The following is a 57,671-nucleotide window of genomic DNA, read 5'->3' on the forward strand; positions in this document are numbered from 1 at the left end:
ACTATAGTACAGTCACCAGCATTACGACATCAGCGCCCTAGCGAGCGGAGAAAATCTGGCAGTTGATAACACCCTAAACAAGTTAGGGCAATCGTTACAGCAGTTTGCGGCCTTTGTTGGCGGCAATTCGCATACGCAGAGCGTTCAGCTTGATAAAGCCTTCGGCATCTTTTTGATCGTAAGCGCCGGCATCGTCTTCGAATGTGGCGACTTTTTCATCGAATAAGCTGTCTTCTGAGCGACGACCCACAACGTGAATACCGCCTTTATACAGCTTTAAGCGCACATCGCCATTGACATGCTCTTGAGACTCATCAATCACAGTTTGCAGCATTTTGCGTTCAGGACTCCACCAGTAACCGTTGTAAACCAACTCGGCATACTTGGGCATCAAACTGTCTTTTAGGTGAGCGACTTCACGATCCAGAGTAATGGACTCAATGGCGCGGTGTGCTTTCATAATAATGCTGCCGCCGGGGGTTTCGTAGCAACCGCGAGACTTCATACCCACATAGCGGTTTTCTACAATATCCAGACGACCGATGCCGTTATCGCCACCTAATTGATTGAGTTTGGCCAACACTTGTGCGGGGCTTAGGCGCTCACCATCGATGGCGACAATATCGCCCTTGTCAAAGGTAAGATCAATATAAGTCGGCTTATCAGGTGCAGCTTCAGGAGAAACACTCCAGCGCCACATCTCTTCTTCCGCTTCGGCCCAAGGCTCCTCCAACACACCGCCTTCGTAAGAAATGTGCAGCAGGTTGGCATCCATCGAATAGGGTGATTTTTTCTTACCAGAAGAGAAATCCACCGGAATATTGTGCTCTTCACAATAAGCCATCAGGGTTTCACGCGAGGTTAAATCCCATTCGCGCCAAGGGGCAATCACCTGAATACCCGGTTTTAAGGCATAGGCACCCAACTCAAAACGCACCTGATCATTACCTTTACCGGTTGCGCCGTGGGATATTGCATCAGCTCCCGTTTCGTTGGCAATCTCGATCAGGCGCTTAGAGATCAGCGGGCGAGCAATGGATGTACCCAGTAAGTACTCGCCTTCGTAGATGGCGTTAGCGCGGAACATGGGGAAGACAAAATCGCGGACAAACTCTTCGCGCAGATCGTCGATATAAATTTCTTTAACACCCAAGGCTTCGGCCTTAGCGCGGGCGGGCTCTACTTCCTCACCCTGACCAATATCGGCAGTAAATGTCACCACTTCACAGTTGTAAGTTTCCTGCAGCCATTTAACGATCACCGAGGTATCCAGACCACCGGAATAGGCCAGTACAACTTTGTTGATGGATGACATACTCTGCTCCTAATTGATAAGAATTCTTTTTCGCGCCCGGGCACCCAATCACAATTACTTTACTATGGGCAATGGGTAGGCGTTCCATAAGCGCGGGGAATTGTACAGCCAAACGCGCACAATTCCCACCGTAACGTCACCAAATTACACACTTAACTCTGGCTTAACATTAGCCGCTTCGCTCTGTGGATAACCCGAGCAGCCCCTATGCATTATCGAGTAAGGACTAGCCTACCTAAAATACACCGACCGCTTACCGCATTTATACCTGACCGCCAGCCTCAAGCAGCCGCTGCTGGGCCCAGCTCGACAATTCGGCCAGTAATGGTTTGAATCGTTCATCTTGCGCTGCCAACCGAGTCAGCTCGGCCTCGAAATCGGCCTGAACAATGCCGGCACCCGCCGCGGGGTCGGTTAAGCGCAGCAGACAAAACTGACGCCAACGCTGAGCCTCGTCGGCAGACAAGGAGTCGGGGAAATTGCGCGCGCGGTAGCGCCAAAAAAGCTCGGGCAAGCGTTTATCGTGAAAATCAAACTGGCCGCTGGCCATGCTGGCGCTGTCGCCAGCGCGAATTTTACGGGCCAGCGCCCGATCGTGATCATCCAAAAAACCGTCGTAAAGCATGGCGTCTACATCAGTGCGAGGGGTAAATTCACTCAGCTGATATAGCTCAGCCAATTTGGCGCGCAGCGCCGTCATCTCCACCAAGCTCAAACTACAAAGCTGTTGCCAGTGGCGCTCACACTCGGCCCGATCTAGCCCCAAACGTTGCTCAGTGGCCTCATCCAGCATGGCAACCGGCAACACCATAGGCGATTTATTGAGATGAATCTCTTTCAGCGCTAAACGCTCTTGCCCCTGGGGCAGATCGGCCGTGGCGACAAACAAGCGCTCGACCAACACTGACGCGGGCTCGTTTAACAGCGTCCGCGGCGACTGACTCAGGTTAAACGCAATCACGCTGTTTTTGTTTTTAGGATGGTAAGCCAGCGGAACCATTAGGGCGCAGTTGCCCTGCTCTGAGGAAAACATGGAGGAAATATGCAGCACGGGCTTGAGCGCATCGATATCCAACTGCCGGGAAACAAACTGTTTATTGCGCAGCTTATAGGCAAACTCAAACAACTTGGGCTGGCGCTGCTTGATCAAGCGCGCCAAAGCAATAGTCGCGTAGACATCACTCAGCGCATCGTGGGCAGCGCCGTGCTCTAGCCCATTGGCTGCGGTGAGTGCCTCGAGCTTAAAACAGGGTTTACCATCATCGTAGTTGGGCCACTCAATCCCCTCTGGTCGCAGGGCGCGGGTCATACGAACGACATCAATAATGTCCCAGCGGGAATTACCCGACTTCCACTCGCGCTCATAGGGATCGTAAAAATTGCGGTAAAAACTGAAACGGGTCACTTCATCATCGAAGCGAATGGAATTGTACCCTACACCGCATGTACCGGGAGCTGAGAGCTCCTGATGAATACGAGCGACGAAATCACGCTCACTCAACCCCTCTTGCTGCGCCTTGAAAGGCGACAACCCTGTCACCAAACAAGCCATTGGCTTGGGCAACAGATCTTCTGGCGGGCGGCAGTAAACCATTAGCGGCTCACCAATGGGATTGAGTTGCGCATCCGTTCGAACCCCGGCGAATTGACTGGGACGGTCAACCGCCGGAACCTCTCCCCAGGTTTCATAATCGTGCCAATAAAAAGTTTGCACTGCCCGCACATCCTTTGTTGGTAAACATACGTATTACTGTACCATCTCTAGCACCTTGGCATATACTGGCGGGCGAACTGAATGGGGGGAGTAATGAGCAAACTAGACCATCTATTTGAGAAAAACGCCGAGTGGGCCGAGAATATTAAGGCCGAGGACCCGGATTTTTTTACTAAGCTGTCCGAACAACAAACACCGGAGTACCTTTGGATTGGCTGCTCAGACAGCCGGGTACCCGCCAACCAAATTGTCGGCCTGTTACCGGGCGATGTCTTTGTGCACCGCAATATCGCCAACTTAGTGATTCACACCGACTTAAGCTGCCTGTCGGTCATGCAGTTCGCGGTGGAGGTGCTCAAGGTGAAACACATTATGGTTACCGGTCACTATGGTTGTGGCGGCGTGAAAGCGGCAATGGATAATCAGCAAGTTGGCATTGTCGACTATTGGATTCGCAACATCCGCGATGTGTACTACAACAACCAAGAAGAACTGGAGCACATTGACGACGAAGAACAGCGCCTAGAGCGCTTAGTCGAGCTGAATGTTATGCAACAGGTGGCCAATGTATCGCACAACAATATCGTGCAAAATGCTTGGCTACGAGGACAAGAGTTAACCATTCATGGTTGGTGTTATAGCATCAAGGACGGCATTATCCGCAACCTGATGGAGCCTATCGATAGCCCTGATGACATCAGTGAGCGCTACCGCCTCACCTAAATAACCTTAGAATGTGCCGGCCCGCTACGGGGCCAGCATATTTAACCTTCAGAGCTTTTCGCAGGCACGCCGGTACAGTTCCATATCTTCCGCATTCGCATCCAGCAGCTGCCGATACAATTTTGCACCGATCTCTGACTTAATTTGGGCCAATCGCTCGTCCAGCGACTCATCAAGGTTGCGAGAGACGTTTTTGCGAACGGCTTTTAGCTGCATGGCAAATCCTTCAGTTCGCAACCACGACTCAAGCTTTTCCATCGACTCATCAAAGCGGTCCACCACACCCACAAAAGGCAGCTCCGCTAAAGCCTTGTGAGCACGCACCTGTTCATCCCCCTCTATGGGGTGATAATTCAAACACAAACGGTGGGCGTGAAAGTCGCGGCACAAGCGGTCACGAACGAGCGCAAGGCGGCATTCAATATAGCCGGCCAAGGAAGTATTGCGAGCCAAAACAGCACCAAAATTATCCGTACCCTGCTTGCGCTCAAAAGTATAAATAGAGGCAATACGATCCACCGGGTGGCGAATAAAGAGCACAGGTAAACACTGTACACCTTCGATTTTGGGCACGGGAAGATGCGCTGTATGCGATGAAAACACAATGGCATTTTTTTCCCGCGTCACCCAATCGGCGACCTGGGCTCGGTTCGACTCTATCGCTCCGGGAAACTCTTGCGTTACCCACTGCTTTTTGCTGATATTCTTTTTAAATTCAGAATCCAGCGACGTGCCGGCATTTTTAAAAAAATGGTAATGAAATATAACTTTTCGCATTCGTTTCCTTAAAAACTGTACATAACAGTACAACAGTCCACCGAGAAATAAGTGGAGCTGAATGTACTGAATTAATGCGTCTCAAGCTGTAACAAATTGTATTCTAGCTGGCCGACTCAGCTACTGAAACAATACAGCGTTAATCTGAACCGGGCATGAACAAAGCACTGGTTTTAGCCGCCATAATAAAATCGTTTTTATGTAGACCACGAATTTTATGACTCCACCAGTAAATCGTCACCTTACCCCACTCGGTTATCAGTACCGGGTGATGGTCAAACGAATCGGCCAACTCCCCTACTTGCTGAGTAAAGGCCAGCGCTTGAGCAAAGTTGGCGAATGAAAACTCACGCATCAACTGAGCTATACCGCCCGGCTCAATAACTTGCCACCCAGGCACTTCCGCCATGAGTGCGCTAATTTGTGCAGCATTCAATTTAGGCGCATCGGCTCGACACGCCTCACAGGATTGCTCTCGTAGTTGTGTCATAGTTCACCTCCGGGTAAGCGTGAGGTGTTATTTAACACCGTTAAATCGCTGTTAAGCGACTGTTACCACGCCCTCTTCAATTTTGGCCCGCCAAATCTCGGGGCCGGTTTTATGCACGGACTCGCCTTTGCTATCTACAGCGACGGTCACAGGCATGTCTTTCACATCAAACTCGTAAATGGCTTCCATCCCCAACTCCGGGAAACCCAGCACTTTCGCGGATTTAATCGCTTGAGCGACCAAGTAAGCCGCACCGCCCACAGCCATCAAGTAAACCGACTGATTGTCTCGTATCGCTTCAATAGCGATAGGGCCGCGCTCGGCTTTACCAATCATTCCCAGCAGGCCGGTTTCTTCCAGCATAGTGCGGGTGAATTTATCCATGCGGGTTGCTGTGGTCGGCCCTGCAGGCCCCACCACTTCATCGCGCACCGGGTCTACCGGGCCCACGTAATAGATAAAGCGGCCGGTCATATCGACTGGGAGCTCTTCGCCCTTGGCCAATAAATCGATCATTTTTTTGTGGGCGGCATCGCGACCGGTCAACATTTTGCCTGACAATAGTATCGTATCTCCGGGTTGCCACTCTTTGACGTCGTCGGCAGTTACGCTATCGAGGTTCACCCGACGCACGGTATCCGATACTTCCCAGCTAATCTCCGGCCAATCTTCCAGCGAAGGGGGCGTTTGTAGCGCAGGGCCTTGACCGGTCAAGGTGAAATGAGCGTGACGAGTCGCGGCGCAGTTAGGAATAATCGCCACAGCTTTGTTGGCCGCGTGGGTAGGATAATCCTTAACCTTAACATCCAGCACCGTGGTTAAACCGCCCAAACCCTGAGCCCCGATCCCTAAGCGATTCACCTTATCGAACAGTTCCAAGCGCAACTCTTCGCTGCGATTATCCGCGCCTTTTTGCTGCAGGTCTTGAATATCGACAGGTTCCAGCAGCGCCTCTTTAGCCAGCAACATAGCCTTTTCTGCCGTGCCGCCAATACCAATACCCAGCATACCGGGTGGGCACCAGCCCGCTCCCATTTTAGGCACCATCTCCAGCACCCAATCCACGACCGAATCCGACGGGTTGAGCATGGCAAACTTGGTTTTCGCCTCACTACCGCCGCCTTTCGCAGCCACATGCACATCCACCTCACTGCCGGGCACGATGTTGTAGTGAATGACCGCAGGGGTGTTATCGCCGGTGTTTTTGCGGGCTCCATCGGGGTCTTCCAAAATGGATGCGCGCAGTACGTTATCTGGATTGTTGTAGGCGCGGCGTACACCCTCGTTGACCATATCGGTCAAGCTCTGGGTAGTATCCCACTGCACATCCATTCCCACGGTGACAAAGACCGTGACGATGCCGGTATCTTGGCAAATTGGGCGATGCCCCATGGCGCACATGCGAGAGTTGATCAAAATTTGAGCCATGGCGTCTTTGGCGGCCGGATTGGCCTCGCGCTCATAGGCTTCATTCACTGCCTGAATAAAATCAACGGGATGGTAGTAAGAAATAAACTGCAAGGCGTCGGCGACGCTCTCGATAAAATCGGCTTCTTTAATCACGGTGGTCATAGCAAAATCTCTGAGTCTTTGGATTTTGCCGCGAATTTTACACCAATGCGGCGAGCTTTGCCCGCCACACTCTCACTATTGGCCCGCCGATCCACCGAGCTGCTGCTTCAGCTGCAAAATATCGCGGTTGATGCTGCGGCGGTAAGCATCGATGGCGTTAATGGCCTCTTCGTTGGTTTTGACACGTGTCGCCAAGCCACGCAAGCCCGGCATTTGTTGGGTGACGCGCTGCACGTCGATGCTGAGGCTTTCAATCTGGTCGGCACTGGAAGATAGGGTTTGCATGGCTTTTTGTGCATCGGCCAATTGGCTTTCTAGACCCGCCAGCTTGCCTTCAAGATCGCGCTTGAGACTTGCGGACGCCGCTCTGGCACTGGCGGCGTCTTTTTCAGCACCACTCACGCTGCGCTTGTTTGCTGCTATGGCTTCTTTATTGGCCTGAATTTGCTTGCGATTTTTATCGTGCGAAACACCCCAGAGCTTACGGATCTCAGAATCTGCCCAATCCAGTTTATCGCGTATGGCATCGACGGTTTCGCTGGATTGATCTGAATTTAAATCCAGACGAGCTTCCAGATCGGTTATTCGATTTTCCGCTGCTACTAAACTTTTTTGCGACTCGGTCAACAAATACGCCAAGTATCCGCCGCCACCGATTCCGGCGAAGGCCAACAGCAACGCCAAGACCGCCACCACACCCGGCCCGGAGCTCTCGCGAATAACTTGTGGCTCAGTCTCGGCATGCGTCCGGGAGGCCCCACCCGGCGCCAGCTCGTGATGATCATCCCGCTCGGCAACAATGCCGGACAACGTGGGTTCTTTGCGTTCCATAAACTACCTTTTCAAATCATTTCTCTCTGGGCACTGGTTATAACAGGTATGACCACAAAAAAGAAGGGATGTGCACAGCTTAGAAAGAGGTTAAGGGTTTGGTTGCAGGCCGCTAGCAAGGCAGATACAAAAACGCCGGGCAATGCCCGGCGTTTTTGCAACTTAGCTAAGTAGACTTAAGCGAAGTTCTGGTTAACAAACTCCCAATTAACCAGTGCCCAGAACGCATCCATGTACTTAGGACGAGCGTTGCGGTAATCGATGTAGTAGGCGTGCTCCCATACATCCACAGTCAGAAGTGGCGTAACGGAATCATCAGTCAACGGGGTTTCAGCGTTACCAGTGTTTACGATGGCAACCGAACCGTCGGCTTTTTTCACCAACCAAGTCCAACCAGAACCAAAGTTGCCAATGGCAGAGGCGGTAAACTCTTCTTTGAACTTGTCAAAAGAGCCGAATGCGGCGTCGATAGCAGCCGCCACATCACCAGTGGCGGCGCCACCGCCGTTGGGGCTCAGGCAGTTCCAGTAGAAAGTGTGGTTCCAGATTTGGGCGGCGTTGTTGAACACACCACCAGAGGAGGTTTTTACCACTTCTTCCAGAGTTTTACCTTCAAACTCGGTACCAGGTACCGCAGCGTTTAATTTATCAACGTAAGTTTTGTGGTGCTTGCCATAGTGAAACTCGATGGTCTCTTCTGAGATGTGAGGAGCCAGAGCGTCTTTTGCGTAAGGCAGCGCAGGTAATTCAAAAGCCATATTTAGTTCTCCTTAAGATCACGGGACTTAAATCAGATGCTTAATCACAGTACTTTATCGATGTACTTGGTGTCGCAGTACCCTATTTTTAGCCAAGCCAGACACCGGCCCGGGCAGGATACTATTGTCATCAACGGCACATCACCGCCGATACTTTTTATCTGGAGCGCTAAAGTATAGCGCCTGTAGGCGGTGAACACTATGCAATAGATTCACCCCTGGATAAAACAAAGGCACCTACCGAGGTAGGTGCCTTTTTAAGTGGCTGGGCTTACATCATGCCGCCCATGCCACCCATTCCGCCCATGCCGCCCATATCCGGTGCGGCCGGTGCGCCTTTATCTTCTGGCTTATCTGCCACCATTGCCTCGGTAGTGATCATCAGACCGGCAACCGAACCTGCCGCTTGCAGCGCGGTGCGGGTTACTTTGGCCGGATCCAGAATACCCATCTCCAGCATGTCGCCGTATTCGCCAGAGGCTGCGTTAAAGCCGAAGTTGCCTTCACCTTTGCGCACAGCTTCGGCAACCACAGAGGCTTCTTCACCAGCGTTGGCTACGATTTGACGCAGTGGTGCCTCCATGGCGCGACGCGCAATACCGATACCGGCATCTTGCTCTTCGTTGTCGCCAGTTAACTCCGCAATCGCGGCAACGGCGCGCAACAGTGCGGTACCACCACCAGGGACAACGCCCTCTTCTACCGCGGCACGGGTTGCGTGTAAGGCATCTTCAACGCGTGCTTTTTTCTCTTTCATTTCCATTTCAGTGGCAGCGCCCACTTTAATCACCGCAACACCGCCGGCCAATTTCGCCACACGCTCTTGCAGTTTTTCGCGATCGTAATCAGAAGAGGTTTCTTCGATTTGAGTGCGAATTTGCGCAACACGAGATTCGATTTCAGCGGCCACACCCGCACCATCAACGATGGTGGTGTTCTCTTTGCTCATGGTCACGCGCTTAGCAGTACCCAGGTGCTCCAGAGTGATGTTCTCCAGATCCAAGCCTACCTCTTCGCTGATCACGGTACCACCGGTCAATACGGCGATGTCTTGCAACATGGCTTTACGGCGATCGCCGAAACCAGGCGCTTTACAAGCAGACACTTTAACGATGCCGCGCATGTTGTTCACAACCAGAGTCGCCAGGGCTTCGCCCTCAACATCTTCGGCCACAATCACCAGAGGCTTACCGGCTTTGGCAACGGCTTCCAGCGTTGGCAGCAGCTCGCGAATATTGGAGATTTTCTTATCAACCAACAGGATGAACGGATCGTCCTGTTCAACCATCATGTTATCTTGGTTAGTAATAAAGTAAGGCGATAGGTAACCGCGATCGAACTGCATGCCTTCTACCACATCCAGCTCGTTCTCAAGGCTGGTGCCTTCCTCAACAGTAATAACACCTTCTTTACCCACTTTCGCCATAGCGTCGGCAATGATGTCACCGATGTGTGAGTCACTGTTCGCTGAGATAGTGCCTACCTGAGCAATCGCTTTGGGTGTATCACAAGGCTGAGCAATAGATTTAATATGTTCTACAGCAGCGGTTACAGCTTTATCGATACCGCGCTTCAGATCCATAGGGTTCATGCCGGCGGCAACAGACTTCAGGCCTTCGTTGACAATGGCTTGGGCTAATACGGTCGCAGTGGTAGTGCCGTCACCGGCGTCGTCAGAGGCTTTGGAGGCAACCTCTTTCACCATTTGCGCGCCCATGTTCTCAAACTTGTCTTCCAGGCTAATTTCTTTAGCCACAGACACACCATCTTTGGTCACGGTAGGCGCGCCAAAAGATTTTTCCAGTACCACATTGCGGCCCTTGGGCCCTAAGGTGGCTTTAACGGCATCAGCCAGGATATTTACACCGGCTACCATGCGCTGACGGGCGCTATCGCCAAATTTCACTTCTTTCGCAGACATAGTTCTAATCCTTCCAGTATTTCTTTCAGTTACTCAATTGGGGTTGGGGTATTACGCCAATACCGCTTTAATGTCGGTTTCGCTCAGGATAACCAGCTCTTCACCTTCGATTTCGATGGTGTCGCTGCCTGCGTATTTACCAAATACAATCGTGTCACCCACTTGCACGTCTACCGCGCGAACCTCACCATTGTCGAGCACGCGGCCATTGCCTACGGCAACAACTTCACCTTGGTTTGGTTTTTCCTTGGCCGAACCTGGCAGTACGATACCGCCTGCAGTTTTTTCCTCTTCTTCCTTGCGGCGTACCACAACGCGATCGTGTAACGGACGAATTTTCATGGACTGTCATCTCCCACTAGCAAAATTTAAAATGCTTAGCACATTGTTGAAAAACCCGAAGGTCGGGATTCTGCCACCACCCCATAGGGCAGTGGCAAAAATACTCAAGGTTATCCGCGGGCGAGATCATTTAATATGGCCCACCCCAGACAACCGGTCTGCTGAACAAATTGGGGATGAACCTAGGCTTTTCAATGGCAGGAAGGCAAAAAAATTTGATATTTTGCCTAAAAGCGAACTTTTTGACAGAGTTGCGCGATATTGGCTATTTTTTATCCAGCCGGGGCTTCTCTTGCACGGGTTCGTCAGGGTGGTAAAACTCACCTTCAAACGTTTGATGGCTACCCGCATTGGGGCCGGAAAACGGGCTCTGAGTGCGCACCACAAAACGCGGGGCTACCCACTGAAAAAGTGCGTAACGCAACCAAGGCACCAGCAGTAAAAAGCCCACTGTATCGGTGAAAAAGCCCGGGGTCATTAACAACACCCCAGACACCAACAGCATAAAGCCCTCGGCCATTTCCCGCGCAGGCATCTCACCCGCCTCCATGCGACTGCGGGCACGAGTCATGGTCTCGAACCCTTGCCAGCGCAACAAGCCAACCCCCAGCACGGCGGTTATCACCACCAAAGCCACGGTAGGCAGCACTCCCAGCTCATCCCCTACTTGTATAAATAGGGCGATTTCTACCAGGGGAACACCAATAAACAACAATAGAAAAAAAGGCATAGTTACCACTCATAACTGACCCCGACCATCAGGCGGGTGTCTTCACGTTTTGTGTCCTGCTGAGGCAGGTTATCCACACTGTAGTCGACCTTGAGTTCGGAATAGAGTTCACCGGCGATCATCGTGCTCAGCCCGGTGTTGCTGCTTAAGCGCCAATCTTGATCATCCTCCAATGAGCTAACCAAGGAATTGTTGTGAAAAAAGGCGATACCGAGCGGTAATTTATAGCGAAAGTCCGTTCCCAGCCGGGTGGCAACACGCTCGTTTTCAACCTCAAAGTCATCGGCAGGCACATCTGGAATTTCATAACGCTCATTCAGATAGGTGAACCCCGCTGTCAGCGCGAAGGCCGTTTGCGTATTTTCCCAAAACTGATAACCGGTACCGCTACCCAGTGAATAATATTCAGCGATAGCCCGCGCCTCATCAGCCCCTAAGGTTAAGTCATTGGTCCAGAACCAACGCTCGCGGAAAAACCAATCGAGCGAATAACGGCCCGACCAAACCTCATCCGGTGCCTGTCGGTCTGACGAGTAACTGGCATACTCCAGTAACGCATTGTGACGAAATTCACTGCGGCGATACTCGGCCTGAGTTTTTACCTTAATATCGCGCCGAACATCATTACCTTTAGCAAAAAAGCCCGACAGACTGAACTTGCCATTAAAGGTATATTCACCGTCAATATGGCTCTCAAAGGGCAACATGATATCGAGCGCGGCCAAGGGAGCGCTGCGCTGTTGGGGATCACCTCCACAGCTGTAAAATAAGTGCTCTTGCTTCATGCCATCGATTAAGCAAGGTGTATCACTGCCACTGATTTTCATTGGCATAGTAGTGTTTAAATTCTGGATATTAGTACGTGAAATTTTCACTTCACCAAAGTTTTTCGAACTCCACACCAGCTTGTCGCCATCGAGACGGACAAAGTCGCCTTCTAGCTGATCGCCATTGTACAGCTTTACCATTCCGGCATGGCCCGCACTGCAGAGCAATAGCATTGCTGCCCCGAGCCCAAGCTTTGTTATCCATTGTTGTCTTCGTGTGTTTTGCATAGTCGGTTACACTGGCTTTCATTTTAATAGGTTGTGGAGCAAGTCCGTGCCCGAATCAAATTTTAATACCGCCCTTTATACTGCTTTGATGCTTATACCAGCGGGCTCGGTCGTGACCTACGGCCAATTAGCGCACTTGGCCGGCCGACCAGGTGCCGCGCGCTGGGCAGGGGCTGTGCTACGAACACTGCCGGAGCACAGCTCGCTCCCTTGGCACCGGGTAGTTGCCGCCGGCGGGCGTATTGCCTTGCCCAACGAAGCCGGAGCAGAGCAGCGCCGTCGCCTTGAGGCCGAGGGCGTTGTTTTTCGCGGTAATAAGGTATCTCTTAATCATCTGTTTGAGTCGCCTTGAGTCATTTTGCGGCCAATAAAAACAAGCAACACTAAACCGGGAATCACCATCAGAGCCGTCAGAACAAAAAAGAACGCCCAGTTGCCACCCAGCGCATCAACTAAATAGCCACTGCCCGAAGACATTGAGGTTCGCCCCAGGTTCCCAAGCGAAGCCAAAAGTGCGTACTGGGCCCCAGAAAAAGCCCTACCGGTTAGCCAGGTCAGTAGCGACACAAAGGCCACCGTTGAGAAGGCCGCACAGAAATTATCCACCACAATGGTGGCTAAAAATAGCCACTCTTTGGGACCCACTAAGGCAATCCAAGCGAACATTAAATTGCTCGCGGCCATGGCGACACCGCCAATAAACAAACCCCGGACAATACCGTAACGAATATTGATGGTGCTGCCAACTAGCGTGAAGATAATCGTCAGCCCCCAGCCCACCAATTTTGAGTAATTGGCAATCTGTTCATTGCTAAACCCCACCTCTCGATAGAACACAATGGACATACGACCCAAAAATGCCTCACCGATCTTAAATAAGAAAACAAACAATAAAATGGCCGCGGCTAGCTGCCAGCCATTGCGCCGAAAGAAGTCGGCAAATGGCTCAACGATGGTCACACTGAGCCAAACCATCGCCCGCGACCAAGGGTTGTCATTATCGCGTGCATTTAACATACCCGCATAGCGCAGCTCAGCCGCATTCAGCAGCGCCTGGCGATCGGTCTTGGGCTCGCGCACGATTAGGGTGAACAGCATAAGCAGCCCAACAATCACCGCCATCCAAGAGTAAACCCCTGCCCAGCCAACAGACTCGGCATTGGCAAAGGCGAGGTAACCGGGCAGAGAATAGCCGGTCCACCAGCCAATAATACTCATGGCCGAAGCGGCGGGAACCCGGCGGGAGTCTTTACCAATGATTTCAATCCGGTAGGCATCAATGGCGATATCGTGGGTAGCGGCACAACTGGCGATCACTAATGCAAACACCGCTAACAGTTGAAGATTGTCCACCGGATTAGTTTGAGCAAGCCCAACGGTGGCCAACAACATAAGCCCTTGCAAGGTAAAGATCCAGCCGCGTCTATGGCCTAATAGTCGACAGACGATTGGCAGGCGTACCCGGTCAACCAAAGGTGCCCAGAGAAAGTTAATGGCGTAGACCACAAACACCGCGCCCAGCAATCCAACTTGTGAGCGTGAAATGCCCGTATCGGTCAACCAGCCACTTAAATTCGAACCGATAAGAACAAAAGGGAAGCCCGAGGAACAGCCCAGCAAGAATATATAGAGCAAACGCCAATCGCGGTAGTTATCGAGCGCTTGCAACCACGGATGGGTAGACGCTTGAGAAGGAACTGGACTCATAGTTAAAGCCTGCTGGCGACCGCGAGTAAAAAGACAAAGGTATCAGAAAAGCCGCAAGCCCGCACGGGGCCCGTCGAGGGCGAATGAGAAAAGCTTAAGTAATGGGCGTAAAACACATGAAAGCGAGGAATTTGATCAACGACCAGTCACTCCAGAACGAATAAAGACCACTGCCAAACAGCGGTCTTATCGAATTACAAAGCAAGCCAAATGAGGGGCGATTAAGAGCGGCGAGGCCCTCGACTTCTGCTTCGCCCTGGGCCGCGGCGATTATTTTGCCCCTGGCTACGGTACTCTTTTTTCTCTGCCGGTGCCATCGGAGGGGTCTCTAACAGCAACTCTTGAGGCGGTTGTTCACACCTAAGCTCACTACCCAACAAATCTTGGATAGGCATTAAGCGAAAAGCGTCGTCCTCACAGGCAAAGCTGATGGAGGTACCGGTTTTACCCGCGCGACCGGTACGACCGATTCGGTGTACGTAATCTTCAGGTTCTTCAGGTAACGTAAAATTCACCACATGACTAATGCCATCAATATGAATACCCCGGCCGGCCACATCGGTTGCCACCAATACTTTCAAGCTGCCATCTTTAAAGGCATTCAAGGTAGAAACACGTTTATTTTGAGCGATTTCACCGGACAGCAAGCCTACCTTAATTCCGTGGCGGCGCAACTGATCTTGTAACTTACGACACTCGTCGCGGCGATTGGCAAAAACAATCATGCTTTCGACTTCCGCGTCTTGAATCAGGTTATAAAGCAAAGTGTACTTTTCATCGGTAGAGGCGAGATACACGTGCTGGGAAACCGTATCGGTGGCAACGCTTTCGGGCTCGATCTCAATAGTAATCGGATTTTCAGTCCACTGATCAACCAAACGATGTACTTCATCGGTAAAGGTAGCCGAGAAAAATAAGGTTTGGCGGTCTTCGCGACGCGGCGTTTGCCGCACAATTTGTCGAACTTGTGGAATAAAGCCCATATCCAACATACGGTCGGCTTCATCAATGACCATAATCTCAAGCTGGTCGAGATACACATCTTTATTACGACAAAAATCGAGCAAGCGGCCCGGGGTAGCCACCAAGATATCCACCAAGGTATTGTGCAGACGATTTTGCTGTTTGGTGTAATCCATTCCACCGACTAAGGTATGAATTTGCAAATCAGTGTGTTTGCACAAGCCTTTTGCGTCATCGGCAATTTGCATTACCAGCTCGCGAGTTGGGGCAATAATCAGGGCGCGGGCTTCACCGGCATAGCGCTCGTCGTCGAGACCGTGCTTGAGCAAATCATCAATAATGGCAGTGAGGAAGGCAGCCGTTTTACCCGTACCAGTCTGCGCTTTACCGACCACATCTTTGCCCTGCAACGCGTGTGGCAAGGATTGGGCCTGAATGGGGGAGCAGTACTCAAACCCCTCATCGGCAATGGCGTGCATCAACCCAGTTTCCAGGTTTAAATCGTGAAAGCGGGTTTTACCTTCCATTTCCGGCACCGGAAACTGCGAAATATCCCAAGGTTTTGCGGGAGAGGTGTTTTGCTTGGGCTTTGGTTTGGGCTTCGATTTACGCTGCGATGGCTTCTGATCGGACTTGCCCTGTGTCTTGGGTTTGGAGTCACCATCGCCTCTGGGTTTCGACTTGTCAGCGGACTGTTTATCAGGCGAATGGCCGGCTTGAGGGGCAGCTGGCTTACGGCGCTTGTTGCCCCCTTGCTTATTGGGGCGCTGAGTATCGCCACGGCTACCGGAGTTTTCTTTGGTTTCGGTTTTAGCCGCTGGAGCCTTTTCGCTACCGACAACCTTCCTGAACAGCTTTGAGATCAAAATCGTACACCCGTTGATTAAAATGTGCGCGGAGTATACACGATTGCTCTGGTTGAGTCTCCGCTCATCGCGACTGGCCACGGGCCTTCTGGCATAAATTGGATAGTTTTCGTAACAACCGAATGGGCCGCCCCTAATACTACCCTTTATCTCGCAATACGCTACATTGGGACTGCCGAGCAACCAGTTACTCGGCACATACCAACTTCTAGGCTCACCTTGCTCCAATCATTAAGCAGGCTGTGCAATCGGTGACGAAGAGCCCTGAAAGCGCAGGCTGTATTTAGGGCGCTGCGCTTCGCGAATTAATAAGCGGCTGTTGGTGGCCGACGTCGGGTAGTGGCTAAGTCCCACCATAAAAGTACCAAAGTCGGTAACCTTGCGCGAGCCCTGCAGCGCGATCTTTAAGCGCTGAGCGACTTTAGCCTCCTGGGATTTGTCAATTTCTGGCATAAGGGCAATAAAGCTACTGGCAGTTAACCGCCCTACCATTTTCGCATTTTGCCATTCTGTAACCAATAAAGACGACAGTTCACGTAAAAAGGCATCGGTAGCTGTATCGCCCAAATCCGCAGCTCGCTCTCTGAAATCGGAAATATCAACACATATCACAGAAAAAGCTCGCTGCTTTTCACTTCCAGCCAATAAGCCCATCAGCTTACGTTCGATATCACTACGATTACCTAACCCCGTTACCGGATCATGAAATGCATCGAGGTGAACTTGTTTCGCCTGCTTAATATCATGCTGGCGCTCACGTTCCGCTTGGCGGAAATCCTGATAAGCAATCACCAGAGCCAACAACAAAAACCCACCAGCCACAATAGCCGTCGGGATACCCATCCAGTCACCACTCAGGCGATTATCGGCCGCCATGGCACCATCCATCGGGTAAGTAGCCGCCGCCATACCGGTGTAGTGCATCCCACATATTGCCGCACCCATCACCAAAGCTGCCACCGCTTTAACCACTAGCGCGTAACGGGCTGGCACAACCCTTACCTGCCTGCAGATCACCAAAGCCGCACCCGAAGCAACCACCGCAATCAGCACCGAAATTGCCACGATCACAGTGTCATATACAATGGCGGGCTCCATGCGCATGGCGAACATACCGCCGTAGTGCATAGCCGAAATACCCGCGCCCATAATAACCGCGCTGGCGGCAATGCCACGCTTGGCAATTTTCACACGAGTAATGACTAACAGTGCCAGCGCTGAGGCCGCCACCGCAGGCAACCATGAAACAATGGTCAAGGGTAAGCTGAAACTCATAGTCATATTGCCGGGCATGGTGTAGGCGCTCATACCGACAAAGTGCATTGACCAAATGCCGGTCCCTAAACAAACAGCACCGGTGCCTAGCCAAAACTTGCGGGCACTGCCCTGCAACGTGAACAGCCGTGTGCCAAAGTAAATGGCTGTATAAGCGGCGATGACCGCCACGCAGTATGAAGCGAATACAAGCGTCAGGTTGTAACTACCTGTCATGCGGACTTACCTCTGATGTTTTTGAACTGTGGCGGATTTTACGTCGCCAAAATCAACATGGATGCATCAGCCAGATAAATATATGTAAATATATGTTTACATATGTAATCTAATATTATGACCAACAATCCCATGGAGCTCACCCTTTAGAGTTTCTTATATAGTCGAATGAAGAAATTCAGGGCTCGAGACGAGCTTTGCTTTTTTAAATAATCCCCCGTCTGAATTGTTAGCGGTAACAATTCAGGCGCAGAAGGCGAATATCTAGATAAGATCAGCGGAGGCACTGCAATTGACAAATTTGAAACCGGCGGTGACTACTAGTATGAGTTGCTCATTGACGATTACTCCACCCTAGAGCCTCTGTAAATTATGACATTGCGCAAAAGCAACTAGGCATCTTGAGCCTGTCGATTTTCGACTTGCTGAACAAAGATTATTCACCCACATCCTCACAGGTGAATCAAAAAAGGCTCGTAAATCCGTTGCCACTTCTTATAAAGCCTAGGGTTGTGCGGCTAACCTGAAATAGAGTATTGACTATGAATGCTCCGTGTTTGGTATCAATTGCATAAAGTATTGAGGCTTGTGATTGCAGCCCTTTATTATTGGTATGCCTAAGAGGGGGAATTCTGCCCCTTAAAAAGCCTATGATTGCGCTTAATTTTGACAGCTCGATTGAAGAGCTTATGAAGTCGCAACTATTGCGAACAATCTACAAAACTTTGAACAGCGTCATCACTGGATAATTCTTTATTACATTAAAAACCCCAACTCAGTGGCGTGTTAGAGAGCGCCGTAAGGCTAAGCATGAAAGCCAGATAAATGACTCAAAGACTGTTAGCGCGAATAATCATAATACCTTGAGGCAAAAAAAAGGGAGGCAATGCCTCCCGAAACTCAAACAAACGAACAGAGATTAAACTTGAATAAAGACGTCAGTGGCTAATCATCCAAGGCCGGGCTGACGGAAACACCTTGCTACCATCCGGCATGTAAACGGCCTTGGAACCGCGAATGGGCGCATCCGAGCCACAGCCACAACCACTGCCATGTTCATGCTTATGCCTAGCGCGTTTTTCAGCGCGGGACTCGGGCGTTGAAAACGCTGGAGCATCCCTTGATTGCTCATTGCGCTCGTGGGCTTTTTTGTTACTCGGAGCCATTTTAAACAGCTCCGGTGACATCATAATCACCCTAGCCGAAGCCTCACCACACACAGGGCAATTAGAGGGCTCAGAGCTTTTCTCCATAGTAGCTAAGCCGCTAAACACGCCATGCTCTTGGCAACGATAATCATAAACAGGCATGGGTTACTCCTTATCAGGCGACTTAGGAATATCCACAGCGGTGTTGTCTACCTGAATGGTAGGCCCATCAGCTGTCGGGTTGATATCAAACGCGAAAATATCATTTGGCAACCACAAGGTGGCACAAGCATTCGGTATATCCACCACACCACTAATGTGTCCCTGCACCGGCGCACAACCGAGAATGGCGTAACTCTGCGCCTTGCTGTAACCGAACTTAGTTAGGTACTCAATTGCATTCAGACAAGCCTGACGATAAGCAACATGAACATCCAGATAATGCTGTTCACCATATTCATCAACCGAAATGCCTTCGAAGATAATGTAGTCATCGTATTTCGGAGTCATTGGGCTTGGCTTAAAGATCGGGTTCTTGATGCCATATTTAGACATACCCTGCTTCACTAGGCTAACACGCAGGTGAATCCAGCCAGCCATCTCAATAGCACCACAGAAGGTAATTTCGCCATCGCCTTGACTAAAGTGTAAATCGCCGACGCTCAAACCGCCGCCATCGACATACACAGGAAAATAGATCTTCGAGCCGCGTGATAAGTCTTTAATATCACAGTTACCGCCGTGCTCACGAGGAGGAACGGTACGCGCCCCTTCGTTGGCAGCTTCTTTAGCCTCATCAGGTGCCATGCGGCCCATGTGTGCGGTTTCAGCATAAGGTAAAGTCGCCAATGCAGGAACACGATCAGGCTCGGTCTCGTACAACCCTTTTTCCCGGGTATTCCATTCATTCAGCATATCTTTCGATGGTAGGCAGCCAATCAAACCTGGGTGGATAAGGCCTGCAAACTCAACCCCTGGGATATGACGAGACTTGGTGAACATACCATTAAAATCCCAGACCGATTTTTGTGCTTCTGGGAAATGTTCGGTTAAGAAACCACCGCCGTTTTGTTTAGAGAAAAAACCATTAAATCCCCACTGGCTTTCTTTAAAAGCGCCAATGTCAAGGATATCAACCACCAGAAGGTCACCCGGTTCAGCACCCTCTACACCCACAGGGCCAGATAAAAAGTGAACCTGGGTTAAATCAACATCGCGTACGTCGTCGGCGCTGTCATTGTTTTCAATCTGACCACCGGTCCAGTCGTAGCACTCCATAATAAAATCATCGCCAGGCTTAACCGTGGCAACCATAGGGATATCGGGGTGCCAACGATTGTGGATCATATCGTTTTCATAGGGCGTCTTACTTAAATCGATTTTTACAATGGTTTCTGTCATGTCGGTAACTCCTGGGGAATCATCTTGAACTGTTTAATAACGACTGCAGTATCGATGAAACCAAAAGGAACGACCATTCGTTAATAGCACCACCCGCCTACGTCAAATAACGTAGGCAGGTGGTCGCCAATGCGGCACTAAATGAAAAGTCGAGCGCCTATTTTGGCATCGGCCCCAGCTTTACGCCGTCGGGATAGTACTTCCAACCATCGCGAACTTTAATTTTGTCATCCCAGGGCAGCTTATATTTACCTTCGGCAAGATCCTTAACCCACGTCAGATAATTGTCTTTGCTGCCGCCCGGCTGGCCTACGTAAGCCCGACAGCCAAGATTAAAGATGTTATTTTCCAGCGCCCAGTTTTCCCGAGCCTTGTCCACCAATCTCGGGAAAAGCTCCGCCGTCACAATCTCCCAGGGGTTTCTGTGACCTTGCTGCACAACATTGCCATCATAGTTGCACACCGTGCCCTCACCGAAGTAGTAGAACACACCGTCGTAACCGGCCAAGTTAACCGAGATTGTGTACATCAGGTTTTGCCAAGCATTGGTACGGTTAGTCCAGATCCACTGATCGTTTACCTGAGTCGAGTAACCGGAAATGCGAATATAAACATTGGCACCTTTATAAGCGGCTTCGCGAGCCAGCTCTGGGAACATACCATCGTGACAGATACAAACGGCGAGCTTGGAACCTTTAGGTCCGTCACACACTGGCATGCCGTAATTGCCCGGCGACCATGGCTCAATCGGCACCCAAGGCTGCAGCTTGCGATAGTGCAGTGCAATTTCGCCCTCATTATTGACGATAATAGCGGTGTTATAGGGCGGCTTAGACGGATCCTCATTTTTCTCCATTAGGGAGAAAACGGCCCATACGTCATTGTCGACGCAGGCCTTACGAAATTGATCAATTTCGGGACTGTCGATGGTCAACAGCATTTCATCATAGGTCCAAATAGCCGTATTTAAACCTTGCGTGGAATATTCCGGAAATACGATCAAATCAAGATCAGGGTAACCGGCTTTTGTCGATGCCAGAGCCGTACAAATTTGATCCACCTGAACTTGAATATCTTCGGGACCTTTAATTACCGGAACGGGGTATTGAATCATTGCGGTTAAAAGCGCTTCATCCCAAGCGCTGACGCTACCTGTACTAGCCATACTAAAACTCCAGAATGAATGTTTAATGGGTTACCTGCAGATACAACGCCAGTATTGCAATGTTATAACATTACGCATATTCGTTAAATGACGTAGGTTTGCAAACGCGGTGCAACTGGGAAGGGAAGCAGCAAAAGGGTAGCAACAAAGCAAAGTACGAAAGGAAATATGAGTATTAATTGGCGCTGACCATTCTTAGCGGCACTGCAAGAGCCATTACTCAGCAACATTGAATTACCTAGCACCTTAGACCAGCCGCTACCCAATCCGTGGCCACGGCTTCGCTTTAGAAAGATTGAGAGTAAATCCAATGGAGAGTTGTTAACCCTGCGAGCTATGGTCCAAAACAGGTGAGCTTGCCGCCAGTGAGCCAAAATAGATCAGGGTATGGGCCAATACACGATCACCGTGGTGTATGGTTTCAACGACAATAAACACAATGTCGTCAAGCCACCAGCCACGCTACTTGACGCCCTGCCCCACAATCAGCGGCGAAGCCCAATCAACACAAATAAAAAAGCCGGCCCCATAAAGGAAACCGGCGAAAAACGGTAATAAAATTTTGCTAGCTAACGCATTAGCTTTGGCAGGTAAACTGCACCTTACCTTGTGCCCACACGCCATTTAAGTTGAGCAAGGAGGCCTCATTTAACTCATTAGCATGATCCACCAGAAAGCGTGCCAGGGGTACCTCAATGCTATCTCGCACCAAGCGTCGCACCGAACGGGCACCGTAGCGAGCGGTAAAGCCCATTTTAACCAAATGGCTACACACTTCAGTGCTCAGTATCAGACTGCAGTTTTTCCGCGCCAACCTCCGATTTAGCTGATTGAGCTCCAGCATCAAGATATCGTGCGCCGCTTCGCTCGAAAGCGAGTCAAACATCATGACCCGGTCAATGCGATTGTAAAACTCGGGAGAAAAGCTTTGCGTAATCGTCTGCAATGCTCGTTGTTGCCGGCTGCGCTGCACACCGAGCGCCTTACCTAAACGCCCCATCTGCGTACCCTCCCACAGGCGCGCCCCCAGGTTAGAAGTCATTAAAATAACGCAATTGCGGAAGTTAATACTCTTGCCTGAACCGGTTAAAGTAAGATGCCCATCTTCCAATATACTGAGCAAAGCCATGCGAACCTCATCGCTAGCCTTTTCAATCTCGTCGAATAACACCACCCCGGGTCGGGCTAAATCGCCCTCAATCAGCGCTTCATCAAATAAGCTAACACCTTCTTTGCTGCCCACATAACCGGGCGGTGCACCGGTAATAGCCGCACTGTAATGCGACTGCGACAATGTATTCATATCAATGCGACAAAGGTTATCTTCATTGCCGGTCAGAATTTGGGCCAGTAATTTCGCTGACTGCGTTTTACCTACCCCGGTCGGACCAAGCAACAACGCATTCCACAAAGGGCGTTGACTGTCAGCAATATCGACCTTGATAAACGCCAAGGCATCTAACAATTGCTCGACCACCTCTGGCTGCCCCTTTAAACGCTCATTCAACAGCGTATGGGCATGCTCCAGGTCAAAAACAAACCGACTGCGGATTGTAGCGGCCGCCTTAACCTTGGGAGTAACCGACGCTTTGTCGGCTTCTAGTTTTTTTCGATTTTGCTCGAGCACTTCGTTTATAAAAACCACGTTCTATCCACACTCTGTTCGCCCTGCAATCGCCGCGGCACCAGCCATGGCCCGCCATTATGGCGAACCACAACTAAGGTGCTGAGCCTAAATCACTGCTGACTTAACTTTTAGTCAACTGTTTTCGACTTCTCCTCCACGGGTAAGTCAGCGACAGGACAGTCGGCGACACCTACAGTGGAGCGGGTAAACGCTTCGACTGAATCACGAGTTTTTTCCGCATCCATAACCCAAGAACGATAAAATTCAAAAGGACAATCAGCAATACCTTTATCACCATCACCAGAAGCATGAACACCGTTATATCCGCGATGTAATAGTTTGAACAAATGGTTTTGAGATTGATCATTTTTTCGAGCATCACGGATTTGGGATACAGATAACTGAGCGTACTGAATGCCCATATCTTCCTCACCACACTCGCCTAAGGTTCGGCCATCAAATCCGATAATCGCAGAGTGTCCAAAATACGAATAAACCCCATCAAAACCGCTGGCATTGGCCACTGCCACATAGCAATTATTAGCCCACGCCATAGACTTGGACATCATTACTTGCTGCTCTTTAGCCGGGTACATATAGCCCTGACAGCGAACGATGAGCTCAGCACCGCGCATTGCGCAGTCGCGCCAAATCTCAGGATAGTTGCCGTCATCACAAATAATCAGGCTAATTTTCATACCCTTAGGGCCTTCGGTGACATAAGTTCGATCACCAGGATACCAACCTTCAATTGGGCACCAAGGAATACACTTGCGGTATTTTTGAACAATTTCACCTTTGTTGTTAATGAGAATTAAGGTGTTGTAAGGTGATTTATTGGGGTGCTCTTCATGTTGTTCACCTGTAAGTGAAAACACTCCCCACGTATTTGCCTCACGACAAGCTGCAGAGAATATTTCTGTTTCCGCACCAGGAATAGTCGCCGCAGTGGCCATCATCTCGTCAGTGTCATACATAATACCCATGGTGCTGTATTCAGGGAAAACCACCAAATCCATACCAGGCAACCCTTTTTTCATACCGATAATCATATCGGCGATTTTACGGGCATTTTCCAGCACCTCGGCTTTAGTGTGCAGCCTAGGCATTTTGTAATTCACGACAGCCACTCCAACCGTATCTGGGGAGCTCGATATATCACCGTGACGCATATTTAACCTCTCGAAATTTTAAACTGATAAATATGAAGCAATTTTTGCTTCATCTACATTTTCGCGAAGTTCTTCATGAACAATTTCTCCCTTCTCAATCACTAGAATTCTGTCGGCTATATCAAGAGCAAAACTTAACACCTGCTCTGACACAACAATCGAAAGACCTCGTTGATCGCGAATCTCTTTTAATGTTCTGGCCATGTCCCGAATAATGGAAGGCTGAATACCTTCGGTGGGCTCATCCAGTAATAATAATTTTGGATCACTTGCTAAGGCACGGGCAATAGCCAACTGTTGTTGCTGACCACCGGATAGGTTACCGCCTCGGCGATTACGCATTTCTAACAATACCGGGAATAGATCATAAAGATCTTTAGGTACGGTTCGGGCCTTAGTTGTAGTAAGCCCAGTTTCAATATTTTCCTTAACAGTCATGCTAGAGAAAATCATTCGCCCTTGAGGAACGAAGCCAAACCCTGCGCCTACACGCTGGTAACTCTGCATATTGGAGACATCTTTACCTCCCAGAGTAATTTCACCTGACTTACTCGGAATAACCCCCATCAAAGATTTCATCAAAGTTGTTTTACCCATTCCGTTGCGCCCCATAATGGCGACAATCTCGTTGGGTTTAACGTCAAAGTTCATCCCATGTATGATTTCACTTTGACCATAGCTGACGTGATAATTAGAAACACTTAACATGATATATTCCTCAATGGCCCAGGTAAACTTCGATCACTTTTTCGTCTTTTTTCACATCCTCTGCCGTACCTTCCGCCAGAATTTTCCCTTGATGCAAAACAGTGACCTTATCGGCAATTTCAGCAACAAACTGCATATCATGCTCAATAACGATAACAGATCGATCTTTAGTAATCCGTCGCAACAGCTCTGCCGTTTTTCTTCGTTCTGCAACCGACATACCTGCAACAGGCTCATCTAGCATAAGAAGCTCAGGGTCTTGGATCAGCAACATGCCAATTTCAAGCCATTGCTTTTGCCCATGACTGAGAAGATCGGCCCGGGTATGCAGCAGATCTTTCAAAAAGATCATATCGGCCACTTCATCAACACGATTTAATACTTCGGCGTCACGCTTAAAAACCAGCGCACCAAAAACCGAACGGCCTCGAGGAAATGAAATCTCTAAATTTTCAAAAACCGATAAATCACCATAAATTGAAGGCGTTTGGAATTTTCTTCCCACACCAGCTCTAACAATTTGATGTTCCTTCATCTTAGTGAGTTCGCGATTGCGAAATTTTATTGAGCCTTCAGTCGATTTGGTACGCCCGCAGATCAAATCCAGAACTGTCGTTTTACCAGCACCATTCGGCCCCACGATGACTCGAATTTCATTCTTATCGACGTAGAAACTCAGATCATTAACCGCTTTAAAGCCATCAAATGAGACTGTCAATCCTTCTACGGCGAGTACAAAATCAGTATTACTGCTGCTCATGAGTGGCCCCCTTAGCGACTACATCACCTTTTCGATTAGCACGAATAGAGTTGTATTTCTTTTTAATGAATGGTTCACAGTATTTACTGTACAAACCAGCCAAACCATTGGGGAATGCCATAACTACGGCAATAAACAAAGCCCCCATGGCAAACAACCACAACTCGGGAAAGCTCTCTGACAAAGTAGTCTTGGCCCAGTTAACCACTAAGGCACCATAAACCGCCCCCAGTATGGAGAGACGACCGCCGACGGCACAGAAAATAACCATCTCAATAGAGGGAACAATGCCCACCAAGGTCGGTGACATAAAGCCAACTTGCAGAGTAAACATGGCGCCACCAATGGCCGCAAAGGCGGAACCCAGGCAAAACACGAAGATTTTGAAATTGGAAACATCGTAACCAGAGAAGCGAACCCGATCTTCCATTTCACGCATTGCCACCAAGAGCCTACCTAGCTTACTTTTACGTACAAACTGGGCAACAGCCAGACACACAAACAACAAGAACACACAGAGGAAATAAAATACATATTTCGCTTCGTCGGTTCGTATATCCCAACCATGCAATGTACGTAAATCAGTAATACCGTTAACGCCACCGGTATAACCTTGCTGACCAATTACCAGAATAGTCATGATAGCGGCTACGGCTTGGGTAATAATGGCGAAGTACACTCCACCCACCCGACGCTTAAACATCGCCACACCGATGATGTATGCAAATATCGAAGGCACAATAATAATGGCTAACACGGTAAAGGTTAGGCTATGGAACGGCTGCCAAAACCAAGGTAGTTCCGTAATCTGGTTCCAGTCCATAAAGTCTGGAATACCAGGCGTGGATTGAATGGCCGTGTTTTCTGGAGACGATGCTTCCAACTTTAGGAACATCGCCATCGCGTAACCACCCACGCCAAAGAAAACACCTTGACCCAAACTTAAGATACCGCCAGAACCCCAGCAAAGTACCAAGCCCACAGCCACAAAAGCATAGGTTAGATATTTACCGATTAGATTTAATCTAAATATATCCACACCCAATGGAAGTACTACTACCAATATAAAGGCGAGTACCGCAAAGCCAATCAGGTCACTTTTAGGAAACAGTGTTTTAAATCCTGCATATGACATAGAACCTTCCTCCTAGCGACGCACTTTAAGTGAAAACAAACCTTGAGGGCGCAGCATCAAAATCACCACTACGAACAACAACGTCAGAACTTTGGCCATAGAACCACTTAAAAAGAATTCCATGGTCGATTGGGCTTGCGAAATTGTGAAAGCAGAAGCAATGGTACCTAATAGGCTCGCTGCACCACCGAATACAACCACAAGGAAGGTATCAACAATATAAAGCTGGCCAGAAGTTGGCCCAGTAGATCCAATCATGGTGAATGCACTACCGGCAACACCTGCAATACCGCAACCTAAACCAAAGGTTAGGCGGTCTACTTTTGAGGTATTAATACCTACAGCACCTGCCATAGGACGGTTTTGCACGACTGATCGAACTTGAATACCCCAACGAGACTTATACATTAGGGCGGCAACCGCAAGGGATATACCAATAGCCAAAGTCATTACAAAAATACCATTAATTGGCACTTCTACAATTTCCGATAGCTGGAAAGAGCCCATTAACCAATCTGGCAAGGTGACACCCACTTCACGTGCACCAAATACCGATCGATAAATTTGCTGTAAAATCAAACTTAAGCCCCAGGTAGCCAACAAGGTGTCTAGTGGGCGCTTGTATAAATGTCGGATCAGTGCCCACTCGACAAACATCCCGAGTGCACCTGCCGCTATAAAGGCCAATATCATGGCAATAAAAAAGTAAGAACCAAACATGCTTGGCATGTATTCAGAAAATACATTTGATGTGAGATAAGTAACATACGCGCCGAGAATCATAAACTCGCCGTGTGCCATATTGATAACGCCCATTTGGCCAAAGATAATAGCCAAACCCAATGCCATCAAAACAAATACCGAGAAAAGTATTAACCCGGCAAAACCTTGCATGGCAAAAATTGACATTAATTCAGAAGTGGAATAATCGGCGAACATCGCTCAATCCTCGTGCTGAAAATCGGAAACTTCAATAACTTTTAATACTTAGGAATCAAAGGAGCCCGTTATACGGGCTCCAGACTTACTTATTGATAACCGGCGGGGAATGGATCTGGTTCGATCAATTCTGGGGTTTCGTACACAATCTCGTACTGACCGTCAGTTTTTGCATTACCGATTCGGGTTTTAGACCACAAGTGATGGTTAGGGTGAACTTTCACATAACCTTCTGGTGCAGTCGTCAACTCAATACCTGGTGAAGCAGCGCGAACTTTATCCACATCGAATGAACCTGCGGCTTCAACAGCAGCTTTCCACAACCAAGGACCTAAATAAGCCGCTTGAGTTACATCACCGATTACGATGTCGTCACCCCAACGCTCTTTAAATGCCTTAACAAATGCTTGGTTGTTGTCGTTGGTAAGACTCTGGAAGTACTTCATTGACGCATAAGCACCATCAATGTTTTCACCACCGATACCCAAGATTTCATCTTCAGTAACCGAAATGGTCAGAACCAGAGGCTTCTCTTTAGTCATGTCGATGCCAGCGGCTTTCAATTGCTTATAGAAAGCAACATTAGATCCACCCACTACTGAAGCAAAGATAACGTCAGGCTTTTTCAACTTGAACTTGTTGATAATCGAGTTGAACTGCGTGTGGCCTAGCGGGTAGTAATCCTCACCCACAACTTTCAAGCCCAGTTTCTCGATGTGCTTGCGAGCAATTTTGTTAGAGGTACGAGGCCAAATGTAGTCCGACCCTAACAGATAGAAGGTTTTAGCCTTCTTCTCTTTTACAACCCAATCAATACCTGCAAGAATTTGCTGAGTGGCTTCTTGGCCGGTATAAATTACATTAGGTGACTGCTCTAGACCCTCATAGAAAGTTGGGTAATAAAGCATACCGTTATATTGCTCAAATACGGGCAGTACCGCTTTTCGAGAGGCTGAGGTCCAGCAACCGAAAACTGCAGCTACTTTGTCGTTAAGCAAAAGCTTACGCGACTTTTCTGCAAACGTTGGCCAGTCACTAGCGCCATCTTCCTGAACATATTCGATCTTGCGACCCAACACACCGCCCATGGCATTGATTTGCTCAATAGCCAGCTTTTCTGCTTGCACAGAACCTGTTTCACTGATAGCCATGGTGCCGGTCACTGAGTGAAGAATACCCACTTTAACCGTATCTTCAGTTACCGCTAGGTCAGTTGTGTTAACTTCAGCCAAAGAAGCCGGAGCAGTCAACGCCATAGAGGCAAAGGCTGCCGCGCCCATTAATGATTTCACCAACCCGGGAAGCTTACTCCTAGAACCCGCTGGGTGTTTATTGATCGTGTTAGCCATGATCTTTCCTCATGATGTGGTTTGCCAGTTTTTAAGACATCGTATGCCTGCCCTGCTATTGTCAGAAAAACAAGGCTTTTGGCCAATTCGCTAAACACACCATAGAGGTACGTCATTTGACGCATTCAGCCATTAACTTAAGGCGAGTACGGTCTGAGCAAAATTTTTCCCCAAAAAACGATTTATGGCACAAGAATTGAGGAGATGAGGACTAGCGGATACCACGCTACTAAAGGAAGTAGATGTTACGTGGATTCAATCTTTTTCCTTAACTGCATACAGCACCAATTTGGGGCGCCTCGCTAGGCGCTCGACCCAACATGGGGCGTTTTGTTTTCGCCCGACTTATGCAATAACAATCTGTGAGCTATGACAGCAAAACAACATATATTTCGGGTTCGAAGAAACTACAATCGCTGGGTCGCAAACCAAACCTTAGAGGATTACGCACTACGCTTTACTGCCAAAAGCGCGAGACGCTGGAGCGCTAGCCGGGTAGCTGTTACCGCCTTAGGTGGAATTTCATTTTTGGCGCTAGAAGCTATTGGTGCAACGGCAACGATGCATTATGGCTTTATACATGCTCTAGCCGCCATTTTAACGGTCAGCTTGATCATATTCTTATCGGGCATCCCCATCAGTTATTATGCGGCTAAGTATGGTGTCGATATTGATCTATTAACCCGTGGAGCCGGTTTTGGCTATATCGGGTCGACTATCACCTCGCTTATTTACGCGTCCTTTACCTTTATATTTTTTGCTTTAGAAGCCGCCATTATGGCTATGGCGCTAGACCAATTATTCGCTATCCCCCTTGCCATTGGTTACTTTATCAGTGCAGTTGTGGTTATACCCTTGGTTATTTATGGCATAACCTTTATCAGCCGTTTTCAGATTTGGACACAGCCGATTTGGCTAACCCTGCAACTATTACCCTTTATCTTTATTATCTATGCCGACGCCAGCTCTGTCTCCGACTGGACCCAGTTTGTCAGCCCAGAACAGAGCAATGCTGGTTTTGATATTGTCATGTTTGGGTCTGCGGCAGCCATTATGTTTGCCCTAATCGCTCAAATTGGGGAGCAGGTTGATTTTCTTCGTTTTATCCCTGAACCTAAAAACAATAAGAAAAGTCGACGAAAGTGGTGGTTCGCCACCCTAGCAGCGGGGCCTGGCTGGATTATCGTAGGGACTATAAAGATGCTCGCGGGCTCTTTTTTAGCCGTACTGGCGCTTAAACATGGCATTAATTCAATTGATGCTACTGACCCGACTCAAATGTACATGGTGGCCTTTGGCTATATCACCCAATCTCCACAGGTAGCGCTGGGTATTGCCGGCGTCTTTGTTGTTCTCTGCCAGCTTAAAATCAATGTAACCAACGCTTACGCCGGCTCCATAGCATGGTCTAACTTTTTTTCCAGACTCACCCACTCCCACCCCGGGCGTGTGGTATGGCTTATCTTCAATGTTGGCATTGCTCTGCTCTTAATGGAGCTTGGTGTCTACCAGGCATTAGAGCAAACACTGGGGTTTTATGCGATTGTTGCGGTCGCCTGGCTTGGCTCTTTAGTTGCCGATTTAACGATCAACAAACCCTTAGGGCTCTCCCCTAAGCATATTGAATTCAAACGAGCCCACTTATACGACATAAACCCCGTGGGCTGTGGGGCCATGGTGCTCGCTTGTATTGTAGGCATGCTGTGTTACGCCAATAACGCCGGCGAAACGGCTAAGGCACTCGCTCACTTTATTACTTTAATCACGGCATTAATAGCTGCGCCGATGATTGCCTGGATCACGAAAGGTCGATATTACATAGCAAGACCCTTTATCGCCACGGACGTTAATTATTATGACAATACCCAATCAACGGCTATCTGCTGTATTTGTGAACTTAACTTAGAAAAAGAAGATATCAGCTATTGCCCCGCTTACGCAGGCAACATCTGCTCGTTATGTTGTTCTTTAGATGCCAGATGCGGTGATTACTGCAAACCCGGCGCTGGGTATTGGATTCAAGCGAAGAATTTTATTCAGAAGTTTTTACCCGCCTCATTAACACCCACTATTAATTCACGCATTGGGCATTTTTTTGGGTTATTGACCGTTATTAATGGGTTTTCAGGATTATTATTATCATTAATCTATTTTCAATCTCCTACCCCTATTACAGCCCTCACACTCTGGAAAGTCTTCTTCCTTCTCGTCATCATTACAGGGATTGTCATCTGGCTCGCCGTACTCGCGCATGAAAGTCGTGTCGTCGCGCAAGAGGAGTCACAACGGCAAACCCGATTGTTAACAGAAGAAATCATCGCTCACGAACAAACCGATCGAGAGCTACAACGAGCGAAAGAGGCCGCTGAGGCGGCCAATAATGCTAAAAGTCGTTATTTAGCGGGCATTAGCCATGAGCTTCGATCTCCTCTGAACGCTGTTTTAGGCTACGCCCAGCTGTTAGAAAAAGACCCTAATATTCCACCTAACCGGCGCAATGCAATTTCTGTCATCCGCCGTAGTGGTGAACATTTAGGCGACTTAATTGAAGGACTTCTGGATATTTCTAAAATTGAAGCCGGTCGATTAGATTTGCATATCGAGCAAGTACGCCTACCCCAGCTTATTGATCAATTAGTGCACATGTTTCGCCTGCAGGCAGAAGCTAAGGGCTTAAAGTTTGATTATATTCAACAGACAGCCTTGCCAGAATTTGTTAAAACAGATGAAAAACGATTGCGCCAAATTTTGATTAACATGTTATCCAATGCGGTAAAATATACCCAGAAAGGCGAAATTATCTTTAATATTCGCTATCGCAGCCAAGTGGCCGAATTTTCGGTTACCGATACAGGGGTTGGGATTTCTGAGGATAATATAGAGCGTATCTTTCAACCTTTTGAACGGGTGAAAACGCCGGGTTCTTCGGTCACTGGTACCGGCCTTGGACTCACCATCTCTAAACTATTATCGGATATAATGGGTGGTGATCTGTCACTAACCAGTACAGTCGGCAAAGGCACTCAGTTTAGGCTGGCATTGATGCTTTCCAGCACAAACTCACCGAGCCAACTACCACAGCCAGATCGACAAATATTTGGTTATGCCGAGCCACGTAAGACCCTTATGGTCGTTGACGATGAAGCATCCCATCGGCAGCTTATAGAAGCCGCTCTTACACCATTAGGTTTTCGAGTTGAGCTGGTCGATAACTCACTTATGGCGGTTGACTCTGCCCATAACATTCAGCCTGATTTAATCATGCTTGACATATCCATGCCCGGATTAAATGGCTGGCAAATTGCGGAACAATTACGTAACAGTGGGCTGACCTGCCCTATTATTATGGTTTCAGCCGATGCACGTGAAACTCATACTGACACTATAGATAAATCTCATCATAATGCTTATGTGGTAAAACCGATCAACATCCACAATTTATTAGAGACCATTGGTGAGCAACTGAATTTGAACTGGCAATACCATCCGGTTCACGATCAAAATGTGGCAAATCAAGAAACGGTCATTGAGCACAGCCCAGTATTATTGGATGAGGCAACACGAGAAAAAATAAAAGATTTAGCCATTATCGGGCATAAAGGAGGCATAATCCAACTATTAAACAACTTAATGGCTCAGGGAAAGTGCAGCAGAGTTTTTTATGATCAAGCCGTAGAAATGGCCAATAACTTTCAATTTGAATCCCTGATTTCAATGTTAAAGGCAACTGAAAATGAATAACAAAACCTATAAAAAAAATGTCGTCCTAGTTGTCGATGACAGCATCGACAGTATTCGTATGATCAGTGATGTCCTAGAAGAAGCAGACATGACCGTCTTGGTCGCCCTGGAAGGTAGCCAAGCGATTACAATCACTCAGAATATTACTCCCGACATTATTCTACTCGACGCCATTATGCCCAATATGGACGGCTTTGAAACGTGTCGCGCGCTTAAAGAACAACCAAAATTAATGGATGTGCCGATTATCTTTATGACGGGTCTTAGCGACACTGAGAATGTCGTTATGGGTTTGAAGTCTGGTGGCGTAGATTATATTACCAAGCCAATTAATGCATCGGAGCTTATCGCACGAATGCATGTTCATCTAGCCAACGCTCGTATGACCCAAAGCGCCAGAATGGCCCTAGAAGCTGCAGGGCAGACACTGTTTGCCATCAATAAAAACGGGGATACTTTATGGGCAACCCCCAGGGTCTATCAAATCTTAGCGCAAGCTCAACCGGCAGACACAAATAGCCCCGCACAGCTTTCCAACACATTAAAAACATGGTTGGAGCACTCGCCTTCGGCGGGGCATAAAATGCAACTCGACAATGCTGACGGCACTGTCGGCGTCGAATATTTAGCAGAGATTGGGGAGAATGAATTTTTACTGCGACTTTCCGATCAACCCAGCAACGAAAACTACAGCGATTTATTACGCACCAGCTTTAAGGTCACCGTACGTGAGGCCGACGTACTATTGTGGATAGCCAATGGGAAAACCAACCGCGAAATTGGCCAAATCCTTGAGATGAGCCCAAGAACCGTCAACAAACACTTAGAGCAAATATTTAAAAAAATGGGGGTCGAAAACAGAACATCAGCCGCTGCCATGGCAATTCGTGCTCTTGCCAGCAAGGGATAAGCCGACAATTTCTTATCGGCAAAGCACCCATTACCGCTACAACTCACACTATGGCTAGCAGTAGCAACACGTTTGACTTATGTTTGTTGATTGGCCGACCGGTACGGTAAAAACCAATGGCGTAATTTGCGGCCGCCCGCTGTAACGTCGTGTAATACCAAATACAGTATCGGCACCAAGAGTAGAGTCACAAACGTTGCAAACAGAACACCGAATGCCAAAGAGATGGCCATCGGTATCACAATTTTTGCTTGCAGTGAACTTTCAAACATAATCGGCAACAGGCCAATAAACGTCGTCATCGAGGTTAAGATAACCGCCCTAAACCGTCGCCGCCCCGCTTTGACCACAGCCTCCTGCAAAGTGTCGCCACCTTTGCGGGCATTATTGACGTAATCGACCAATACCAATGAGTCATTTACCACCACGCCTATAGTCGCAAAGATACCAAACAGCGACAACTGGCTGAAATCATAGCCCATTATCATGTGCCCCCATATAGCCCCGATAACGCCAAAGGGAATCACCGACATAATCATTAACGGCTGAATATAGGAGCGCAGTGGCAGTGCCAGCAATATATAGATCATCATTAAAATGGTGGCAATATTAATGAAGAAGTTAAACACGGTTTCGCGTTCATCCTTTAAACTGCCCGACTCCTCTAAAGTGACCTTGGGGTAATGACGCTCGATATCGCCAAAGACACCTTTACGTAAGTTGTTCGCCACCGCCAAAGGCTGTACTTTTTCAAAGTCCAAAGTGGCCCACACCGTAATCGTGCGGTTACCATCTTCACGGTATATTTGATTCACGCCATCAACCAATGCAATATCAGCCACTTCTTGCAATGGCACTTTGTGGCCGGTGCTGGTGGTTATTAATACCTCGTTAACGGCATCAATCGCGTTGCGCTGACCTTCGGGGTAGCGCACCATAACGCGTATCTCTTCTCCATCGCGAACAATGCGTTGCGCCTCAATACCGTACAAACTAAACGCGGCCTGGGTTGCCACCTCGGAGGTGGTTAGCCCCAGACTGTAAGCTACGGGCTTTAAGGTAAACCGAGCCTCTTGAACGCCTTGTTGCTCACTGTCTTGAATTTCATATACGCCATCAATCTCACCCATGGCGCGGCGAATGTCTGCGGCGGCCAAGCGCAGCTGCGATATATCTTTCCCTACCACCCGAAAACTGACATCGCCATTACTGCCGCCCGGTGCCATTTGGACACTGTCTACCACCGTCAGGCTTTTCAAGCCACTGATCTGGGGCATCTTCTCACGCCAGCGGGCCGACAAATCAAAGGTATCCAAAGGACGGACTTCCGGATCGACCAACTTAGCCTGAACCTCGGCCGTGGTACGGGATTTCATCGAGACATAGAGCTTTTCCACCATAGGATGGCTAAACTCGTTTTCAATCTCGCCTTCGACTTTGTTAATCATAGCCTCGATGGATAGCATGGCCTCCATGGTGACCTGTTCCGGCACACTGGGATTCATTTCAATATTCACAGTGGCAAAATCGTGCGGCACTTTGGGCATACCCACAAACTTCACAACGCCCGCCATAAACATACCAGCGGTCAGTAATATCACACCGGTGAAAATCGCCATAATGATGTAGCGATAATGCATCGACCATTTAAGTCCTGGTGTGTAGTAGTGGTCGACAAAATATTGCAAGAATGAACTTATTTTATTTTGCACACGGGCAATAGGGCTTGTGTCATTGGCTTTTGCCGGCTTCATATGAGCCAAATGAGCGGGCAATATTAATTTGGATTCCACCAAGGAAAAGAGCAGACACAAGACCACGACATAGCCGATAGCATGGGCAAACGCCGCAGAGGGGCCGGACTCCAGTACCATCGGCATAAATGCCGCACAGGTGGTTAGCACTCCAAAGGTGGCGGGGGTAGCCACTCGTTGAGCGCCGCGAATAACATTATCAATACTCTGCCCGCGCTCTTCGACTTCGCTGTGCACACTTTCACCGATAACAATGGCGTCATCCACCACCACACCGAGCACCATAATAAAGGCGAATAAACTACCCACATTAATGGTGACATCAATCCAACTTAAGGGTAAGAAAGACAAAGCTCCGAGAAAACTTACTGGCAACCCCAGCATGACCCACATGGCAAGCTTCATGCGTAAAAATAACGCGAGAATGCCAAACACCAACAAACCACCCCAAAACATATTGCTCAGCATCATGTTCAAGCGGCCGTTAAGGTAATAAGTAAAATCGACCCAAGAAGCCACTTCCACGCCATCGGGCAAGGTTTGGTTGCGCTCGGCAAGGTAGCCTTTTACGGTGCTGGAGACATCGGTAATACTTTGATCTTTTGTCGCACCGACAAAAAAAGTAACTGCATTATGGCCATTTAATTTGGTGTAGTTAATTCCCTCTTCAAAGCCATCGTTAACATCTGCCACATCGGCCAATAAAATTTTACTGCCGTCGGCGGAAGTACGCAGCGGTAAGCGTTCAAACTCTTCGCCTATATAGGCCTGATCCTCTACCCGTACAGAAATAAATCCATCTTCAGCGCGTATTTCGCCAGCCGATTGATTCGTAGACCAGTTGCGTACCGCTTGGGCCACTTCTTGAAAAGTAAACCCATATTCGCGCAGCTTGTCGCGACTGACTTCAATCGCTATTTCATAGTTGGCGCCGCTGTAATACTCAACGATGCTAACATCGGGCAAGGCGCGCAACTCGTTATAAACCTCTTCACCCAGCCGCTTTAGATCAAAATTATTAAGGTCGCCATACAATGAGACATACATAACCTCTTGGCGATATTTAACCCGGCTGATTTGCGGTCGCTCCATACCGTCGGGAAAACTGGAAATAGAATCTACCGCTGTATTCACCTCATCCAGTACTTCTTGCGCATCATACTCTTCCATTACCTCGATACTGGCACTGGCATTGCCGCGGTTGGAGCGAGTTATCAAGCGTTCAATACCCTGCACCGAGGCCAAAGCTTCTTCCAGCTTTACCGTAATGGCCTCCTCAACATCCTGAGGGGCCGCACCGCGGTAGGTGATATTGATATTAATCCAGTTAATTTCCATTTGTGGAAACATCTGTTTACGAATGGTCATGGCGCTGTACAGCCCCATTAGCACCAATACAATCATCAATAAATTTGCCGCTACGCTGTTGCGGGCAAACCAGGCAATAACGCCTTTACGAGTATCTGCAGCCGACTCCATTAGGCGTCTCCCTGCTCGGCTGTGGTGGGTGCATTGGTTTGCGCACCAAGCTCGTCATCCGACTGCGTCTCACTCACTTCGGATCTTAATTTTAATGTCATGCCTTGTACTGGAAACTCAATGGCTGTGGTAATTAGTTGATCTCCCTGAGCCAAGCCCGCCGATATCACACTCTGCCCTTGATCATGGCGCACAACAGTAACCGGCTTAAAGTGCAATTTGCCATTTTTCAAAACAGCCACCTTGCCATCTTTCACCAAGGAGCGATTTATCTCCACCGCGCTGGGCAGGTTAATACCCGCCAACTGGGCCACAACATACCGACCAAACGTTAGCGGTTCTAAATGGGCTTGTGCATCGTGGAGGTTATAAGGATCACTCACCTCGGCAACTAAATAGTGCATGCGGGTATTTTCATCAATCACCCCCTCACTGCGCACAATGCGCGCTTGCCACTTAGCGCCATCGAGATTGGGGCTAGTATTGTCCGATAAGGTCACCTCAACACCGACACCCCCATTGGGGAGAAACTGCTGATCTGTGGTTGCCACTGGCAACCGTATTTCGGCACTGCTAACGTCCATTAGCTGACCCAGCTTTGCACCGACATTCAAAAAACTTCCCAGACTTACCAAACGTTCGACAATCAACGCATCATAGGGGGCTTTAATGTAGGTTCGGTCTAGGTTTTTTTGAGCCATTTTCAGGTCTGCTTGGGCAGCCACCACACGTGCCTGAGCTTGCTCTAATTGAGGCTTACGAAGCCCCAGCGCCGGCGCGGGACGATCATTAACCGCCTCCCACTCAACTCGCGCCACTTCCCCTTGAGCCATCTCCTGTTCCAGGGCTGATTCAGCACTGGCCAGACCGGCGCGCGCATTTTCTAGGGCAACTTGATAATTGGTGGGGTCAATCTGCGCCAGTATATCGCCCTGCTGAACCAGACCTCCACGCACAAAGGCTGGAGATAACTCGATAATCTCACCGCTGACCTGAGCTACCAATTCAGTCGAGTATTTAGCTTTCACCAAGCCCTGAGTTTGAATATCAAGACGTTTAGCCGACAATGCTATTTCACGCGTCTCAACCAAAACGGTACTATCTACTGGGGGCTTGGCAGCAGGCTCCGGCCGCAGACTTTTCATCAATATCAATAGAGCTATGCTAATCACAATGATTAGTAGAGGCGCTATCCAGCGTATATTTCTACCCAAAAAGCCCGGGGTCTGCATTGTTAAAGCTCCTTATCGAAAGCCCTTATCACCAAAGATAGATGGGCAGCTTTTGAATGATTGGCGTAAACGCACTTCATCACTACTATTAACCGACGGCAATAATACCCCTTTTCCCCGCCTACCGGCAGTCAATTGCAATAAAAGAACCCTCTAAAATGCGCAATTAAATTGCACCATCCCATGCCCGTGCTCTGTCAAAGACCACAGCCCTGAAGGGTTACTGAGCGGTAGGGAGCCAGCTTACGGGTTTTAGACATCGCTGGCGCCTGAAACCGCGAATGTCATACTGGCATACAGATTGCTCAATCAATCTAAAGTAAATCAAATAACCTGAGTGAGACATGAACATTCAGATGAAAAACGCGGCAACGTGCACCAAAAGCCCTCAAAGAAAGCCAAAATTGCCATTCTTGGGGCAGGATCATACTCGATGAACCATCAGTCACGCACAATAAACGGACAGATTAACGTGGACTCCGCACCAGAAGAAAGCAATAGCAGTGCTTTATATCAGCGTTATTACGCGGTCTACCGCCGCCGCCAAGAAGCACTCAACTTAATCCGCCAGCTAAATCGAACCATCAAAGGTGCGCAGCGCCATCGCGGCTTGAGTATGGGCTTACTTGGTGGCAATAACTTATTTCATCAAGAGTTTCATCAGCTGCAGGCCGAATTGGAAAGACGAACTCTTTTACTACAGGCCATGGCGAGTGCAGGTGATAACTTATTGAGCGATCGAGATCAGCAAAGCTTAAAAAGTGCTTGGGTAACCATCAGCCGTGACTGGCAAGAAGACACGGTAATCGACAACTACGAGTTGCATTGTCATCTTATTGAGCAATCTTTGGCCATGATGGCCAGCCTGTCCCGAGAGCTAGAACAACCCATACAAGACGCTCTGGGTGAGTCCAGCGCCCCCAAGAACACAACCAATAGCTACCCTAGCCGGTTTAAACACTTAGAAGTACTGCACTTTACCAGTCGGTTATTGCCAGCCGTAGTGGAACAAATTGGTCGCATCCGAGCCTTAGGCACCTATGCGGCCGCCGCCGGGTTTCTCGATTCACACCATAACAGCAAACTGCGTTATGTTATTCAGTGTACAAGGGTAAACAACGAGAAATTACGCCATCAAATCAAACGATTAGAGGGTATTCTCGATGAGGATATTGGCTTACTGAGCCAACTTAAAAGTTATGAGCTCAAGTTAATGTTTTTGCTGAATATGGTGGAAACCGATATTTTGCACGAGGGGGCCATTAATGCCGACAGTAATCGAATTTACAACTTGGCCACTGACATTATCGATGTCTATTTGAGTATCGTCGACAGCGGCATTGAATTGATCAGTCACTGGCACGATGTCGATATGGACCAGTGGTTAGAAAGCGGTATCGCACCCAGTTAAGCAAGCATTAGACAATAGCACTGGTGGTTGCCCAAACGGTACGGCACAATGGCGCTTTTCTTACAGTGCCCGCGCTATGAAGCTATTCGACCTCAGACACCTTTTCTTACTTGCGTTGCTCAGCCCCTGCGCTTGGGCCTCAGCCAATTCCCCAGACCAATGCTTAGCAGGTTTGGCCACAACGGCAGAGAATACGGCCACGGTGGGGGAACTGCGCCAGCGCTGTCTGGAGTCTGCATCGACAGAGGAAGACACCCCGGCCGTTCCGGAAAAAGCCAAAGTATTGCACAAGCGCATGACGATTGAGGCGCTCAACAACGAAAACCGCTTTCTATTAACACCGCACAACCGCAACTTTGTGTTGCCCGGCGTCTACACGGACCAACCCAACACGACCCCTTTCCTTGAGGTCGATTCGAAAACCGCCGATTTACAGCACACCGAAATTGAATTTCAACTCAGCATGAAGGTGCTCATCGCTCAGGATTTACTGCACAACAATGGCAATCTGTACGTCGCCTACACCAACCGCTCGTTTTGGCAGGCCTATAACACTGGGGTCTCTCGCCCTTTTCGCGAAACGAACCACGAGCCCGAGCTGATTTTAGCCATCGCTAACGACTGGGAACTATTGGGCTTTCGCAATGTGATGAATCAGGTGGTGTTTTCCCACCAATCCAACGGCCAATCGGGCGATCTGTCGCGCAGCTGGAATCGAATCAAGCTAAACAGCGTTTTTGAAAAGGGCAATTTCGCTTTTAACGTATCCCCATGGTATCGCATTCCGGAAGACTTAGAGGACGACGACAATCCAGATATCAAAGAGTATTACGGCAATTATGAACTGACCGGCGCTTATGCACGTAAAGATCATATAGTCAGCGTTATGACGCGCCGCCCCTTTTCCGACAAGGGGGCTTGGGAGCTGAGCTGGTCGTTTCCCCTGACCTCCACTGTGCGCGGCTATATTAAAGCCTTTAATGGCTACGGGGCCAGCCTGATTGATTACAATGCGCGCACACGCTCCATCGGGCTCGGCGTTACCTTTACCGATATACTTTAGGATTCGCCATGTCTTTTTATCAGCCGATCAGCCTATTGTTCACCTTGCTTATGCTCGCGGGGTGCGCTGGACACACGCTAAACGATTACGCCGAACGCTCTCCCACTTTTATACCCGAAGCGTTTTTCCAAGGCCCGCTAGTGGCCCACGGCGTGGTCAAAAATCGCTCCGGCGAAGCCATAAGGCATTTTGACGCCACCATAGACGCCAGTTGGCAGGGTGGCATTGGCACGCTGGCCGAGCGTTTTACATTCGATGACGGCGAAGTTCAGTATCGCAACTGGACACTAACCCCAACCAACCAAGGCAGCTTCGACGCCACCGCTGGGGACGTGAAAGGCATCGGTAAGGGCCAGTTTCAAGGTAATGCGTTAAACTTGAAATACACGCTTATGATCGACTATAACGACAGCAAGCTCGCCGTTAATGTAGACGACTGGATGTGGCTGGTGGATAAAAACGTCGTCATGAACGAGTCAACCCTGAGAAAATGGGGCTTTAAGGTCGGGAGCGTACAGTTGGTAATTCGCAAACTAGAAGAATAAGCGCTACTTGTCGATTAAGTAATCACCCCCAGCCGCTCCGCCCACCTGCATTGATAGGCAACCCACTCTCTGGTTGCTTTCACATCTGGCACTTCGCTGCCAGTTTGTGTATAAAGTCCCATGCGTTAAGCTCACAAAAGCGAGCCGATTCAAGGATTTGCAGATAATGGCACAGCCCGACACACATAATAGTCAATGCAGACGCAGCAAACTGGCTGACACCCCGCTGGTGATGCACCTTGGCGCAAGGGACTCACGCTACCAACCTTATTATCAAGACCCGCCGACCTATCTGTGGATGACGATAACGAATCCCTTCCCAAGGGGTTAACTGCTCACACTGTATTCACCGGTTTCGCATGCGACAAGCCGACAACAGGGGTGTTAACACACCATGACATTATTAAGTATTATTTTACTTCCCTTGCTAGGGGCACTTTTGCCCGTCTATACAGAGCGGTTTGGGCGCACAATATGTGCCTATTCAGCGGCTATAGGACCACTGTGTGCTCTGGGCATACTACTGGGCAGTTCAGCCTCAGTATTCTCCGGTCATATTGAACAAGTTTATATTGCCTGGCTGCCAGCCATTGGGCTGGATTTAAGCTTGCGCTTAGATGGTCTAGGCCTGATGTTTGCGCTACTGATTGTTGGCATTGGCCTGCTGGTGGTGCTTTATGCCCGCTATTACCTCGCTCAACGCGACTCTCTGGGTAAGCTCTACGCGCTGTTACAGCTGTTTATGATGGCCATGTTAGGCATTGTATTATCCAGCAACTTGTTGCTGATGATCGTCTTTTGGGAGATCACAAGCCTGGTCTCTTTCTTGTTAATAGGTTACTGGTCCGACCAGTCCGACGCCCGCAAAGGTGCCCGTATGGCGCTGACTGTCACCGGTGCCGGCGGGTTGTGTTTGCTGGCCGGCGCCCTTTTGATCGAGCGTATTGTCGGCAGCTTTGAGCTGGATGCCATCTTTGCCGCTGCCGATCAAATTAAGGCTCACGCCAGTTACCCAGTCATTCTGGTGCTGGTGCTACTAGGCGCCTTTACCAAGTCCGCTCAGTTCCCTTTTCAATTTTGGCTACCCCATGCCATGAGCGCCCCTACCCCGGTATCGGCCTACCTGCATTCGGCCACCATGGTCAAAGCTGGGGTCTTTTTACTGGCGCGGATGCACCCTGCTCTGGCTGGTACCGATGGCTGGTTCTATTTGGTGACCTTCACCGGTATGGCGACCTTGTTATTCGGCGCCTACAACGCTCTGTTCAAACACGACCTCAAAGGGTTGTTGGCGTACTCAACCATTAGTCACCTCGGGCTGATTACCATGCTGCTTGGCTTTAGCACCGATTTGGCAGTGGTGGCGGCGATATTTCATATTATTAACCACGCCACTTTTAAAGCTTCGTTGTTTATGGCCGCCGGGATTATCGATCACGAAACCGGCACCCGCGATATGCGCAAAATCAACGGCATGTGGAAGTACATGCCGCACACCGCTCTACTCGCCATGGTCGCCGCCCTCGCCATGGCTGGGGTGCCCTTGCTGAACGGCTTTCTCAGTAAAGAGATGTTTTTCTCCGAGGCGCTGCACATTGAATCCATGGGCATGTTCAGCTGGGTGTTCCCCTTATCTGCCACCTTAGCCGGTATTTTTTCCGTCGCCTATTCGGTGCGGTTTATTCACGATGTATTTTTCAATGGTGAGCCTGTCGACTTGCCTAAATACCCACCGCACGAGCCACCGCGCTATATGATTGTGCCGGTAGAAATCCTGGTGGGCTTGTGTTTATTGGTAGGAATTGTACCCAACTTGACGGTGGCGCCGTTTCTGCAAGCAGCCAGCTTGGCCGTGCTAGGTCACGACATGCCCGACTATCACATCGCCATTTGGCACGGGGTAAATTTGCCCTTAATCATGAGCTTTGTGGCTTTAGCTGGCGGCTTGCTGATGTATCGCCAGCGCTCGGGGTTGTTTGCGTTCTACGAGCGGAAATACCGCCACGATGAAAAAATAATGTTCGAATCGAGAGTGCAATTCTCGGTGCGTATGGCACAGATGCTCACCGACTTAATTCAAAACAACTCTTTGCAACGTTATATGGCGCTGCTGATCGGCGCCGCCGTGGTGGCAATCGGTTATGCCTTATTACCGGGTATTCCATGGCCGCAAGACTTCGCACTCACCGCATTAGAGCCGGTCAGCTTGCTAGCCGCCATTGTTCTAACCGTCGGTGCATTAGGTACAGTGCTATTGCATCACAACCGTTTTGCCGCACTCTTGCTCTTAAGTGTAGTGGGATTGGTGGTATCGCTGATTTTTGTGCGATATTCCGCGCCAGACTTGGCCCTGACGCAAATTTCGGTAGAAGTGGTTACCATCGTCTTACTGATGCTAGCTCTGTATTTCTTACCGCAAATCACACCCAACGAATCGGGAGCAAAGCGCGTGGGGCGCGATATCATTCTCGCCACAGCCGCCGGTTTGGGCATGGGTATTTTGACCTTTGCGATGCTCACCACACCGTACCAAACCTTATCTGACTTTTATTTGGCCAACAGTGTCAGCGGTGGCGGCGGCGCCAATGTGGTCAACGTGATTCTGGTGGACTTTCGCGGCTTCGATACCCTGGGCGAAATTACCGTCTTAGCCATTGCCGCGGTGGGTATTTATGCCATGCTCAACGGCTTACATTTACCACTACCACAAGCCGATGGCGATGGCCGCCGCTGGGATAAAGAGCCCCACCCCCCCATACTGTCTGTGATGGCGCGTATTCTTTTACCACTGGCCATTCTGGTGTCGATTTTTATTTTCCTGCGCGGGCACAATGCTCCGGGCGGTGGTTTTATTGCCGGCCTAGTGACCAGCGTTGCCTTAATCTTGCAGTATTTGGCCTCTGGCACTCTTTGGATGCAAGAGCGCTTGCGCTGGCGCTACCGTCGCGTCGCTGTCTCGGGGGTTTTAATTGCCACTTTAACTGGGGTCGGTAGCTGGTTCTTCGGCTATCCGTTCTTAACCTCGACCTTTGACCACTTCCATATCCCACTGATCGGGGAGATTGAGCTCGCCTCTGCCATGATCTTCGATACTGGGGTTTATATTACCGTTGTGGGGGCTACCTTGTTGATCTTGGCCCACCTCGGCAAGCTGGCGCAAACCAGCCATTCGCCCCGCCCACCGACCAGTAAAGCGTTTAGCGGTGCCGATCTGAATAAAGGAGACGATTAGTGGAAATTTTAATATCCGCCGTCATTGCCATCTTGACCAGTTGCGGCGTCTATTTACTACTGCGCGGCCGCACATTCCCCATTATTTTGGGGCTGACTCTACTTACCTATGCGGTTAATTTGTTTATTTTTATGTCCGGGCGCTTAAACACTAGCGCCAGTACCATTATTGGTGTGGGCGATCAGTACGCTGACCCCTTACCCCAAGCCTTGGTTTTAACGGCCATTGTAATCAGCTTTGCCATGACCGCCTTTGTCTTAGTGCTCGCCCTGCGAGCGCGTGCTGAGCTCGGCAATGATCATGTCGACGGGCGCAACAGTATCGAGGAGATCAAATCGTGAACCATTTGATTATTGCTCCGGTACTGTTGCCACTTCTGACGGCCATTGTATTATTGCTCGGCACAGGGCGGCCGCCACGGATTCAACGCGGCATCAGTTTTATCAGTGTCTGCGCCCAACTTGCAGTGGCTTTGGTATTACTGAGCATTGCCGCCGGTGACCAAACACTGGTCTACGCACTCGGCAACTGGGCTCCCCCTTTTGGTATTGTCTTAGTGCTCGATCGCCTCAGTGCCTTGATGGTGGCCCTGACTGCCAGCTTGGCTTTTTTTAGCCTCTGGTACGCTGCGCGCGGCAATGACAAACCCACCGATAGCTTGCACAGCGTGATGCACTTTTTGTTGATGGGCGTGAACGGAGCCTTTTTAACCGGTGATTTGTTCAACCTGTTTGTGTTCTTTGAGGTACTGTTAATTGCCTCCTACACCTTGCTACTACACGGTGGAGGCGCAGCGCGGATTAAATCAGGGTTGCATTATGTACTGCTCAATTTAATTGGATCGAGCTTATTCTTGATTGCCGCTGCCCTACTCTACGGCTTAACCGGCACCCTGAACATGGCGGATATGGCAGTCAAGGTCGCCAACACCAGCGCCGAACAAGCGCCACTGATGCACGCCGCTGCGCTGTTGTTGTTGGTGGTATTTGGTTTAAAAGCGGCCATGGTACCGCTGTACTTTTGGTTGCCACGAGCTTATGCCTCGGCCTCGGCTCCTGTAGCCGCTATGTTTTGCATCATGACCAAAATCGGTATTTACGCCATTATTCGCATGTACAGTTTGGTGTTCGGCACCGAAGCAGGCCTGCTCGCTAATGTCGCTAGCCCTTGGCTCTGGCCATTAGCGTTAATTACGCTCACCCTAGGGGCGGCTGGGGCTCTTGCTGCTCGAGAATTGCGATTGCAAATTGCCTATTTAGTCGTAGTATCGGTCGGCACCATGTTAGCCGGAGTGGCGCTGAACAGCGTTGCCGCCCTGGGCGCCACACTCTACTATTTACTGCACTCTACTTGGGTATGTGCCGCTTTATTTCTATTGGCCGATATTATTATGCGTCAACGCGGGGCCACCTCGGACCGTATTATCACCGGGCCACGACTCAAACAACCGGTGCTGCTGGGGACTGTGTTTTTCATTGGCGCGGCGGCCGTGATTGGTATGCCGCCACTGTCTGGCTTTATCGGCAAGGTCATGTTGATGCGCTCTGCCGTCAGCGATGAGCAAACCTTCTGGCTTTGGTTTTTACTGCTGGCCTCAAGCATTGTTATGGTGACCGCGTTAAGCCGCAGTGGCAGCACCATTTTTTGGCGCACCGAAAACCGCACCGCCAAAGCAGATAAAGCAGACCACCTGGCATTGGCAGCAGTAATGGCACTTTTTGCTTGCACTCTAGCGCTGAGTTTTGCCGCCAGCCCTGTGGTAAATTACACCCAAGCCACCGCCGCCCAAATCATGGCCCCCAACAATTATATTGATGCTGTGCTAAGCCACCAAACTGTCGAGGGGGTACACCATGAATAGTGTCACCTACAAAAAACTTTTCCCACATAAATTATTGAGTATATTTATGCTCGGGCTCTGGTTAGCCATGAGCAATAGTATTGGCCTTGGGCAGTGGTTATTAGGCGGCTTTTTAGCCTGGGCCATCCCCTATTTCACTCAAGCCTTCTGGCCGCAATCGATGGTTATCGCCAAGCCTTGGTTGGCCCTGCGCTTTTTGTTGCTGGTGCTATGGGATATCGTCATCGCCAACGCGCAAGTGGCGGTGTTAATTATGGGGCCCCGCCAAAAACTGCAGCCGGCATTTATGCGAATCCCGCTGGAGTTAAAACAAGACTTCACCATTACCCTATTGGCCAATACCATTTCTCTCACCCCAGGAACAGTGACCGTCGATCTGCAGATGGAAGAGGGTTACCTGTTGGTACACGGTTTACACGTGGATGATGTTGAAGCCACCATTGCTGACATTAAGTCGCGCTACGAGCGCCCATTAAAGGAGATTTTCGAATGCTCCAAAACGTAATCCAGCTCACGATGTTTATCGTTGCTCTGGCTTTGGTATTAAATGTATGGCGCCTATGCATAGGTCCATCACTGCCAGACCGCATTTTGGCACTGGATACCATGTATATTAATACCATTGCTTTGTTGGTGTTGTTTGGTATGCACGAACAAAAAACACTCTACTTTGAAGGCGCTCTGCTTATTGCGGTTATGGGCTTTGTGGGTACGGTTGCCCTGTCAAAATATCTGTTGCGCGGCGACATCATTGAGTGAGGCGAGCATGAATATCTATTTAGAAGTTACTATTTCACTATTTTTATTATTAGGTGGCGTGTTTGCGCTTATTGGCTCACTGGGCTTAGCACGCCTGCAAGATTTTTTTATGCGCCTGCACGGCCCCACCAAAGCCACCACCCTCGGCGTGGGCGGCATGATTATCGGCTCTATCATATTCTTTTCCGCCACCGAAGCAGGCCTAAGTTTTCACGAGCTGCTAATTGCCCTGTTCTTATTTATTACCGCCCCAGTCAGCGCACACATAGTAGGTAAAGCAGCCCTGCACCGGCAGATTGCCTGTGAAGAACGTACACGTAATATTCCTTGGCAGCGCCAAAGTGATAATTCTGACAGTACGAGCTGAGTGTTAAGGTTAGATTAGCCTGTGGAATAGAACGGCCTCGGTATCATATGTATACCTAGTCTGTTCTATCCCGACGATTAAGACCGTTGGAGCTTCTTAGCAATTACTGGATCTGAATAAATAATCCCTATTGTTCGCCCCCCTTTTTGTTCATACATCTGTCGATTTACACAATCCCTATTCGACAACAGTTTGAGTAGTCAAAGACCTTAACTGTTTACGATACAACCACGACTAGGAGTGTGTATGAAAATATTAATCGAAACGCTTGTTAACGCCCCCCTGAGCACGGTTTGGAATGCCTGGGTGACCCCGGAAGATATTACTCACTGGAATACAGCATCTGATGAATGGTGTTGTCCAAGCGCAGAACTGGATCTTTCGCAAGGCGGTCGTTTCAACTACCGGATGCAGGCCAAAGATGGCACAGCAGGGTTTGATTTTGAGGGTGAATTTACGGCCATCATTCCGCATCAATTAATTCGCTACCAACTTGCCGATCAACGTATGGTAGAGATTAAATTTACAGCTTTAAAAAACAGCGTTGAAATCATCCAAACATTTGACACTGAAGACAATCACACCGCGGAGCAGCAAAAGCAAGGCTGGCTAAGCATTCTCAATAGCTTTAAAAATTATGTGGAAAATAAAACTCATTAAACACAGATTTTAGGGTGCAGACGATAGAAACTCCATTGCCCCCCTATCTTCATCCAATATTTCCCACACATTAATTAGAGTTGAGTTTTGGCGTTAATAAATTCACCCCCTGACTCATATACAAATCGTCATACAGTAAACCACCGTTGCCATATGGGGCGCGGTGGGGCCCTGTATTACAATTCATTAAAAAGTGCGTCAGTGGCTGTTCGCGCTGCATGCGAAAATCCGCCTGCCGATAAACTTGCATTCGCTGAGCAAACTCCCCGCCTCGGACAAACACATCGTAGCGCTGGCCGCCTAAAGCTCTGGGGGCATTATTGACGACATACCAGATTTCATACCACAGACCAGGCTCAAGAGGCTTGGCCTCTGCCCCGGTTGTGGGATTAATAACATTGGCATAGCCACCATCGACCTTGACCATCAAGGCGCCGGTATTAACCAACCCCGAGGATTCGGTTTTGTCGGTTACGCGCAACGTTGGCTCAAACGCGTTGTAGTCATTTTTCTCGATGCCCTCGGCGCCCATATTGCTGACCCCGAATGCATGGTTATTGGGAAAAGACTCAACCTGAATGCGGCTATAAAACGTAAAAGTCTCCCCTAGTTTAACCTCGCGAGGCAGTGCCTTATAAGTCAGTGCTTTGCGGTTGCCAACAATACCTTCAGCGGCGGGTTTTTTAAGCAAATAGGCGTTTTCTTCACCCGGCCCAGCCTCCGTACGGCGCTCGGTCACTTGCGGATTATCGATGCGCGGCTCAGTGTCATTTTTGGTATCGGCCTTGCTCCAGTGCACCAGCGCATTAGGGGCTTCAAAGTCGTCGATTAGAATCCAGCCGGCCGTGTCAGCCAAGCTTAGCGGCGAAAGTACACTGGCATAGAGCGCTAACGAGGCCCATAAATATTTCATAATAACTCCTATTTTTATCGGGTGTAGAGCGCGAGATATTAGTTATATTAAACATCAACCCACCCGCACACTGTTGCGGCTCGTCATTACCTCGTGACCGACACCGGATTGCGAACTAAGTCTTAGAAAATCACGACATCGTCCCTAGGGCGATGATTTAACGTGACTGCGTCACCGGCCACTGAAACTGGAAACAGCAACCAAGCTCGGCCCCCTCACTTGGCAGCAAGGTAACATTTCCCCCGTGCTGCTCGACTATGGTTTTTGCCAAATATAAACCAATACCAGAGCCTGGTTGGGTTTGTACATTTGGCGCCCGGTAAAATTTGTCGAATATTTTATCTTGCAGGTTTGGATCAATACCCGGGCCACGGTCGCTTATCTGCAAGTAGACTTGCGAGTCAGTCTGGCACAGCTGCACCAGTATCTTTGTATCCTCAGGGGAGTATTTAAGCGCATTTTCCACAACATTCACCCATGCGATTGCCAGTAATTCTGGGTCAATTTCACTGATAACTGCCTCTTTAGGCAACACCAACTCAATGCGACCTCGACCAAAATTAAAAGCAAATAATCTTTCCAAAATTTGACATACATCCACCGATTGTATTTTTATGTCGGGCGCCCCATCGGTGGCTAATCGCTCTGAAGTTAAGCAATTATTCATCAGAATTGTCATGCGCTCGGTATTATTGCGAATACGCTGTATTCGAGGCACCACCTCTGGAAAGCGTTGGCTCAGTTGTATCTGCAGGTTTTGCGCAACCATATCAATGACCGCTAAGGGTGAACGAAATTCATGCGATACCATTGCCACAAATTCTTTTTGCGTTTGTAACGCTAATTTTTCGTTGGCCAGAGATTCTCTTAGCTTCACCTCGATGGACGCCCTTTGCTCAATTTCCTTAGTTAAAGCAATATTGGCACAACCCAAATCCAGTGTTCTTGCTTGAACCTTTGACTCCAGCTCAAGGTTATGAGTTGTCACCTGCTGCAATAAAGCTTCTTTCGCAGCGAATTTATCTTGTTCTGCTTGCCAGGCGCGGCGTGCCAAAGCGAAATTGAGTAGCACCACATGAATCAAACCGCCAATATTAGGCAAGTGATCAATCAATGGAATCCAGCCACCCAAACCTAAACCCTTAGAGAAGAGCAGTAGCAATGCAACTTGCAACGGCAAAAATGCCACCGCGTAAAAACGCAACGATCGGTGCCGTATTAATGCATGTAAACTGACAAACAAGAAAACGACTATAAATGTACTCGTTATCACTGAGCTAGCGATAAACAACCAACGCCACCCAGCCACAACAATGAACACACCCGTCAATAAAAATGCCGTAATGTAACCCCAGGTGACATAATAAATGTAGCGATAAAAGGTGCGAAGCCGAAAAGTACCTTGTAAAAATAGAATAAAAGTTGCGCCAAATAAGGCCGAACTCAGTACCATTAAGGTAGACACCGACATGTTAGGGCCGGAAAAAACAAACTGCGAGGCATAACCTCCACTAATGGATGAAAATGCCCCCAACAATATCATCGACACGGCGTATAATAGATAATCTCTATCACGCAACCTATACCAGAAAATAAAGTTGATTAAGGCCGCTAACAACACCATTCCCAAATACAGCCCATAAGTCACATACTCGATGGCCATAAAACGTTGGAATTTCTCTGGGGTAAGTAGCATAACATCGGTACTTTGCTGATCATAAAACCCCAACTTCAAATGATAGGTGGTCAGCGCCGATGGTGTGAAATTAAGCCGATACACAAACCCACGGTAATCGTACTCTCGGTTGCTAAACGGATACGCAAAGCCCTGTTTTTTGCCGTTGGTTATCAACTGTCCATGGCGGTACAGTTCTAGATGCTCAATATATGCTGGTAAAAGTGTGAGTAACCACTCGGTGGGGGCATCGTCATCTGGCTGCAAACAAAGACGCAGCCATAAACCTCCGCCACGAGTCGCAGACGACACGTTACCCGATGCTTGCTCGAAGCGTGAATCGGGCAAAGCCATAACCTGTTCAATAGTCAACGCCCGTGCCGGGTCTTCCAGAACCAAAAGCGACAGGTTGTCAGTATTAACCGCCGCCGACATGGATTCCGACAATATCTGCGCGGGGCACTGTGCATTTGCCCAAGTCCCTAGCGCCATTATCAATATCACTAACCAGCGCCCAATTTGAACAGCAGGCGCTGTGTTTTTTCTTATCACGACACCAAGTCTCCTTCTTAGGTGTGCTTCGTTTTCAAGCACGACTAGTCCCTATTACGCCCTATCAGAAGAGGTGAGTGCGTAAGCGTGGTACGTTAGCGGCAGTTTACAGAGATTCGAGTATTGCCTCTATCGAGTCACCCACAAAAATTTGCGGTTGCGAGTGCTCGACGTCCTGATCCTGCTCCCACTGTTTAATATAGCTTTTGGCTTTCGCAAATGCCTTCACAAAACTATTCGTCTCTGGCAGTGCCTTGGAAAAATAAGCGCGACCAAAGTACGTCATAGTATCTGCATCGCCACAGCCAAAACTGGTGCGATCATGTCGGGCTGCGGTCAGTACCAAATGCTGCGGCGCCTTTAACTGATCGATAAATCCACCGGAATAACACGCTGATATAATAAGCACTTTGGGTGTAGCCGCTAGTGGGGCCAGTGCTGCAGTTAAGCTCTCGGGGGTGATGTCGAGAAAGTCATGGCTCGGCGCGGCTAAAGAAAATTCATGCTCTTGCGAGCCGTGGCTTGTGATATAAAGTAACAATATATCCTCTTCTGGCTGCATCACCTGACTCAGCTTGGCAACCGTCGCCTCAAGATTACCCGCAGTGGCAAGTGGCAGCTCATCCACTGACTCAGGCAAGTTACTCAAGGTCACGACTTGTTCGGCATCGAGCCAACGGCTTTGCAGTTGCTCGGCAATCGTACGCACCTCGGCATCAAACACCCCTTGGGTGCCATCGCCGGCCAACAAAAGTGCGTACAGATCGACCTCGCCTGGCGCCGAAGCTCGAACGCCTTGTAAGGTTTGATTGAGGCGTTCTTCTTGCGAAAACAGTGCCTTTTCAAAAGCGACGCGTGCAGCTCGTGTTTGAGCTTTATCGGCAGCGACTGGCGACTGATTGCCCCAACGCCAACGCCCAGCATAATCCACCTCATCACGTGTTAAATCATACAACTCACCATACCCGTGGAAGTAACCATCCATCAACTCTCCGGTGTAGCGCCGTTGGTCGTCCTGCCAAACTCCGGCACCGTGGTAGTGCCACCCTTTAAACTCACCCGCGTAGGACACACCATCGGCACTTTGGTAGGTACCCAGGCCCGTGAGCTCGCCAGCAACAAAATCACCCTGATAGACATCACCCTCGGCGCTGTGATACTCCCCAGGGCCGTGAAATTCATCGGCCTTAAAGCCACCGACATAGTGCGAGCCATCTTCGCCTTGCCACCGTCCTTGGCCTTGCAATTGGCCGGTGACAAATTCGCCGCTAAAAACATCCCCACTCGCCAACGTTAGCGTGCCGCGCCCAGTCATAGTGCCGAGGTTAAATTCACCCTGATAACGATCGCCATTTGGCCATTGCAATACACCTTCGCCCGACAGCAAACCGTCAAGCAAAGAGCCTTGGTACTGTGAACCATCGGGTAACACGAGCTCATGCTCGGTGCTCTCACTCGGCTGAGCACACACTACAACAGGTAGCGAAAGCACCAGCACCAAAAAACTAATTTTCATCAATCGCTACCCCAGTCAGCAGGCTGAGTGATTCTAAGGCTTGCTTGGCCACATCACGGCCGGCCAAATTAAATCCTACAGTAACTGGTTTGCCGGTGTGCCGCTTGGCAATTATTTTGTAAAACGTGGTGTGCGATTTACCAGATTGGGAGGTATAGCTTTCTTTCAGTGCCAAGGATTGAATACTGCTGCGCGGGTAGTGACGATTACCTAAACTCACCCCCAGTAAACGTCGGCGGGTCACCAGTTCGCTTTGATCAATTCGAACATCCAAACTGCACATTAAATAATAGATACCCGCCAATAGCATTGGGATACCAATCAAGGTAAAAATCCAACTGGGAAAATCATCGGCTGGAATCATAAACCCAACCCCAGCGAAAATCGCCCCAACTAATATCAATGCCATTTTGCCACTTGGGTGACGCCAAGCGGGGTAATGTAAAATAATGCCACCGGGAATTTGCTCTACATTTAACACCGACTCAAGGGCTTCTTCTCGCGATTGTTGAGCCAGTATATTTTCCGTACTTAAACGCGAAAGAGCTGCTGCCTTTTGGCCGGTGGCAAAGACCGGAATTTCATATTGGCGAGAAAAATCTGCACCCGGCAACTCACAGTCAACCACCAAACGCCACAGATGGTAGCTGCGGCTGGGCGTTTGCGATACGGGTAAATCACTGTCCACATCGAACAGAATTTCCAGCCGAGTACCGGTGGCGCTAGCCTGCGTTTGAGCGACCCCCTCAGTTTGCCAAACCAGTGATTCGCGGCGCGAACGGTTTTTACCGCTGCCGGACATATAACTGCGCAAGCATTGTAATGACACATCAAAGCGATGATTAATCGAGTAAGGCAAGCGCACCTCGATACTGCCCCCTACATGCCCGCCCACAGCACCGGGGTAAGGATCAAGTTGCAGCGGCGCCGGACCAAATCGGCGCCAACTTAAGGTGACCGAGACGGCCCAACCGATTAACCCCAAACCTACCGCGGGGAATAACAGCGCAACCAAAGCGATCAACTCGCCTTTTAAGGCCGCATTGACGCCGCCAATACCGGCGGGTATGGCAATCGCATTCCACGCAATGGCAACTCCCCAGCTAACATAAAGACTGGTTTTCCCATTGCTTTTGATTTCCTTGTGGGCCCAATCGCGTCGTTCAAGCCAAGGGCGATCACCCAGCTCTCGCCCTTGGTTGGGCATTTTATCGGTCGGCGCACACAGACAATAAACAATAATACCGCCCCCTACCCCACCGAAAACAATCACAAAGATCATGCTAAAGCCAATCATTCCCCAGCGCACATCTCGATTAAGAATTGCTTGGCTGGGTTGATCGGGGTCTACCCATGCCTGCACTGACTGGCCTTGGTTTAACGCCCGCTGTAATCGGCTCGATTCCCGCTGGTGGTAGTCACCCACGTTATCAAAGCCATCGGTTAGACCCACGCGCGATGCCATAAACGGCTGCCCATTAAACGAGTATTGATAACTTGCCGTGACCTTATACGTAATAGAGCCATCGGAGGTGCCGCGCTTAAGATCAACCTGAATCAGCTGTGCTGATACCGGTTGCCATGACTCCACCGCCCATTTATCAACCAGTGTGCCGGCCACCCCCCAAAAGAACATGCCCACGCCCACAGCGGCAAATGGCAAGCCAAACAATATCATCAACCAGCGCTCTTTTAATTTTGCTAACAGCGAGCTTTTTTCTTTAGCCACTGGGGCATCTCCTTTTTGGCTTGATCATCGGGCGTTAAAATAACATCATGCGCAATTCCCTTACGTTACGCAATGCACGGAATACATCCATGGCCCGCACCATCGCAATCGTTGAAGACGAACAAGCCATCGCTGACAACTATAAAGACGCCTTTAGCCGCCTTGGCTTTCAGGTAGAGCACTACTTGGATCGCCCCTCGGCTCAAGCGGCGTTCGATATTAAGCTGCCCGACCTGGCGGTGATTGATGTCGGGCTGGGTGACGATATTGAAGGCGGTTTTGAGCTGTGTCGCAGTTTGCGCACTCTGGCCCCCAACCTGCCGATCGTGTTTCTGACCGCTCGCGATGATGAGTTCGATGTAATCTCGGGGCTGCGCTTGGGGGCCGACGATTATTTAACCAAAGACATCAGCCAGGCCCATATGCTGGCGCGCATTCATGCGCTGTTTCGCAGGGTGGATGCCATGCGAGCCCCTACCCAGCAAGACGACACCCTGGAGCGCGGTAAGCTGCTAATTAACTCGTCCCGCATGAGCGTCAGCTGGGGTGAATCGGCGATTGACTTAACCGTCACCGAATTCTGGATTTTGTACGCCTTGGCTAAACATCCAGGGCATGTCAAAAACCGTCAGCAACTGATGGATGCCGCTAACGTAGTACTGGATGACAACACGATTACCTCACACATCAAACGTATCCGCCGCAAATTCAGCGCCGCCGACTCAAGCTTCGATCACATACAAACCGCCTACGGCATGGGCTATCGCTGGCAGAGCGCAACGTGAGATTACGCCAACAGCTGGCACTGCTCGCCCTGGCGGGGTTGCTGACTCCGGGACTTACGCTTTACTCGCTGCGTATATTCAACGAGCAAGCTAAAGCCAGCCACCTGAACCAGTTAACCGGTATTGCCCAAGCAGTAGCCGCCCGACTGGGCAATGACACCGAGCTGCTGACCCGCAGCGCCCTGGCTGATTCACCCCAACGTCCAGCGGGTAAAACCCTCTACAGCCATACCGATAACTCTAACCACTCATCAACAACCACGCCAAGCACACCGAGTCCTATCACCGTAGACGGCTCTGCCGCTGATTGGCACCAACTGGCTATACCACCGCTGCCCCTACCCAGCGAGACTGCCTTAACAGCCCAATACCGTAGCCTTACCTCGGGCGAAAGAACCTATTTATTGATAGAGGTAGACGACAAGCAACGGCACTTTCACAATGCTGAAGCCCCGCACCACGATAAGCAGCCCTTATACCGCACTGACAACCAAGATTTGGCCAGCGGAGACCATTTGCTGCTTTACGCCGGCGCCCAAGATCAACACTTACATATTTTGCGGGCAGAAGTACCGGGGCAGATGACGGCGCTGTATCGCAATGCACTCGGTAAAGTTGTCACTCAAGAGGCTATTCAGGGCTTGTGGCGCGAAACGAACACTGGCTACCAGGTAGAATTGTCGCTGCCCACAAACATGACTCAAACCGCCATGGCTTTGGCCGCCGTAGATCAATCGCCCACAAACCCGCAACGCTCAGCCGGCACTCTGCCGCCCTATGCATTGAGTGCAGCGGGCCCCGACCCCGGTGTACTGCCGCCCGCTGTGGGCCAAATGATCCGCCCCGCGCAGTCGCTCAACAGCGCCCTAGAAGTGTTTACCCGCCCCAATACTCGCTTGAGCTTAATCGATAAACATCACTGGCAAAGAGGCCAGGCGGGAGAACTTGCAGACACTCACGCCTCACCAAGCATCACTCAGCGCCTGCTCGGCTCGATTATGAAAATGCCCCGACGCCCGACATTTGAGACCGCCTCAGGCCACTGGAACCATCCCGACATCTCTTATCCAAACCGCGAGCCGCGAGCATTTTGGGCGCGCGACCAAGACGCCTTAATAGCCACCGTAGCGGTGCCGCTTATTAGCTCCCACCTGCCGGCACTGGAGTCGCATCACCTAGGCAGCGTCATCATTGAGCAAAGAGTACAGCCCTGGCAATTGCTTGATCAAGACAGTATTAAACGTCTGCTCGCATCATCCCTGCTCGGCGGCGGCTTACTCCTACTGCTACTGCTGGGCTACGCCAGCTTTTTAAGTGCTCGCATCGCCAAGCTTAGCCGCGCCGCCAACCAAGCCAAGGGGCAAAACTTACCTGAGTCTCTATCACACTGGCCTCAATTCACCATCCAAGACGAAATAGCCGAACTGTCACAACACTATTACGAAGTGCTCACTCAACTGCAGGATCACAATCACTATTTGCGCACACTGACCGGCAAGCTATCCCACGAGCTGAGAACCCCTCTGGCGGTTGTCACCGGCTCGCTCGACAACCTCCAACAAAGCGAGGGCGAAGACGTTCACAAATACACGCACCGCGCCCAGGCGGGTAGTGAGCGCTTAAGCTTTATTATCAGCGCCATGACCGAGGCCAGCCGGGTGGAGGCGAGCATTGCCAGTGCAGAGCTCGTTACCGTCAACTTGCAACAACTGATAAGTGATATCAGCCAAGCTTACTCATCGGCCTACCCCGCCCAGCGTTTTATGGTGGACATTCAACCGGCGAGCACCGGCACCTATGAGGTCAAGGTTGCCCCAGAGCTATTAGTGCAAATGCTGGATAAACTGGTCGATAACGCCGTAGGCTTCGCCCGCGACAACACCCCGGTTACCCTTGGCCTGAACTATCAATCCACTGAGCAAGATGGCGTACTCTTGGCACTGTCAGTCTGCAACCAAGGCCCCCGCCTACCCAACAATATGCAAGGACGGTTATTTCAGTCACTCACCTCGCACCGACCCCGCTCAGGTGGAGATACCCCCCACCTGGGGCTGGGGCTTTATATTGTCGAGCTAATTACCCGCTTTCACGGCGGTACAGCCACCGCCACTGACCTGCCCGATGGGGTAAAAGTTTGTGTTACGATACCGGCTCTGTACCCTGAACTAAATGCACAAAGACGCACAACAAGTGTTGACAATACTTGTTAAACGGGTAAAATGCCGCGTCTTTTACGGGCACTGTTACGTCTTGACGTCAGCCGCTCAGTAATACATTTTTTTGATTTAATAGGAGCAACACGGTGGCAAATTCACCTCAAGCCAAAAAACGTGCACGCCAGAATGAAAAAGCTCGCAAGCACAACGCCAGCCTGCGCTCCATGGTGCGCACCTACTTGAAGAAAGTGGATGCCGCCATTGAAGCAGGTGACGCCGAGAAAGCCAAAGAAGCCTACACAGCAGCTGTTCCAGTGCTGGATCGTGTAGCCGACAAAGGCGTATATCACAAAAATAAGGCTGCTCGCCACAAGAGCCGCCTGAATAGCAAAATTAAAGCACTGGCCTCCTAAGCGGAAGCTGAGCTTGAAAAAAACCGGCTTAAGCCGGTTTTTTTGTGCCTGAGAATGACACGCCCCATAGCAGTAGACACGAAACTGCCTACGCAAATGCACCCCCTCCTCTTTTTCGCTGCCCGATCGTCTTAGCCACTCCCCATACTTATTTCTCAAAAACGTCACACAACCGCAATACCCGCGTCAGAAAACTTGGCTATAAATCTCCCGTCACTTCGCTCATCAGGAGATACACCAAGGAGATCACCCCATGCTG

At 49.6% G+C, this 57,671-nt stretch carries 49 protein-coding genes (1 of these 49 only partly in view); 19 read left to right on the top strand and 30 right to left on the bottom strand.

Features of this window, described 5'->3' with window-relative positions:
- Positions 1–94: 94 nt before the first annotated feature.
- Together Q4526_RS11515 and sbcB are read right to left on the bottom strand one after the other, a co-directional pair.
- On the bottom strand, positions 95–1,315 hold the full coding sequence (locus Q4526_RS11515) for an argininosuccinate synthase (RefSeq protein WP_215977230.1): 1,221 nt from the start codon (positions 1,313–1,315) through the stop codon (positions 95–97).
- A gap of 262 nt (positions 1,316–1,577) precedes the next feature.
- Positions 1,578–3,029: an exodeoxyribonuclease I gene (gene sbcB / locus Q4526_RS11520; RefSeq protein WP_303609640.1), complete on the bottom strand. Its 1,452-nt coding sequence runs from the start codon at positions 3,027–3,029 to the stop codon at positions 1,578–1,580.
- A 93-nt stretch (positions 3,030–3,122) separates the two neighbouring features.
- On the opposite strand from sbcB, the gene can reads away from it, so the two are divergent.
- Positions 3,123–3,752: a carbonate dehydratase gene (can, locus tag Q4526_RS11525; protein ID WP_215977232.1), complete on the top strand. Its 630-nt coding sequence runs from the start codon at positions 3,123–3,125 to the stop codon at positions 3,750–3,752.
- A 48-nt stretch (positions 3,753–3,800) separates the two neighbouring features.
- Here the strand turns inward: can and Q4526_RS11530 are convergent, their stop codons facing one another.
- The 9 genes from Q4526_RS11530 to Q4526_RS11570 form a co-directional block, all read right to left on the bottom strand.
- Complete coding sequence (locus Q4526_RS11530; RefSeq protein ID WP_215977233.1) at positions 3,801–4,529, bottom strand: sulfotransferase family 2 domain-containing protein; 729 nt, start codon at positions 4,527–4,529, stop codon at positions 3,801–3,803.
- 139 nt (positions 4,530–4,668) lie between these two features.
- Positions 4,669–5,019 (bottom strand): 4a-hydroxytetrahydrobiopterin dehydratase, encoded by a 351-nt coding sequence (locus tag Q4526_RS11535; protein ID WP_215977234.1) that lies wholly within the window; start codon positions 5,017–5,019, stop codon positions 4,669–4,671.
- Between the two features lie 51 nt (positions 5,020–5,070).
- Complete coding sequence (locus tag Q4526_RS11540) at positions 5,071–6,591, bottom strand: fumarate hydratase (RefSeq protein ID WP_215977235.1); 1,521 nt, start codon at positions 6,589–6,591, stop codon at positions 5,071–5,073.
- A gap of 75 nt (positions 6,592–6,666) precedes the next feature.
- Positions 6,667–7,422, bottom strand: coding sequence for a hypothetical protein (locus tag Q4526_RS11545; protein WP_215977236.1), 756 nt, complete (start codon positions 7,420–7,422; stop codon positions 6,667–6,669).
- Between the two features lie 176 nt (positions 7,423–7,598).
- The gene (gene sodB / locus Q4526_RS11550) at positions 7,599–8,180 is read right to left on the bottom strand and encodes a superoxide dismutase [Fe] (protein ID WP_215977237.1); all 582 of its coding nucleotides are present in this window, start codon (positions 8,178–8,180) and stop codon (positions 7,599–7,601) included.
- Positions 8,181–8,451: 271 nt separating this feature from the next.
- On the bottom strand, positions 8,452–10,101 hold the full coding sequence (groL, locus tag Q4526_RS11555) for a chaperonin GroEL (RefSeq protein ID WP_215977238.1): 1,650 nt from the start codon (positions 10,099–10,101) through the stop codon (positions 8,452–8,454).
- A 51-nt stretch (positions 10,102–10,152) separates the two neighbouring features.
- Positions 10,153–10,443 (bottom strand): co-chaperone GroES, encoded by a 291-nt coding sequence (gene groES / locus Q4526_RS11560; RefSeq protein WP_215977239.1) that lies wholly within the window; start codon positions 10,441–10,443, stop codon positions 10,153–10,155.
- A gap of 265 nt (positions 10,444–10,708) precedes the next feature.
- On the bottom strand, positions 10,709–11,173 hold the full coding sequence (locus Q4526_RS11565; RefSeq protein WP_215977240.1) for an FxsA family protein: 465 nt from the start codon (positions 11,171–11,173) through the stop codon (positions 10,709–10,711).
- Between the two features lie 2 nt (positions 11,174–11,175).
- Complete coding sequence (locus Q4526_RS11570; protein ID WP_215977241.1) at positions 11,176–12,174, bottom strand: DUF481 domain-containing protein; 999 nt, start codon at positions 12,172–12,174, stop codon at positions 11,176–11,178.
- A gap of 100 nt (positions 12,175–12,274) precedes the next feature.
- On the opposite strand from Q4526_RS11570, the gene Q4526_RS11575 reads away from it, so the two are divergent.
- The gene (locus tag Q4526_RS11575) at positions 12,275–12,580 is read left to right on the top strand and encodes an MGMT family protein (protein WP_303604614.1); all 306 of its coding nucleotides are present in this window, start codon (positions 12,275–12,277) and stop codon (positions 12,578–12,580) included.
- Here Q4526_RS11575 and Q4526_RS11580 read toward each other — a convergent pair.
- The 6 genes from Q4526_RS11580 to Q4526_RS11605 form a co-directional block, all read right to left on the bottom strand.
- On the bottom strand, positions 12,559–13,935 hold the full coding sequence (locus Q4526_RS11580; RefSeq protein ID WP_215977242.1) for an MFS transporter: 1,377 nt from the start codon (positions 13,933–13,935) through the stop codon (positions 12,559–12,561). The genes Q4526_RS11575 and Q4526_RS11580 overlap by 22 nt on opposite strands.
- Positions 13,936–14,156: 221 nt before the next feature.
- The gene (gene rhlB / locus Q4526_RS11585) at positions 14,157–15,425 is read right to left on the bottom strand and encodes an ATP-dependent RNA helicase RhlB (RefSeq protein ID WP_303604651.1); all 1,269 of its coding nucleotides are present in this window, start codon (positions 15,423–15,425) and stop codon (positions 14,157–14,159) included.
- A gap of 570 nt (positions 15,426–15,995) precedes the next feature.
- Positions 15,996–17,255: an MHYT domain-containing protein gene (locus tag Q4526_RS11590; RefSeq protein WP_215977244.1), complete on the bottom strand. Its 1,260-nt coding sequence runs from the start codon at positions 17,253–17,255 to the stop codon at positions 15,996–15,998.
- A gap of 938 nt (positions 17,256–18,193) precedes the next feature.
- Positions 18,194–18,565: a zinc ribbon domain-containing protein gene (locus Q4526_RS11595; protein ID WP_215977245.1), complete on the bottom strand. Its 372-nt coding sequence runs from the start codon at positions 18,563–18,565 to the stop codon at positions 18,194–18,196.
- Positions 18,566–18,568: 3 nt separating this feature from the next.
- On the bottom strand, positions 18,569–19,804 hold the full coding sequence (gene fmdA / locus Q4526_RS11600) for a formamidase (protein ID WP_215977246.1): 1,236 nt from the start codon (positions 19,802–19,804) through the stop codon (positions 18,569–18,571).
- A gap of 157 nt (positions 19,805–19,961) precedes the next feature.
- Complete coding sequence (locus Q4526_RS11605; protein ID WP_215977247.1) at positions 19,962–20,969, bottom strand: formamidase; 1,008 nt, start codon at positions 20,967–20,969, stop codon at positions 19,962–19,964.
- Positions 20,970–21,356: 387 nt separating this feature from the next.
- On the opposite strand from Q4526_RS11605, the gene Q4526_RS11610 reads away from it, so the two are divergent.
- The gene (locus Q4526_RS11610; protein WP_215977248.1) at positions 21,357–21,524 is read left to right on the top strand and encodes a hypothetical protein; all 168 of its coding nucleotides are present in this window, start codon (positions 21,357–21,359) and stop codon (positions 21,522–21,524) included.
- 22 nt (positions 21,525–21,546) lie between these two features.
- On the opposite strand, the gene Q4526_RS11615 is transcribed toward Q4526_RS11610, so the two are convergent.
- From Q4526_RS11615 to urtA, 7 genes are all read right to left on the bottom strand, one after another.
- Positions 21,547–22,614, bottom strand: a complete 1,068-nt coding sequence (locus Q4526_RS11615; protein WP_215977249.1) for an AAA family ATPase — start codon at positions 22,612–22,614, stop codon at positions 21,547–21,549.
- Positions 22,615–22,724: 110 nt separating this feature from the next.
- Positions 22,725–23,768 carry an aliphatic amidase gene (locus tag Q4526_RS11620; protein WP_215977250.1) on the bottom strand — a complete coding sequence of 348 codons (1,044 nt, stop codon included), beginning with the start codon at positions 23,766–23,768 and terminating at the stop codon, positions 22,725–22,727.
- Positions 23,769–23,786: 18 nt separating this feature from the next.
- Positions 23,787–24,476, bottom strand: coding sequence for an urea ABC transporter ATP-binding subunit UrtE (gene urtE, locus Q4526_RS11625; protein ID WP_215977251.1), 690 nt, complete (start codon positions 24,474–24,476; stop codon positions 23,787–23,789).
- A 10-nt stretch (positions 24,477–24,486) separates the two neighbouring features.
- Positions 24,487–25,236, bottom strand: a complete 750-nt coding sequence (gene urtD / locus Q4526_RS11630; protein ID WP_215977252.1) for an urea ABC transporter ATP-binding protein UrtD — start codon at positions 25,234–25,236, stop codon at positions 24,487–24,489.
- Complete coding sequence (gene urtC / locus Q4526_RS11635) at positions 25,223–26,371, bottom strand: urea ABC transporter permease subunit UrtC (RefSeq protein ID WP_215977253.1); 1,149 nt, start codon at positions 26,369–26,371, stop codon at positions 25,223–25,225. Before urtC ends, urtD begins: the two co-directional genes overlap by 14 nt.
- A 12-nt stretch (positions 26,372–26,383) precedes the next feature.
- Entirely contained in the window at positions 26,384–27,310 is a 927-nt protein-coding gene (urtB, locus tag Q4526_RS11640; protein ID WP_215977254.1) for an urea ABC transporter permease subunit UrtB, read from the bottom strand.
- An 89-nt stretch (positions 27,311–27,399) separates the two neighbouring features.
- Positions 27,400–28,590: an urea ABC transporter substrate-binding protein gene (urtA, locus tag Q4526_RS11645; protein WP_215977284.1), complete on the bottom strand. Its 1,191-nt coding sequence runs from the start codon at positions 28,588–28,590 to the stop codon at positions 27,400–27,402.
- A 438-nt stretch (positions 28,591–29,028) separates the two neighbouring features.
- Between urtA and Q4526_RS11650 the strand changes: the two genes are divergently transcribed.
- Both Q4526_RS11650 and Q4526_RS11655 read left to right on the top strand, forming a co-directional pair.
- Positions 29,029–32,400, top strand: a complete 3,372-nt coding sequence (locus tag Q4526_RS11650) for an ATP-binding protein (RefSeq protein ID WP_215977255.1) — start codon at positions 29,029–29,031, stop codon at positions 32,398–32,400.
- Positions 32,393–33,310, top strand: coding sequence for a DNA-binding response regulator (locus Q4526_RS11655; RefSeq protein WP_215977256.1), 918 nt, complete (start codon positions 32,393–32,395; stop codon positions 33,308–33,310). The genes Q4526_RS11650 and Q4526_RS11655 overlap by 8 nt, the downstream gene beginning before the upstream one ends.
- Before the next feature lie 77 nt (positions 33,311–33,387).
- Here Q4526_RS11655 and Q4526_RS11660 read toward each other — a convergent pair whose 3' ends face one another.
- Both Q4526_RS11660 and Q4526_RS11665 read right to left on the bottom strand, forming a co-directional pair.
- Complete coding sequence (locus tag Q4526_RS11660; protein ID WP_215977257.1) at positions 33,388–36,543, bottom strand: efflux RND transporter permease subunit; 3,156 nt, start codon at positions 36,541–36,543, stop codon at positions 33,388–33,390.
- Positions 36,543–37,775, bottom strand: a complete 1,233-nt coding sequence (locus tag Q4526_RS11665) for an efflux RND transporter periplasmic adaptor subunit (protein ID WP_215977258.1) — start codon at positions 37,773–37,775, stop codon at positions 36,543–36,545. The genes Q4526_RS11660 and Q4526_RS11665 overlap by 1 nt, the downstream gene beginning before the upstream one ends.
- A 433-nt stretch (positions 37,776–38,208) precedes the next feature.
- Here Q4526_RS11665 and Q4526_RS11670 point away from each other — a divergent pair, with 433 nt between their 5' ends.
- The 10 genes from Q4526_RS11670 to Q4526_RS11715 all read left to right on the top strand — a co-directional run bounded on the left by Q4526_RS11670 (position 38,209) and on the right by Q4526_RS11715 (position 47,673).
- Positions 38,209–39,186 (top strand): hypothetical protein, encoded by a 978-nt coding sequence (locus Q4526_RS11670; protein ID WP_303604603.1) that lies wholly within the window; start codon positions 38,209–38,211, stop codon positions 39,184–39,186.
- 76 nt (positions 39,187–39,262) lie between these two features.
- A complete protein-coding gene (locus Q4526_RS11675; protein ID WP_215977259.1) occupies positions 39,263–40,249 on the top strand; it encodes a phospholipase A in 987 nt (328 codons plus the stop codon).
- 8 nt (positions 40,250–40,257) lie between these two features.
- Complete coding sequence (locus tag Q4526_RS11680) at positions 40,258–40,794, top strand: DUF3833 domain-containing protein (RefSeq protein WP_303609641.1); 537 nt, start codon at positions 40,258–40,260, stop codon at positions 40,792–40,794.
- A 394-nt stretch (positions 40,795–41,188) separates the two neighbouring features.
- Positions 41,189–44,026 carry a monovalent cation/H+ antiporter subunit A gene (locus Q4526_RS11685; RefSeq protein WP_215977260.1) on the top strand — a complete coding sequence of 946 codons (2,838 nt, stop codon included), beginning with the start codon at positions 41,189–41,191 and terminating at the stop codon, positions 44,024–44,026.
- Positions 44,026–44,367 (top strand): Na+/H+ antiporter subunit C, encoded by a 342-nt coding sequence (locus tag Q4526_RS11690; RefSeq protein WP_215977261.1) that lies wholly within the window; start codon positions 44,026–44,028, stop codon positions 44,365–44,367. The genes Q4526_RS11685 and Q4526_RS11690 overlap by 1 nt, the downstream gene beginning before the upstream one ends.
- Complete coding sequence (locus Q4526_RS11695; protein WP_215977262.1) at positions 44,364–45,887, top strand: monovalent cation/H+ antiporter subunit D; 1,524 nt, start codon at positions 44,364–44,366, stop codon at positions 45,885–45,887. The genes Q4526_RS11690 and Q4526_RS11695 overlap by 4 nt, the downstream gene beginning before the upstream one ends.
- Positions 45,880–46,392 carry a Na+/H+ antiporter subunit E gene (locus tag Q4526_RS11700; protein ID WP_215977263.1) on the top strand — a complete coding sequence of 171 codons (513 nt, stop codon included), beginning with the start codon at positions 45,880–45,882 and terminating at the stop codon, positions 46,390–46,392. The genes Q4526_RS11695 and Q4526_RS11700 overlap by 8 nt, the downstream gene beginning before the upstream one ends.
- Positions 46,377–46,646, top strand: coding sequence for a K+/H+ antiporter subunit F (locus tag Q4526_RS11705; protein WP_215977264.1), 270 nt, complete (start codon positions 46,377–46,379; stop codon positions 46,644–46,646). The genes Q4526_RS11700 and Q4526_RS11705 overlap by 16 nt, the downstream gene beginning before the upstream one ends.
- Positions 46,647–46,653: 7 nt before the next feature.
- A complete protein-coding gene (locus Q4526_RS11710) occupies positions 46,654–47,013 on the top strand; it encodes a Na+/H+ antiporter subunit G (RefSeq protein WP_215977265.1) in 360 nt (119 codons plus the stop codon).
- Positions 47,014–47,259: 246 nt separating this feature from the next.
- Entirely contained in the window at positions 47,260–47,673 is a 414-nt protein-coding gene (locus tag Q4526_RS11715) for an SRPBCC domain-containing protein (RefSeq protein ID WP_215977266.1), read from the top strand.
- Positions 47,674–47,743: 70 nt separating this feature from the next.
- Here Q4526_RS11715 and Q4526_RS11720 read toward each other — a convergent pair whose 3' ends face one another.
- The 4 genes from Q4526_RS11720 to Q4526_RS11735 form a co-directional block, all read right to left on the bottom strand.
- The gene (locus Q4526_RS11720) at positions 47,744–48,586 is read right to left on the bottom strand and encodes a hypothetical protein (protein ID WP_215977267.1); all 843 of its coding nucleotides are present in this window, start codon (positions 48,584–48,586) and stop codon (positions 47,744–47,746) included.
- A 157-nt stretch (positions 48,587–48,743) separates the two neighbouring features.
- Positions 48,744–50,813 carry a sensor histidine kinase gene (locus Q4526_RS11725; RefSeq protein WP_215977268.1) on the bottom strand — a complete coding sequence of 690 codons (2,070 nt, stop codon included), beginning with the start codon at positions 50,811–50,813 and terminating at the stop codon, positions 48,744–48,746.
- Between the two features lie 106 nt (positions 50,814–50,919).
- Positions 50,920–52,329: a C13 family peptidase gene (locus Q4526_RS11730; RefSeq protein ID WP_215977269.1), complete on the bottom strand. Its 1,410-nt coding sequence runs from the start codon at positions 52,327–52,329 to the stop codon at positions 50,920–50,922.
- Positions 52,319–54,058 (bottom strand): DUF3592 domain-containing protein, encoded by a 1,740-nt coding sequence (locus Q4526_RS11735; RefSeq protein ID WP_215977270.1) that lies wholly within the window; start codon positions 54,056–54,058, stop codon positions 52,319–52,321. The genes Q4526_RS11730 and Q4526_RS11735 overlap by 11 nt, the downstream gene beginning before the upstream one ends.
- An 89-nt stretch (positions 54,059–54,147) precedes the next feature.
- Between Q4526_RS11735 and pdsR the strand changes: the two genes are divergently transcribed.
- From pdsR to maoP, 4 genes are all read left to right on the top strand, one after another.
- A complete protein-coding gene (gene pdsR / locus Q4526_RS11740) occupies positions 54,148–54,843 on the top strand; it encodes a proteobacterial dedicated sortase system response regulator (RefSeq protein ID WP_215977287.1) in 696 nt (231 codons plus the stop codon).
- Positions 54,840–57,053, top strand: a complete 2,214-nt coding sequence (locus tag Q4526_RS11745; RefSeq protein WP_215977271.1) for a histidine kinase dimerization/phospho-acceptor domain-containing protein — start codon at positions 54,840–54,842, stop codon at positions 57,051–57,053. The genes pdsR and Q4526_RS11745 overlap by 4 nt, the downstream gene beginning before the upstream one ends.
- Before the next feature lie 92 nt (positions 57,054–57,145).
- Positions 57,146–57,412 carry a 30S ribosomal protein S20 gene (gene rpsT / locus Q4526_RS11750; RefSeq protein WP_215977272.1) on the top strand — a complete coding sequence of 89 codons (267 nt, stop codon included), beginning with the start codon at positions 57,146–57,148 and terminating at the stop codon, positions 57,410–57,412.
- A gap of 253 nt (positions 57,413–57,665) precedes the next feature.
- Positions 57,666–57,671, top strand: partial view of a DUF413 domain-containing protein gene (gene maoP, locus Q4526_RS11755; RefSeq protein ID WP_215977273.1) — the beginning only. Its footprint extends 273 nt past the window's final position; 6 of the gene's 279 nt are visible here — the first part of the coding sequence; it begins with the start codon at positions 57,666–57,668; the stop codon falls past the right edge of the window.

This window comes from Gilvimarinus sp. 2_MG-2023 (assembly GCF_030547685.1).
GTDB lineage: Bacteria > Pseudomonadota > Gammaproteobacteria > Pseudomonadales > Cellvibrionaceae > Gilvimarinus.

What these genes read in the sequence shown, in the direction of transcription:
- urtD (WP_215977252.1), bottom strand. Translation starts at nt 25,236, where the DNA reads ATGAGCAGCAGTAATACTGATTTTGTACTCGCCGTAGAAGGATTGACA.
- Q4526_RS11610 (WP_215977248.1), top strand. Translation starts at nt 21,357, where the DNA reads ATGGGCCAATACACGATCACCGTGGTGTATGGTTTCAACGACAATAAA.
- sodB (WP_215977237.1), bottom strand. Translation starts at nt 8,180, where the DNA reads ATGGCTTTTGAATTACCTGCGCTGCCTTACGCAAAAGACGCTCTGGCT.
- Q4526_RS11570 (WP_215977241.1), bottom strand. Translation starts at nt 12,174, where the DNA reads ATGCTATTGCTCTGCAGTGCGGGCCATGCCGGAATGGTAAAGCTGTAC.
- urtA (WP_215977284.1), bottom strand. Translation starts at nt 28,590, where the DNA reads ATGGGCGCGGCAGCCTTTGCCTCTATGGCGTTGACTGCTCCGGCTTCT.
- Q4526_RS11705 (WP_215977264.1), top strand. Translation starts at nt 46,377, where the DNA reads ATGCTCCAAAACGTAATCCAGCTCACGATGTTTATCGTTGCTCTGGCT.
- Q4526_RS11710 (WP_215977265.1), top strand. Translation starts at nt 46,654, where the DNA reads ATGAATATCTATTTAGAAGTTACTATTTCACTATTTTTATTATTAGGT.
- Q4526_RS11660 (WP_215977257.1), bottom strand. Translation starts at nt 36,543, where the DNA reads ATGGAGTCGGCTGCAGATACTCGTAAAGGCGTTATTGCCTGGTTTGCC.
- Q4526_RS11535 (WP_215977234.1), bottom strand. Translation starts at nt 5,019, where the DNA reads ATGACACAACTACGAGAGCAATCCTGTGAGGCGTGTCGAGCCGATGCG.
- Q4526_RS11665 (WP_215977258.1), bottom strand. Translation starts at nt 37,775, where the DNA reads ATGCAGACCCCGGGCTTTTTGGGTAGAAATATACGCTGGATAGCGCCT.
- Q4526_RS11565 (WP_215977240.1), bottom strand. Translation starts at nt 11,173, where the DNA reads ATGCCTTTTTTTCTATTGTTGTTTATTGGTGTTCCCCTGGTAGAAATC.
- Q4526_RS11730 (WP_215977269.1), bottom strand. Translation starts at nt 52,329, where the DNA reads ATGAAAATTAGTTTTTTGGTGCTGGTGCTTTCGCTACCTGTTGTAGTG.
- pdsR (WP_215977287.1), top strand. Translation starts at nt 54,148, where the DNA reads ATGGCCCGCACCATCGCAATCGTTGAAGACGAACAAGCCATCGCTGAC.
- urtB (WP_215977254.1), bottom strand. Translation starts at nt 27,310, where the DNA reads ATGTTCGCCGATTATTCCACTTCTGAATTAATGTCAATTTTTGCCATG.
- Q4526_RS11590 (WP_215977244.1), bottom strand. Translation starts at nt 17,255, where the DNA reads ATGACAGGTAGTTACAACCTGACGCTTGTATTCGCTTCATACTGCGTG.
- can (WP_215977232.1), top strand. Translation starts at nt 3,123, where the DNA reads ATGAGCAAACTAGACCATCTATTTGAGAAAAACGCCGAGTGGGCCGAG.
- urtC (WP_215977253.1), bottom strand. Translation starts at nt 26,371, where the DNA reads ATGTCATATGCAGGATTTAAAACACTGTTTCCTAAAAGTGACCTGATT.
- Q4526_RS11715 (WP_215977266.1), top strand. Translation starts at nt 47,260, where the DNA reads ATGAAAATATTAATCGAAACGCTTGTTAACGCCCCCCTGAGCACGGTT.
- Q4526_RS11720 (WP_215977267.1), bottom strand. Translation starts at nt 48,586, where the DNA reads ATGAAATATTTATGGGCCTCGTTAGCGCTCTATGCCAGTGTACTTTCG.
- Q4526_RS11540 (WP_215977235.1), bottom strand. Translation starts at nt 6,591, where the DNA reads ATGACCACCGTGATTAAAGAAGCCGATTTTATCGAGAGCGTCGCCGAC.
- Q4526_RS11605 (WP_215977247.1), bottom strand. Translation starts at nt 20,969, where the DNA reads ATGGCTAGTACAGGTAGCGTCAGCGCTTGGGATGAAGCGCTTTTAACC.
- Q4526_RS11670 (WP_303604603.1), top strand. Translation starts at nt 38,209, where the DNA reads ATGAACCATCAGTCACGCACAATAAACGGACAGATTAACGTGGACTCC.
- groES (WP_215977239.1), bottom strand. Translation starts at nt 10,443, where the DNA reads ATGAAAATTCGTCCGTTACACGATCGCGTTGTGGTACGCCGCAAGGAA.
- Q4526_RS11545 (WP_215977236.1), bottom strand. Translation starts at nt 7,422, where the DNA reads ATGGAACGCAAAGAACCCACGTTGTCCGGCATTGTTGCCGAGCGGGAT.
- Q4526_RS11530 (WP_215977233.1), bottom strand. Translation starts at nt 4,529, where the DNA reads ATGCGAAAAGTTATATTTCATTACCATTTTTTTAAAAATGCCGGCACG.
- Q4526_RS11685 (WP_215977260.1), top strand. Translation starts at nt 41,189, where the DNA reads ATGACATTATTAAGTATTATTTTACTTCCCTTGCTAGGGGCACTTTTG.
- Q4526_RS11595 (WP_215977245.1), bottom strand. Translation starts at nt 18,565, where the DNA reads ATGCCTGTTTATGATTATCGTTGCCAAGAGCATGGCGTGTTTAGCGGC.
- fmdA (WP_215977246.1), bottom strand. Translation starts at nt 19,804, where the DNA reads ATGACAGAAACCATTGTAAAAATCGATTTAAGTAAGACGCCCTATGAA.
- Q4526_RS11620 (WP_215977250.1), bottom strand. Translation starts at nt 23,768, where the DNA reads ATGCGTCACGGTGATATATCGAGCTCCCCAGATACGGTTGGAGTGGCT.
- urtE (WP_215977251.1), bottom strand. Translation starts at nt 24,476, where the DNA reads ATGTTAAGTGTTTCTAATTATCACGTCAGCTATGGTCAAAGTGAAATC.
- Q4526_RS11655 (WP_215977256.1), top strand. Translation starts at nt 32,393, where the DNA reads ATGAATAACAAAACCTATAAAAAAAATGTCGTCCTAGTTGTCGATGAC.
- Q4526_RS11675 (WP_215977259.1), top strand. Translation starts at nt 39,263, where the DNA reads ATGAAGCTATTCGACCTCAGACACCTTTTCTTACTTGCGTTGCTCAGC.
- Q4526_RS11700 (WP_215977263.1), top strand. Translation starts at nt 45,880, where the DNA reads ATGAATAGTGTCACCTACAAAAAACTTTTCCCACATAAATTATTGAGT.
- rhlB (WP_303604651.1), bottom strand. Translation starts at nt 15,425, where the DNA reads ATGGAAGGTAAAACCCGCTTTCACGATTTAAACCTGGAAACTGGGTTG.
- Q4526_RS11650 (WP_215977255.1), top strand. Translation starts at nt 29,029, where the DNA reads ATGACAGCAAAACAACATATATTTCGGGTTCGAAGAAACTACAATCGC.
- Q4526_RS11515 (WP_215977230.1), bottom strand. Translation starts at nt 1,315, where the DNA reads ATGTCATCCATCAACAAAGTTGTACTGGCCTATTCCGGTGGTCTGGAT.
- groL (WP_215977238.1), bottom strand. Translation starts at nt 10,101, where the DNA reads ATGTCTGCGAAAGAAGTGAAATTTGGCGATAGCGCCCGTCAGCGCATG.
- Q4526_RS11680 (WP_303609641.1), top strand. Translation starts at nt 40,258, where the DNA reads ATGTCTTTTTATCAGCCGATCAGCCTATTGTTCACCTTGCTTATGCTC.
- Q4526_RS11580 (WP_215977242.1), bottom strand. Translation starts at nt 13,935, where the DNA reads ATGAGTCCAGTTCCTTCTCAAGCGTCTACCCATCCGTGGTTGCAAGCG.